This window comes from Bacteroides bouchesdurhonensis, assembly GCF_900155865.1.
GTDB lineage: Bacteria > Bacteroidota > Bacteroidia > Bacteroidales > Bacteroidaceae > Bacteroides > Bacteroides bouchesdurhonensis.
Map to the genome: position 1 here is coordinate 2,614,276 of NZ_LT707006.1, position 57,671 is coordinate 2,671,946.

General features: G+C 44.0%; 61 protein-coding genes and 1 pseudogene (2 of these 62 only partly in view). 36 read left to right on the forward strand and 26 right to left on the reverse strand.

Annotated features, from left to right (window positions below):
• Positions 1 to 619, forward strand: partial view of a helix-turn-helix transcriptional regulator gene (locus tag CZ225_RS10810; protein WP_005836502.1) — the 3' portion only. 281 nt of this gene lie to the left of the window's left edge; only the last 619 of its 900 coding nucleotides appear in the window; its start codon lies off the left edge, out of view; the stop codon is at positions 617 to 619.
• A 75-nt stretch (positions 620 to 694) separates the two neighbouring features.
• Here CZ225_RS10810 and CZ225_RS10815 read toward each other — a convergent pair whose 3' ends face one another.
• The 8 genes from CZ225_RS10815 to CZ225_RS10850 all read right to left on the reverse strand — a co-directional run bounded on the left by CZ225_RS10815 (position 695) and on the right by CZ225_RS10850 (position 9,415).
• A complete protein-coding gene (locus tag CZ225_RS10815) occupies positions 695 to 1,324 on the reverse strand; it encodes a HEPN domain-containing protein (protein WP_005836503.1) in 630 nt (209 codons plus the stop codon).
• A gap of 4 nt (positions 1,325 to 1,328) precedes the next feature.
• Positions 1,329 to 2,492, reverse strand: a complete 1,164-nt coding sequence (locus tag CZ225_RS10820; RefSeq protein WP_005836504.1) for a DUF262 domain-containing protein — start codon at positions 2,490 to 2,492, stop codon at positions 1,329 to 1,331.
• Positions 2,493 to 2,745: 253 nt separating this feature from the next.
• Positions 2,746 to 3,843 (reverse strand): RloB family protein, encoded by a 1,098-nt coding sequence (locus tag CZ225_RS10825; RefSeq protein WP_005836505.1) that lies wholly within the window; start codon positions 3,841 to 3,843, stop codon positions 2,746 to 2,748.
• Entirely contained in the window at positions 3,827 to 5,074 is a 1,248-nt protein-coding gene (locus tag CZ225_RS10830; RefSeq protein ID WP_225684102.1) for an AAA family ATPase, read from the reverse strand. The genes CZ225_RS10825 and CZ225_RS10830 overlap by 17 nt, the downstream gene beginning before the upstream one ends.
• A 139-nt stretch (positions 5,075 to 5,213) precedes the next feature.
• Positions 5,214 to 8,501, reverse strand: coding sequence for a DNA primase (locus tag CZ225_RS10835; RefSeq protein ID WP_005836507.1), 3,288 nt, complete (start codon positions 8,499 to 8,501; stop codon positions 5,214 to 5,216).
• Positions 8,498 to 8,701 (reverse strand): hypothetical protein, encoded by a 204-nt coding sequence (locus CZ225_RS24325; protein ID WP_005649194.1) that lies wholly within the window; start codon positions 8,699 to 8,701, stop codon positions 8,498 to 8,500. Before CZ225_RS24325 ends, CZ225_RS10835 begins: the two co-directional genes overlap by 4 nt.
• A 186-nt stretch (positions 8,702 to 8,887) precedes the next feature.
• Positions 8,888 to 9,205 carry a hypothetical protein gene (locus CZ225_RS10845; RefSeq protein ID WP_005836509.1) on the reverse strand — a complete coding sequence of 106 codons (318 nt, stop codon included), beginning with the start codon at positions 9,203 to 9,205 and terminating at the stop codon, positions 8,888 to 8,890.
• Between the two features lie 18 nt (positions 9,206 to 9,223).
• Positions 9,224 to 9,415 carry a hypothetical protein gene (locus CZ225_RS10850; RefSeq protein WP_005836510.1) on the reverse strand — a complete coding sequence of 64 codons (192 nt, stop codon included), beginning with the start codon at positions 9,413 to 9,415 and terminating at the stop codon, positions 9,224 to 9,226.
• Between the two features lie 144 nt (positions 9,416 to 9,559).
• On the opposite strand from CZ225_RS10850, the gene CZ225_RS10855 reads away from it, so the two are divergent.
• The 3 genes from CZ225_RS10855 to CZ225_RS23660 all read left to right on the forward strand — a co-directional run bounded on the left by CZ225_RS10855 (position 9,560) and on the right by CZ225_RS23660 (position 12,325).
• Entirely contained in the window at positions 9,560 to 10,012 is a 453-nt protein-coding gene (locus CZ225_RS10855; RefSeq protein WP_005836511.1) for a helix-turn-helix domain-containing protein, read from the forward strand.
• Positions 10,013 to 10,551: 539 nt separating this feature from the next.
• Positions 10,552 to 12,045 (forward strand): phage integrase SAM-like domain-containing protein, encoded by a 1,494-nt coding sequence (locus CZ225_RS10860; protein ID WP_077154053.1) that lies wholly within the window; start codon positions 10,552 to 10,554, stop codon positions 12,043 to 12,045.
• A gap of 112 nt (positions 12,046 to 12,157) precedes the next feature.
• Positions 12,158 to 12,325, forward strand: coding sequence for a hypothetical protein (locus CZ225_RS23660; protein ID WP_159441767.1), 168 nt, complete (start codon positions 12,158 to 12,160; stop codon positions 12,323 to 12,325).
• A 484-nt stretch (positions 12,326 to 12,809) separates the two neighbouring features.
• Here the strand turns inward: CZ225_RS23660 and CZ225_RS24330 are convergent, their stop codons facing one another.
• Entirely contained in the window at positions 12,810 to 12,983 is a 174-nt protein-coding gene (locus CZ225_RS24330; RefSeq protein ID WP_234983034.1) for a hypothetical protein, read from the reverse strand.
• Positions 12,984 to 13,191: 208 nt separating this feature from the next.
• Between CZ225_RS24330 and CZ225_RS10875 the strand changes: the two genes are divergently transcribed.
• The 20 genes from CZ225_RS10875 to CZ225_RS10970 all read left to right on the forward strand — a co-directional run bounded on the left by CZ225_RS10875 (position 13,192) and on the right by CZ225_RS10970 (position 31,178).
• Entirely contained in the window at positions 13,192 to 13,578 is a 387-nt protein-coding gene (locus CZ225_RS10875; RefSeq protein WP_077155788.1) for a plasmid mobilization protein, read from the forward strand.
• A gap of 87 nt (positions 13,579 to 13,665) precedes the next feature.
• Complete coding sequence (locus tag CZ225_RS10880) at positions 13,666 to 15,234, forward strand: relaxase/mobilization nuclease domain-containing protein (protein WP_077154056.1); 1,569 nt, start codon at positions 13,666 to 13,668, stop codon at positions 15,232 to 15,234.
• A gap of 194 nt (positions 15,235 to 15,428) precedes the next feature.
• Positions 15,429 to 16,205, forward strand: a complete 777-nt coding sequence (locus CZ225_RS10885; RefSeq protein ID WP_077154057.1) for a ParA family protein — start codon at positions 15,429 to 15,431, stop codon at positions 16,203 to 16,205.
• Between the two features lie 20 nt (positions 16,206 to 16,225).
• Positions 16,226 to 16,603, forward strand: coding sequence for a hypothetical protein (locus tag CZ225_RS10890; RefSeq protein WP_077154058.1), 378 nt, complete (start codon positions 16,226 to 16,228; stop codon positions 16,601 to 16,603).
• Positions 16,604 to 16,607: 4 nt separating this feature from the next.
• Positions 16,608 to 17,195, forward strand: a complete 588-nt coding sequence (locus CZ225_RS10895; protein WP_077154059.1) for a MarR family transcriptional regulator — start codon at positions 16,608 to 16,610, stop codon at positions 17,193 to 17,195.
• 11 nt (positions 17,196 to 17,206) lie between these two features.
• Positions 17,207 to 17,602, forward strand: coding sequence for a hypothetical protein (locus tag CZ225_RS10900; RefSeq protein WP_077154060.1), 396 nt, complete (start codon positions 17,207 to 17,209; stop codon positions 17,600 to 17,602).
• Between the two features lie 61 nt (positions 17,603 to 17,663).
• Positions 17,664 to 18,020 carry a DUF4134 domain-containing protein gene (locus CZ225_RS10905; protein WP_077154061.1) on the forward strand — a complete coding sequence of 119 codons (357 nt, stop codon included), beginning with the start codon at positions 17,664 to 17,666 and terminating at the stop codon, positions 18,018 to 18,020.
• 26 nt (positions 18,021 to 18,046) lie between these two features.
• Positions 18,047 to 18,337, forward strand: a complete 291-nt coding sequence (locus tag CZ225_RS10910) for a DUF4133 domain-containing protein (RefSeq protein ID WP_077154062.1) — start codon at positions 18,047 to 18,049, stop codon at positions 18,335 to 18,337.
• A gap of 17 nt (positions 18,338 to 18,354) precedes the next feature.
• The gene (locus CZ225_RS10915; protein WP_077154063.1) at positions 18,355 to 21,189 is read left to right on the forward strand and encodes a TraG family conjugative transposon ATPase; all 2,835 of its coding nucleotides are present in this window, start codon (positions 18,355 to 18,357) and stop codon (positions 21,187 to 21,189) included.
• Positions 21,183 to 21,923, forward strand: coding sequence for a hypothetical protein (locus CZ225_RS10920; RefSeq protein ID WP_077154064.1), 741 nt, complete (start codon positions 21,183 to 21,185; stop codon positions 21,921 to 21,923). The genes CZ225_RS10915 and CZ225_RS10920 overlap by 7 nt, the downstream gene beginning before the upstream one ends.
• Before the next feature lie 15 nt (positions 21,924 to 21,938).
• Positions 21,939 to 22,643, forward strand: coding sequence for a hypothetical protein (locus CZ225_RS10925; RefSeq protein WP_077154065.1), 705 nt, complete (start codon positions 21,939 to 21,941; stop codon positions 22,641 to 22,643).
• A 16-nt stretch (positions 22,644 to 22,659) separates the two neighbouring features.
• Positions 22,660 to 23,319: a DUF5045 domain-containing protein gene (locus tag CZ225_RS10930; RefSeq protein WP_234983167.1), complete on the forward strand. Its 660-nt coding sequence runs from the start codon at positions 22,660 to 22,662 to the stop codon at positions 23,317 to 23,319.
• 24 nt (positions 23,320 to 23,343) lie between these two features.
• A complete protein-coding gene (locus CZ225_RS10935; RefSeq protein WP_077154067.1) occupies positions 23,344 to 24,462 on the forward strand; it encodes a TraJ family protein in 1,119 nt (372 codons plus the stop codon).
• 19 nt (positions 24,463 to 24,481) lie between these two features.
• Positions 24,482 to 25,078, forward strand: a complete 597-nt coding sequence (gene traK / locus CZ225_RS10940; RefSeq protein ID WP_077154068.1) for a conjugative transposon protein TraK — start codon at positions 24,482 to 24,484, stop codon at positions 25,076 to 25,078.
• Positions 25,079 to 25,090: 12 nt separating this feature from the next.
• Entirely contained in the window at positions 25,091 to 25,582 is a 492-nt protein-coding gene (locus CZ225_RS10945) for a hypothetical protein (protein WP_077154069.1), read from the forward strand.
• Complete coding sequence (locus CZ225_RS10950) at positions 25,579 to 26,778, forward strand: conjugative transposon protein TraM (RefSeq protein ID WP_077154070.1); 1,200 nt, start codon at positions 25,579 to 25,581, stop codon at positions 26,776 to 26,778. Before CZ225_RS10945 ends, CZ225_RS10950 begins: the two co-directional genes overlap by 4 nt.
• A gap of 38 nt (positions 26,779 to 26,816) precedes the next feature.
• Complete coding sequence (gene traN, locus CZ225_RS10955; RefSeq protein ID WP_077154071.1) at positions 26,817 to 27,692, forward strand: conjugative transposon protein TraN; 876 nt, start codon at positions 26,817 to 26,819, stop codon at positions 27,690 to 27,692.
• A 3-nt stretch (positions 27,693 to 27,695) separates the two neighbouring features.
• Entirely contained in the window at positions 27,696 to 28,169 is a 474-nt protein-coding gene (locus tag CZ225_RS10960) for a hypothetical protein (protein WP_077154072.1), read from the forward strand.
• Between the two features lie 18 nt (positions 28,170 to 28,187).
• The gene (locus CZ225_RS10965; RefSeq protein WP_077154073.1) at positions 28,188 to 30,497 is read left to right on the forward strand and encodes a type IV secretory system conjugative DNA transfer family protein; all 2,310 of its coding nucleotides are present in this window, start codon (positions 28,188 to 28,190) and stop codon (positions 30,495 to 30,497) included.
• Positions 30,498 to 30,509: 12 nt separating this feature from the next.
• Positions 30,510 to 31,178, forward strand: coding sequence for a TraX family protein (locus CZ225_RS10970; RefSeq protein WP_200800547.1), 669 nt, complete (start codon positions 30,510 to 30,512; stop codon positions 31,176 to 31,178).
• A gap of 62 nt (positions 31,179 to 31,240) precedes the next feature.
• On the opposite strand, the gene CZ225_RS10975 is transcribed toward CZ225_RS10970, so the two are convergent.
• The 4 genes from CZ225_RS10975 to CZ225_RS10990 form a co-directional block, all read right to left on the reverse strand.
• Positions 31,241 to 31,525, reverse strand: coding sequence for a helix-turn-helix domain-containing protein (locus CZ225_RS10975; protein ID WP_077154075.1), 285 nt, complete (start codon positions 31,523 to 31,525; stop codon positions 31,241 to 31,243).
• Positions 31,526 to 31,539: 14 nt separating this feature from the next.
• Complete coding sequence (locus CZ225_RS10980; RefSeq protein ID WP_077155789.1) at positions 31,540 to 31,719, reverse strand: hypothetical protein; 180 nt, start codon at positions 31,717 to 31,719, stop codon at positions 31,540 to 31,542.
• A gap of 34 nt (positions 31,720 to 31,753) precedes the next feature.
• Complete coding sequence (locus CZ225_RS10985) at positions 31,754 to 32,509, reverse strand: hypothetical protein (protein ID WP_077154076.1); 756 nt, start codon at positions 32,507 to 32,509, stop codon at positions 31,754 to 31,756.
• Between the two features lie 139 nt (positions 32,510 to 32,648).
• Positions 32,649 to 33,269 (reverse strand): glucosaminidase domain-containing protein, encoded by a 621-nt coding sequence (locus CZ225_RS10990; protein WP_077154077.1) that lies wholly within the window; start codon positions 33,267 to 33,269, stop codon positions 32,649 to 32,651.
• Between the two features lie 83 nt (positions 33,270 to 33,352).
• Between CZ225_RS10990 and CZ225_RS10995 the strand changes: the two genes are divergently transcribed.
• The 12 genes from CZ225_RS10995 (at position 33,353) to CZ225_RS11050 (ending at position 42,430) form a co-directional block, all read left to right on the forward strand.
• Positions 33,353 to 34,138, forward strand: a complete 786-nt coding sequence (locus tag CZ225_RS10995; protein ID WP_077154078.1) for a DUF4099 domain-containing protein — start codon at positions 33,353 to 33,355, stop codon at positions 34,136 to 34,138.
• Between the two features lie 4 nt (positions 34,139 to 34,142).
• Positions 34,143 to 35,405, forward strand: coding sequence for a MutS N-terminal domain-containing protein (locus tag CZ225_RS11000; protein WP_077154079.1), 1,263 nt, complete (start codon positions 34,143 to 34,145; stop codon positions 35,403 to 35,405).
• A gap of 32 nt (positions 35,406 to 35,437) precedes the next feature.
• Positions 35,438 to 35,668 carry a hypothetical protein gene (locus tag CZ225_RS11005; protein ID WP_077154080.1) on the forward strand — a complete coding sequence of 77 codons (231 nt, stop codon included), beginning with the start codon at positions 35,438 to 35,440 and terminating at the stop codon, positions 35,666 to 35,668.
• Positions 35,652 to 36,983, forward strand: coding sequence for an ArdC family protein (locus CZ225_RS11010; RefSeq protein WP_077154081.1), 1,332 nt, complete (start codon positions 35,652 to 35,654; stop codon positions 36,981 to 36,983). Before CZ225_RS11005 ends, CZ225_RS11010 begins: the two co-directional genes overlap by 17 nt.
• 35 nt (positions 36,984 to 37,018) lie before the next feature.
• Positions 37,019 to 38,203 carry a DUF3991 and TOPRIM domain-containing protein gene (locus tag CZ225_RS11015; RefSeq protein ID WP_077154082.1) on the forward strand — a complete coding sequence of 395 codons (1,185 nt, stop codon included), beginning with the start codon at positions 37,019 to 37,021 and terminating at the stop codon, positions 38,201 to 38,203.
• A 5-nt stretch (positions 38,204 to 38,208) separates the two neighbouring features.
• Entirely contained in the window at positions 38,209 to 38,946 is a 738-nt protein-coding gene (locus tag CZ225_RS11020; protein ID WP_077154083.1) for a hypothetical protein, read from the forward strand.
• Positions 38,947 to 38,974: 28 nt separating this feature from the next.
• Positions 38,975 to 39,520: a topoisomerase C-terminal repeat-containing protein gene (locus CZ225_RS11025; protein ID WP_077154084.1), complete on the forward strand. Its 546-nt coding sequence runs from the start codon at positions 38,975 to 38,977 to the stop codon at positions 39,518 to 39,520.
• The gene (locus CZ225_RS11030) at positions 39,517 to 40,083 is read left to right on the forward strand and encodes a hypothetical protein (RefSeq protein ID WP_077154085.1); all 567 of its coding nucleotides are present in this window, start codon (positions 39,517 to 39,519) and stop codon (positions 40,081 to 40,083) included. The genes CZ225_RS11025 and CZ225_RS11030 overlap by 4 nt, the downstream gene beginning before the upstream one ends.
• 29 nt (positions 40,084 to 40,112) lie before the next feature.
• Positions 40,113 to 40,295: a histone H1 gene (locus CZ225_RS11035; RefSeq protein ID WP_077154086.1), complete on the forward strand. Its 183-nt coding sequence runs from the start codon at positions 40,113 to 40,115 to the stop codon at positions 40,293 to 40,295.
• A gap of 43 nt (positions 40,296 to 40,338) precedes the next feature.
• Positions 40,339 to 40,623: a hypothetical protein gene (locus CZ225_RS11040; RefSeq protein WP_234983035.1), complete on the forward strand. Its 285-nt coding sequence runs from the start codon at positions 40,339 to 40,341 to the stop codon at positions 40,621 to 40,623.
• Positions 40,624 to 40,720: 97 nt separating this feature from the next.
• Complete coding sequence (locus CZ225_RS11045; RefSeq protein WP_077154088.1) at positions 40,721 to 41,146, forward strand: PcfK-like family protein; 426 nt, start codon at positions 40,721 to 40,723, stop codon at positions 41,144 to 41,146.
• 3 nt (positions 41,147 to 41,149) lie between these two features.
• Positions 41,150 to 42,430: a PcfJ domain-containing protein gene (locus CZ225_RS11050; protein ID WP_077154089.1), complete on the forward strand. Its 1,281-nt coding sequence runs from the start codon at positions 41,150 to 41,152 to the stop codon at positions 42,428 to 42,430.
• An 82-nt stretch (positions 42,431 to 42,512) separates the two neighbouring features.
• On the opposite strand, the gene CZ225_RS11055 is transcribed toward CZ225_RS11050, so the two are convergent.
• The 13 genes and pseudogenes from CZ225_RS11055 to CZ225_RS11115 form a co-directional block, all read right to left on the reverse strand.
• The gene (locus CZ225_RS11055; protein WP_077154090.1) at positions 42,513 to 44,681 is read right to left on the reverse strand and encodes a hypothetical protein; all 2,169 of its coding nucleotides are present in this window, start codon (positions 44,679 to 44,681) and stop codon (positions 42,513 to 42,515) included.
• Positions 44,674 to 45,702 carry a hypothetical protein gene (locus tag CZ225_RS11060; protein WP_077154091.1) on the reverse strand — a complete coding sequence of 343 codons (1,029 nt, stop codon included), beginning with the start codon at positions 45,700 to 45,702 and terminating at the stop codon, positions 44,674 to 44,676. The genes CZ225_RS11055 and CZ225_RS11060 overlap by 8 nt, the downstream gene beginning before the upstream one ends.
• Before the next feature lie 90 nt (positions 45,703 to 45,792).
• Positions 45,793 to 47,076 (reverse strand): radical SAM protein, encoded by a 1,284-nt coding sequence (locus tag CZ225_RS11065; protein ID WP_077154092.1) that lies wholly within the window; start codon positions 47,074 to 47,076, stop codon positions 45,793 to 45,795.
• A 2-nt stretch (positions 47,077 to 47,078) separates the two neighbouring features.
• The gene (locus CZ225_RS11070; RefSeq protein ID WP_077154093.1) at positions 47,079 to 47,963 is read right to left on the reverse strand and encodes a radical SAM protein; all 885 of its coding nucleotides are present in this window, start codon (positions 47,961 to 47,963) and stop codon (positions 47,079 to 47,081) included.
• Entirely contained in the window at positions 47,963 to 49,756 is a 1,794-nt protein-coding gene (locus CZ225_RS11075) for an FtsZ/tubulin family protein (RefSeq protein ID WP_234983036.1), read from the reverse strand. Before CZ225_RS11075 ends, CZ225_RS11070 begins: the two co-directional genes overlap by 1 nt.
• A gap of 7 nt (positions 49,757 to 49,763) precedes the next feature.
• Positions 49,764 to 49,982 (reverse strand): annotated as a pseudogene (locus CZ225_RS11080) (penicillin-binding transpeptidase domain-containing protein); the annotation flags it as partial.
• A 106-nt stretch (positions 49,983 to 50,088) separates the two neighbouring features.
• On the reverse strand, positions 50,089 to 50,385 hold the full coding sequence (locus CZ225_RS11085; RefSeq protein WP_077154095.1) for a DUF6804 family protein: 297 nt from the start codon (positions 50,383 to 50,385) through the stop codon (positions 50,089 to 50,091).
• A gap of 6 nt (positions 50,386 to 50,391) precedes the next feature.
• The gene (locus CZ225_RS11090; RefSeq protein ID WP_077154096.1) at positions 50,392 to 51,153 is read right to left on the reverse strand and encodes a S1C family serine protease; all 762 of its coding nucleotides are present in this window, start codon (positions 51,151 to 51,153) and stop codon (positions 50,392 to 50,394) included.
• Between the two features lies 1 nt (position 51,154).
• Positions 51,155 to 51,802, reverse strand: a complete 648-nt coding sequence (locus tag CZ225_RS11095; RefSeq protein WP_077154097.1) for a hypothetical protein — start codon at positions 51,800 to 51,802, stop codon at positions 51,155 to 51,157.
• A 5-nt stretch (positions 51,803 to 51,807) separates the two neighbouring features.
• Positions 51,808 to 53,448, reverse strand: coding sequence for a coiled-coil domain-containing protein (locus CZ225_RS11100; protein WP_077154098.1), 1,641 nt, complete (start codon positions 53,446 to 53,448; stop codon positions 51,808 to 51,810).
• Between the two features lie 3 nt (positions 53,449 to 53,451).
• Positions 53,452 to 54,270, reverse strand: a complete 819-nt coding sequence (locus CZ225_RS11105) for a hypothetical protein (RefSeq protein ID WP_077154099.1) — start codon at positions 54,268 to 54,270, stop codon at positions 53,452 to 53,454.
• 3 nt (positions 54,271 to 54,273) lie between these two features.
• The gene (locus tag CZ225_RS11110) at positions 54,274 to 55,137 is read right to left on the reverse strand and encodes a hypothetical protein (RefSeq protein WP_077154100.1); all 864 of its coding nucleotides are present in this window, start codon (positions 55,135 to 55,137) and stop codon (positions 54,274 to 54,276) included.
• Positions 55,130 to 57,671 carry the 3' portion of a hypothetical protein gene (locus CZ225_RS11115; RefSeq protein ID WP_077154101.1) on the reverse strand. It continues 941 nt past the right edge of the window, so the window shows 2,542 of its 3,483 coding nt (coding positions 942-3,483); its start codon lies beyond the right edge, outside the window; the stop codon is at positions 55,130 to 55,132. Before CZ225_RS11115 ends, CZ225_RS11110 begins: the two co-directional genes overlap by 8 nt.

The window sequence follows — 57,671 nt, forward strand, 5'->3', positions numbered from 1 at the left end:
TGTGGCTCTGAAAAGCAGTCCGTGTCTGTTCCATCGTGTTGTACTGCCTGACATGTCTGGCGGTATTGAATACCTTCCTGATATATCGGAATGTATCAGCGATGGACATGAGCTGTACATATTCTACACCAATGACAAGGGCAATGAAGTGGAAGGCCGTTTCCGACCGGAAGGTTTGAAGCTGTTCCATAACCGCTGGTATCTGCTCGGGTACAGGAACGGATCAGAGTTCTGTGCTGTTCCTCTTGATGCACTGACAAGAATCTATCTCAGCGGAAACAGGTTTCAGACTGACTGCAGATTTTCGCTGGCCAAACGTCTTTCAGACTCTATTGGTGTTGTGGCTCCAACCGGACAGCAGCCGGAAGAGGTTACACTAAGGGCTTATGGTCCATTTGCCGATTATCTAAGAAAACATCCTTTCCACCATTCGCAGGTAGAAAGGAATGATATGGGGAGTTTCACTTCATTTGATTACACACTTCTTGTGACTGACGAGCTAGTGGATGAAATCCTGGCTCTTGGTGATAAGGTGGAGATTACTTTTCCGGAAAAGTTGAGAATGAAATTGCTTCAGAAGATTGGGCGTATCAGGAATAGATACAATGTCTCTTTTTAGATAATTTTTATTATCTAAAAAATTAATCCAGTATTATTCCCATTTTGTCATTAATTTAATACATTAATCTCGATATTAATGAATACTATAATAAAAAATATTACTAGATTTCTTTGCTAATTCAACCATTATTTCATATACATCTCTAACATATGTTCTTGAATCTTCAGGAGATAAACTTCTAATATTTCTATGGGATGAATGTGCATAACCTCCTCTATATTTAGTCAAATTTTCTAAAGATGGTTTAAGTCTAATATCTATAGGGGTATATAATCCTAATGGTACTAATAGTTTTTTCAGATATTTTAATCCAACACCATGATTTTGATTCATTATGTATCTAGAAAATTCGCTCTTTATACTTTTTATTTGTCCTAATAGATAATCATATATTCTATCATTATCATCCCAACTATCATCATCTATTGTCTTAGTATTACCATTAAAATGTAATAAACACAATGTAGAATAACTAATACGCTGTGTGTTTATAAATTTATCTTCTATCTCATTTAAAGTGTACAGGCATATATTCTCCACAAACTCTTCAAAAGCAGCATGAGAAAGAACACAATAACTTCTAACATCAAGTTTATATTTATCCGGATCCTCTAAAGGATCATCATGGGTATCTATATATTTCTCTTCGAGTTCCAATAAATACAATTCCAACTTATCAAGAGAATCTTTTATACTTACCATATATTTATAAAAAAGGATTTATAGATAAATTCAAGCCAAAAGAATTATTTATTAAATCTTGGAATTTAGTATATCTTATTTTGTAATTTTCGATATTCTTTGTAGAACTTTCAATAGAAGATCTAAAATCAATATCTTCTAAACAAAGTTTCTTAAATGCATCAATGAAGTTTTGTTTATGTTCGATAATTTTATTATCCAAATGCAGAAAATAAAAAACTTCCACTTCAAATAAGACTTTATTAAATCTATTAGAAAAATCATTTTCATCATATTTTCGACCAATAAATTTATAGTCTCCAAATATATCTTTAAGTAAATTAATTGTAGAATTTATTTTATCATATTGATCCATTATTTCAGAATCAATTTCTGCCCATTTGCTATTTATTTCACCCATTTTTTCATCCAAAAACCTTTTTAAATTACCTTTGTATTCCTTGGGATACTTTATAAAAGCAAAAAGTCTTAATAGAATTTCAATATCCCTAAATCTTTTATCAGGTTCAGATAAATTCATTACGGAATGAATGGGTTGCAATGTATTTGTAATTTCTACTAGATAATCAGCAAATTTCCCTCTATTAAGAGCTTGTCTTAATTCTTGAGTAGACAAAGATTCAGAACCTGAATTAAGTCGGTAAAAAATATCATATAAAATTTGAATATCCTTGAAATTCGTTATAACAGTACAGCGCAATGAAGAGTTATCAAATTCACGTTTAGATTTATCATCTAAATCTATATATTTTGTTCTGTTTAACTCTTTTAATACCTTAAGTCCCTTCAGTACTGGTCTATCCCAATACTTATACTTTTCGTTATCAATAAATCCTGCAAGCGTAAGCAATCTCTGTTTTCCATCTATAACAATAAAAGAACGTTTTTTATTAGGATTCTCAGCTAGAACAATCTCAGGAACCGGATACCCCATTATTATAGATTCTATAAGTTTACTTCTTTTATCATCGTTCCATGCATTTCTTCTTTGAAATTTTGGATTAAGATCTATATTACCAATATTAATCTGATTAAATATTGTTTCTATAGTCCAATCCCTAGCATATACAACAACATCAGAAATATCTATATTTTGTATATCTTCACTATCTGATTGATTATCAATAATTATTTCAGTTTCTATATTTCTATTTTCAATATCACACATAACAATTAATACATTTAAGTTTTATACAAAGTTAATGATTATTTTTTCAAATTCCCGTCCAATACTAAGTATTTGCTCTTATTAAATATAAAACAATTCAATATAGAATTAAATAATTTACATAAATCGTTTGAACAAAAACAATATAAACACAAATGTAACCATTACTTTAGAACAATGAAACACTCTTATCTATAAAGTATATAATTATATCATTTTTTTAGAAGAGCTTATATAATTGTATATTAATTACTTAAATAATAAAGTTAGGTAACAATAGGACCTCTTTTTCATGACTAACCTTAATAGATATAACCTGGCTATCAGTTAGAGTACAGGACAACAAATCAGTTTCTCCGGAACCCAACAGCAGCACCTTCTCATTCAGTTCCTTTCTGGTATTTTTCTCCCAATCATATATCATAAACATCCCTCTTTGGAATAATTCAGAACCATTCTTGTTGTTTGTCAGGTTTAAGCCTCTCTCGTCAAGTCTTACAGACCAGTCAGAGCCATAGTCTCTGAAGGTATATGTAGTACCATAGCTTACCGTTTCTTTTCCTATCAGTCTACCAACAAGAATATCTACATTCGTATAAGGATTGCGTTTATAAATCGGTTCATCGGTTTTTGAGTCACTTTCCGTTCTCAACCGACATGCATTGATCATGCCTTTCAGTAATTTGTCCTTAACCAGCGGAAAGGTAGAAACTGATGATTTGCTTTCCATCCAGTATCCGTGTTTCCTCGCATATCCGTTGATACATTTCTTACCGTCACAATCCTTATCAGGATTCTTACCAGTACCACATTCGTATATCTGCTTTTTGCCTTTTATTCTCTCGCCGCATTCCGTTGCTTCAAAACCGTAATACAGGTACTCAAAATGAAGCAGCAAATAATATTCAAAACTACGACTTGAAAAAGCAATATTTACCTTTTTGCCATCTATTATCTTATTGGCTTCGGCCATGCCTTCCTCATGTTTAGGATGTTCGTCCTTATCATATACTGCCCAAGATTCATCCACTCCTTCAGACATGATTTTTCTTGCATACAACACCCATTTTAATGGTGGAACACCGGTTATAACTTCATCTTCAGCAACATCTTTCTGTCCACCTGACTTGACTTTACGTTTCTTCCCTTTATAGCTTCCTCTGGAAGAATCCGCTTCAGCATCTTCAACCGGTATATTAGGCTGAGGAATTGTACGTACATCAAAATCCTTGCTGTCACCATAAAACTGGTCACACAAGTCTGTAAAGAATAATGGTTCGGTCTTATCGCCTTCACACACTATTCTTATGACATACTTACTATGACGTTTATTTTCACTCGTTCTTGCCATAGTCTACAAACAGTTTCTCCAGTGGTTTTAATGAAGGAACACCTCCAAATTTATTATTCAAATACCATTTGGCAAACAATGTATCCTCTCTTACGTCCTCAAAATCGGAAAGAGAGAATATCTCTGATACTCCCTGCCCATTCTTTTCCGTAAACCATACCTGGTCTTTACGGATAGTATTCTGGTCAAGCAGATTCACATCATGGGTTGTAAAAATCAATTGGGCATTATTCCTGTTTATTCTTTCATTTCTGAAAATGTCCACAATAAGCTGTGTTATGTAGGAATGTAGCCCGGAATCCATTTCATCTATAAAAAACGGACTTCCATTCTGCAGTGCCTGTAATATATAACAGCCTATAAGGAAAAGTGATCTTGTACCAAAAGATTCTTCTTTTAAAGGCAAATCTGCTATTTTGCCCAAATCCTCACCATCATTATATAGACCATGCAGGCTTGTAACTTCAACGCCATCACTGCGCTTTTCCAGCTGGAAACCGGTCATACCAGTATCCGCAAATGCCAGAAATTCAGCAAGCAGTTTCTTGTTTTCAGGTCGTGAATAAAGCCATCTGACCATTTCCTTATCTTCACCCAACATGGTATCTTCATGATAACCGTTGGAAACAATCATATCTGCCAGATATTTTGCGGCATTTGTTATCGGTTCGCATGGTGTATCCTTCAGGAACTTGGAAATCAGCAACTGGTTCTTGAACACATTGAAAGGCTTTGAAGAAGAAAGGCTTGATCCGAATTTAATAGTATCTGATTCTTTATCTTCTGAAAGCAAAGTGCGTTCATAAAGTTGTGTCTGTTTACCGTTTGGATAATAAATCAGCGACTCTGACTCTATCTGCAATCTGGTAAAACTGACTTCATATTTATATCTGATTCTCTGAGTTATAAACTCCATTGAAAAACCTATTGGTGCATCAGCCGTAGTATTGTCAAATTTGAACGGCTGATACAATGGAATATCATCACCAACCCTGTTGTCAAGATTGTGAACCCATCGTCTGAACCTATATAAAAACTTTATGATATTAGTCTTACCTGAAGCATTTGCTCCATAAATCAAAGAGATTTTCAAAGCCTTCTTTAATCCTTCTGCATTGGTCTCAACTTCACATATATTATCAACCTTAGCCTTTGAAGAGGTCGGCTCTGTCGTAAAGGAACATACATCCTTAAATGAACGGTAATTCTTAATTTCTAAATTTAATATCATATTCTTGCATCTTTTCCACAAAAATAGCCTTTTAAATTTTCTATTCAAAGTTTTTTCTTCGTTTTTTGCGCTTTTTCTTCGCAATTTCAGTTTTAAATTCTTATCCATGGATTTCATTGAGTCTTTTAAGATGAGTTTATTAAAAAGGCAGTTCATTCTGTTTGAGCTGTTGCAGGTTTATGACATTGCTTTCCGCTGGAATTTCCTCCTGGTTTTCTGCTACAACCTCAGTTTCAAGATCCAGTCCGAAAGTCTCTTTCAGCTGGAGATAATCAAAGCACAATGCCTTTGGTCGGTTTACCTTTACCTTCTTAACCTGCTCTCCATTCACAATGTCGATGGTATAGTCAGGAAGTCCGCTTGGCAGAAGTATGGTGAATCTGTCCTGTTTCAGTCCCAGATATGAAGCATGGGATTTCAGGTACGACATGATGGTGGACCAGTTCGAGCGGTTGGAGGTGGAACCTGCATTCCGGCTGTTGAACAGTGATGCTACGGCTGCTGTGTTCAGATAGAGAATCGGACGTGCCTCCTTAAATTCTATATCTTCTTTTACAGACAATGGGCGGAAGGATTTCATATACCTTATACGGTAATGTGCCTTCTCAATACATTTCCCTGAAGTCTGGAATCCCTGAAGCATACTCCAGAAGTCCGCTATTTCCGAACTTTCCTGAGCCAGTTCATTCTGATTGCGTATTCCCCTGACTGCCGTATCAAACAATTCTGCATAGCTGAAAGGCACGTCAATTACTGTCTCCAGCGTTCTGAAGGTGGCCAATGGAATAACCCAGTTTCCGAATATACGGTCATGGATGGTTTCATTCTCCAGTTTTGCAGCCAACTCACGCTTTGTTATGGAATATATTTCCGGAAAGTTCTTCTCAAACAGTTCCCGGCGTCCCAGTATCTCCAGGGTGAGGTGGGTTAGTCCCATGTTGCAGACTGATACAAGGTCTTCATAGGCCCTTTTCTCATTCTGGTTGAATGATGTCTTTGAAAAGGCAAGGAAGATGACACGGGTATAGAGTGCCATATCCTGGGTAGGCTTGTCCTGGCCGCAAAGGGCTACACCTGTTGTGACAATGGTCTGTGCTGCCATCCCGTCTGTATTCGTATTCTTCTTGGTCTGGCCGCCACCGCCCCAGAGTCCTTTCAGATAGGCTATCTTGCGGATGTCAAGGTCATTCTTGTATTCATCCAGTACGGCAAGGGTGTTGACGGCCTGTGATACACGGTCGTTCATGGCCGGTACGGAAGTTACTCCGAGATTGGGCGGATCTACTCCGTGCAGGAAGAAAGACTGGAGGGAAGTAGCCAGGGTTGTCTTACCGGTTCCTTTCTCACCGAAAAGGTTCAGGATGGGAAAGTGGCGGGTACGTCTGAATATGATGTCACGGAAGAGTGTGGCAAGCAGGTAACAGAAGGCTACGCTTGCATTCTCACCGAATACTTCCATCAGTCTTTTTACGTAATCATACAGCTTTATTCCGTTGCGGTTCTCATGTACCATAAGTCTCTCAAACTGGAATATCTCCGGGTTGTTGAGATATATTTTTGAAGTGGCCGGTATAAAGAAGGCCTTGCCGTTTATACTACGGACTATACCCAAATCATCAACGGTATTGAATGTACCTGCAAAAAATATTCCGTTACCGAAAACAAAGAATCCTTCAGCTGCATTCCAGCCGAGCTTTCTGATACGTTCTGCCGTATCGGTCTTTGAATACAGGTATTCCTTTACACGGTTGAGTTTGTCTATCTTGGCCAGCCATACATAATTGCCCAGTGAGCCTACCTTCTGCTGGAAGTTGCTCAGCGAGCAGAGTTCCGACTCCTTCAGTTCTATGACCCTGCATACATTGTACATATTCCTCATGCGGAAGATTCTGGTTCCGTTTATCTCATCCTCGATATGGAATAGCGGTTCCATGATGAAGTTGGAGATTCTTGACGGTTCATCATCATCTTCACCGATGGAGTAGTAACAGTTTTCCCTGACGAACAGACCGAACTGGCGCAGCAGTTCAGCTTCACGCTGCATCTCGTTCATGGCCGCAGGTTTGTCGTTCCTTCTCCTGGCTTCCCCACGTGCCTGTGTAACGGCATCACGCCATAGCTTTACCTTGCCGTGCAGTCTGGAGAGCTGTTCTATGCACTGGTCATACACAAGCTGGTCTTTTATATAGCGCAACAGGTCTGCTATTTCCGCAACACACTTTCTTTCCTCTACCATGGAACCGGCTACCAGGAAACGTTTCTGTGCCAGCCAGATGATAAAATGTTTTTCCGGCAGTGAAGTATAGTCCTCCCTGCTGCGGATATAGCTGTCGGCATCATTCTTGGTATATTGTACTTCTCCTTCTGTCTCGGATGGTATTTCAGCGAAAGGAAGTTCTCTTACTGTCACATGGAATCCTTTTCTTATGGCTGCAGCCCCGTTGGTCATCACCGCTTCAAATCCCGGTCCGTATGGCTTGCCTTCCGCAATATCTGAATCAGGAATGAAACAGAGTGAGGATACATACTTCTTCAGCTGCTCAAACTGGCTGTCACTCCAGGCTGTTCCAAGTGACGCTACTGTATTGTCGTATCCAATTGACTGCATTCTAAGGACATCAGGAGCACCTTCCACAATGATATAATAGTCGGCATCACGCAGTCTGGCGGCACGGTCAATACCGAATACTGTTTCCCCCTTGGAGTAAATCATGCTTGTTACCGAGTTGATATACTTGGGAGCTTTCCTGTTGTCTCCGATGTATCTGGCCGTATAGGCAATGATGCGTCCCCATCTGTTTCTTATGGGAATCATGATACGCTGGCGGAACATGGCGTATGTGTTGCCGTCCTCACCACGCTTGAACATGCCGAGTTCATACAGCAGTTCTTCGTTCAAAGCCTTGCTTCTGCAGAAATCCATAAAGGCCTGACCGTCCTTCGGTGCATATCCTATTCCGGCAAAGGCACAGAACTCCTCATGCCATCTGCTGTATGCATAGGCCCTGGCATCAAGGCTCTCTTCCTTGTCTGTTGCCCTGAGACATTGAAGGAAGAAGGTCTGAACTGTATCGAGAACTGTCAGAAGTGATTCCCGGTGTCTGGCTTCAGCCATCTGTTCCTCACTGCGCTCTTCACTGATGTATTCTACCGGAATATTATGGTTTTTGGCAATAAATTCCACAGCGGAACTGAAGGAAAGATTTTCCTTTTCCATTGTAAACGTAATGGAATCACCGCCACGGTTACAACTGAAACAGTGGAAGAGATTCTTGCTGGGAGTGACAGCAAAGGAACCAGTCTTTTCGGAATGAAAAGGACAAAGTCCCATCAGGGTTAAGCCTTTTCTGGACAGTCTGACATAAGGACTGAGTACGTCTTCTATGGCAAGTTCCCTTACTTTCCGTATGGTTGTTTCGCTTATCATAACGTACTGAGCAGGTTCCAACAATCGATTATTGACTGGCCGGAGTATTTCGGACGGCTGACATTATTAGGATTGAGCGGTTGGATATACCCGTTTTCTCTGTATTTTTTGAGTGTCTTGTTGCTGATACCGAGTTCAGCACAGGTGCGCTTGACTGAATAGACACCGTTTGGATCGCACGCTGGTCTGATTTCTTTCATTATTATAAAATCATTATGAATGTGCGATACAAATATCTGTCCGGCTTTATTGTTAAGCTGGTGAACAAAGGTTACTGACGCACATTCCTGTACCTACTATAATTGCTTTCTTTATATTTCATAGAGTATCACGGCTAAACTAAACAAATAAAGTTTATCAATATTAGAGTATTAGCCATAATATGTTTACCACTTATCTTTCTTGACCGGTTTTTCTGCCTGTTTCGGCTGACTTTCATCAAAATAGTCCTGGGTGGTTCGCTGCAAGAGCCTGAGGTCTGCCGTGCGGTATTCCACCTTACCGGGTCTTTTATAGGTGACCACCTTTCCCTGACGTTTCCATCGTTCTACATTCCTGCGGCCAAAAAGTTCGTAAGCCTTCCTCTGGCTGATGAATTCAGGATCATCCTTGTCGGCTTTCAATTGCCTGACAATTCTGGAGGAGAGGTCATTCAGGAATGTTTCGTATGGTATAAGATGGTCCAGAAACTGTAATATCTTCATATAAACCTGATTTGGTTTCTATACTGTTCGTTTGACCGTAATGGTATGGTTTTCCCTGTCAGTCCTGGTCTTGAACTGACGGTTGTAGATGGCACCAAGCTCTGAGGCCTGTGTACGGACGCTTTTCAAACGTGAAATGGGGAATGAAACGGATTCACCTACTTCAAGGGCAACAAGTACCGGACGGATTTTTTCTAAGTTTTCAGACATAATTGTTGGATGTTTAATATTTAATGTTTAACTTTGTATTCATCAAATGAATAGGTTATACCACAAAGTAACATAAAATGGTTTATATAACCAAATATTTGTTTGATGATTTATTGTTTAAGATGTATTTATTGAAGGAATCGCATGGATAATGACATAAAACACGTGCATGTAGGTCAGGCTATCGACAAAAGACGCAACGAGCTTGGATTAAGCAAATCTGAGCTTGGGCGCAAAATAGGTGTACCGCAGCAGCACATAAACCGCATACTGGAAAGGGAGACAATGGAAACGAACAGGCTTATTAAAGTCAGCGAAGCATTGGACTTCAATTTCTTTTCCCTTTTCTGTCCGAAACAACATCATATATCGGCACACCTTGCAGCCGTTTCATTGGATGGAAATGCAAATAATCTGATAGGTGATGCAGAACTGGCCGTACAGTTATCCAGCGAAAAGAAAGAAACAGAGAACCTGAGGGAAACAATCAAGCTTCTGAAAGAGCAGATAGAGAGTCTGAACTCACAGATTTTACGTCTTGATTCAAACCTGAAGGATAAGGACGTGATTATTGAACTATTGAAAGATAGGAAATAAACAATACTGAAATTTAAATGAATGCGTCATCTCGTTACAGAGAGGTCAAATCATTCATCCTTAATATCTATTGCAACTGTTCCAAGCATTGTATAGGATTGTATCAAGATGCATACAGATTACATACACAAATATTGCATCTTATTGAAATACAGATATGTATTGGAGACGCGCAAGCTGCAGTTGAAGAATAATGCTTAAAAAGTAGCAGTTTTAGGAAAAAGTCATACCAAAGCGCATACACTTCACATACACCGGTAATGTAACCTATTGGGGAATAATCGTTTATGAAAGTGGCTCAGGCTGCAATAGAGGAATAACACTCTAATATAAACATTCTTAATATCAGGCTGTAATTCACTGCTTTAGCAGTAATTACAGCCTGATTTGCGCTTGGGCGGTTCGTACATTTGACCGCAAAAAATGAGCCAAATGAACGTATTTGCTTACACTATGCTTACACCAAATTACCCGTTGCTTACACCTGCTTACACCAAGGAAAAAGTCTATTGCAGCAGTAAAATTAAAATTCAAAAAGTATGACAACATTAAAAGCAATGGTGAGAAAGCCGAGAACAGACGGTCTTTACTCAGTGTACATCCGAATCGTACACAACCGCAAGCCCGGTTACATCAAGACAGATAAAATTGTCGATGCGAACCATGTATCTAATGGTGAAATTACAGACCCGGTAGTGAATGAATTCTGTGCCATGATCATCAGGCAATACAGTGACCGACTGAATAGAGTTGATGCTTCTCTTTGGAGCGTCAGCGAAGTCGTAGATTATTTGCTAAAGGCAGATGAAGAACTCTGCTTTAGCGAATATGCTCAATTTTTCATCAGAAAGATTGAATCAGAGGGGCGAGACCGTACCGCAAAGAACTACAAACTTGCCGTCTGCCATCTTGAACGCTATCTGGGAACAACCCAAATCATGTTTGGGCACATGTCATCCACTGTATTGAAAAAGTGGATTGAGTCTCTTGCCTTGACCAACAGAGCCAAAGAAATGTACCCTACTTGCATCCGGCAAATTTTTAACAGTGCGATAACGGAGTACAACGACGAGGAGCGTGACATAGTGCGTATCAAGTTCAATCCTTGGCATAAGATTAAAATTCCCAAGGCAGACACAACATTAAAGCGGGCCATCAGTGCGGAGGCTTGTCGTGAGTTCTTCAATCGACCGCTCCCTGTAAGCAAAATGATTTCATCTCTGCCGGAATTGGGAAGAGACGTAGCACTCCTTTCTATTTGTTTAGGTGGAATGAATTCCGTTGACCTGTATGAACTTAAAAAGATAAATTACCGCAATGGTATCATTAGCTATAAGAGAGCAAAGGTTCGGAACAGTCGTCGAGACGAGGGATATATGGAAATGAGGGTTGAGCCTTTTATCCAATCCACCTTTGACAAGTATCTTTCTACTGATGAAAATGAAGAATACCTGTTTAACTTTCATAGCAGATACAGCAATTCGGACAGCTTCAATGCCAATGTAAATATCGGTATTCGGAAAATATGTAAAGATATGGGTATGACAAAAGATGATTGCTATCGTTTTTATACCTTTAGGCATACATGGGCTACTATTGCACAAAACGATTGTCATGCCAATCTCTATGAAGTAGCATTTGGCATGAATCACAGTCATGGGTTTAAGGTCACAAGAGGTTATGTGAAATTAGATTTCACTCCGGCATGGGAACTCAATGCGAAGATTATTGATTTCATTTTCTTTAGTGACGAGAAAAGTAAGCAAGGTAAGGCTCTTGACCTTGAAGAATCCAAAGATGCTCTGTTCCGTATATCTCCCAAGAGAATGATTTACGGACGTGCCTATTTCAAAGGTAAAATAGTTGGCGAGCTGACCGATGTAGGTTTTAGCAATGTAGATGAAGTAATAGACCGACTTGCCAAACAACTGCCCAAAGACATCCCTACCGGCTGTAACGTCCAGTTCCGTTTAGTAAACTGCGACACACAGAAAGAAGCGGTCTATGAAAGAAGCAAAGGCAAAGGGTTTTAGCCTACTGAACGGAGAAACACCTCATTAACAGAGAGGGAAAATTTAGCACATCTTCCACTAAGCCGTATTCGTCATTTCTTGATGGGTACGGCTTTTATCATCCCTCTTCCCTATGGTTGGGTGGTACCACATTCGCAATGGCAAGGGTGAAAGCCAGCACCAATCCCTTCCACAAAAGGGCAAAGAAAGACTTGACCAACCACCAAGCCAGCGCAAACAGCTTCTTGACAAGCCATATCGCAAACCTACACAGATACGCGGCAATCAGAATGACCGGTAACAGGTATATTATCAATAACAATTCAAATAACATGATACTCCATTTTAGTGTGTACTAACTTCTATTCTTACAGGTATTTTACTATATAAATGTAGTAAAAATCAGCGATATACAGAAATATGCCGACTATTATTTTCGGAGAAATTTGACATTTTTATCTTGTTTCCCGGCTTCTGTTATTCCTGATTTTTCGGTGATAATACCTCCAAACATCCGGCATCACCATTCATCCGTTGGTGCGTATTCAGTTTATTGGCTTCTCTGTATTTTTGATGTGGATGACATCGGATATACCGATACACATTTCCCTCTTAGTCAGAATAACTTGTGTTCAAAGTAGCAGGGTATCGTTATATCGGGAGCGATATATTATCCACTCCCATATCTTGCGAAACTAAAGTTTCTCGGTTGTCCGTAATCATGATTTTGAGGTAACATAGAACTAAACCGCTTGGGAATATGAAACAATGTCCACCCGATTCTTTTATTCAAGTAATCCGGTAAACAAACCGCTTCGTGCTTCCGAAAACCAGCATCGGCTATCCCGACACATCGGAAACCAAGGTGCAAGCGTTCTCGGACATCCGCTTCTTGAAACTCTGGCTGCAATGACAAGCCACCCAAAGTATTCTGTTGCCAATTTCATTGCATGGCGCATGGTTGTGGTAATTTTGGTTCAGGAATGACCCCGGAAGGCATCGAACTGCGTTACAGGATTTGTCAAGCAAGTTGTACCCTTGTGGCCGCAAAACGGAGTTTCGCATCCCAAGGGTGACTTGCCGACTGCTCCGCATCGGGGCGATTTCATCGCTGTTTCGCCTTGCGAAAAGTGTAACCGGAATATCAACCAACTAAAATATCATGATATGAAGAACCAAAAGACAAAGTACGTCAAGATAAGAGTGACATTGGACGAAGCAGCTCAGATTAAGGACAAAGCGGCTTCCTACACCTCCATAACCCACTATGTGCGCTCCGCACTGGCAGAGTATTCCAACACCAATGCCAAACAAAGGCTTGAACTCATCAACGAACTCGGTTCATTTTACCGAAAGTTCCAGAACGAACTGTCTTGGGCAGGTGGAAACCTGAACCAGTCGGTCAAACGGGCCAATGAACTGGCGGTAGCCGGATTGCTTGCGCCCAGCTATATCCAAGAGGTCTTGTTACCTACCATCCGGGTAACCCAAGAAACACTTTACAAGCTAAAACGTGAACTGGATAAGGTTACGAAAGAGGCCACCAAGCTCTGAATATCCCCATACCTTATTACATAGAACCTCGGAATCCGAATACTCGGTTATCAAGAGTACCAAGACTACTAATAAACAGAACCCAAGATGATAGCAACCATATTACCCGGAAGCCCGAACTTCCATGCTGTCGGTTACAATGAACGGAAAGTCTCGAAAGGTGTAGCCCGACTGATTGAGATGCAAAACTTCGGCACACTCGGAACATTCGGTAAACCTACCCCCGATGAACTGGTCAAGTATCTCCAAGAATACACTTCCCGGAACAACCGAATCCAGAAAGCACAATTCCATGTTGCCATATCGTGCAAAGGCCACGAACTGTCGGAATCGGAGTTGCTGGAGTTCGCGTACCGTTATCTCTCGGAAATGGGATATGCGGAAGCCGGGCAACCTCTGCTCATCTATTCCCATTACGACACCGACAACACTCACCTGCACATCGTCACCTCACGGATTGAGCCCGATGGCAGGAAGATAGTCCACGACCACGAGCGGAGACGTTCCCAAGAAGCCATTGACCGCATACTCGGAAACGACAGAAGGCAAAAGACCGACAAGGCTGTGGATGTCGCCAAGCAATACACCTTCTCTTCCTTCGCCCAGTTTAAGGCAGTCCTCACCTCGATGGGCTATGAAGTCTATCAGAAGAACGGCAAGGTATGTGTCAAACATGGTGGCAAGGTACAGAAAGAACTCTCTCTTTCCGAAATCGAAGCATTGTTCAAAGGCGGCTACCGGGACAGGGCACGCTGCCGCCAACTCAGAAGCATCCTAAAAAAGTACCGGGATGTAAGCTCCACCAAAGAAGAACTGCAAAAGGAACTGAAAAGCAAGTTCGGCATCGACCTCGTCTTCTTCGGCAAGAAAGATGCGGCATACGGCTACATGATTGTTGACCATGCGAACAAGACTGTCATCAACGGGGCAAGGGTTCTGGCAATGGACGAACTGCTGGACTTCGCCACCCCGGAGCAACGCTTCGACCGCATTGAGGACTTCATAGACCGGCTTCTGACACTCAACCCCAAGATTACGCAGGGCGAGATATACAAGAAGCTCCGCAAACAGCGGGCCTATATAAAGAAAGGTGTCATCTATTCATACGATGGCAAGTCCCGACCCCTGAAAGCGTTTATGGCGGAAACCATCGACCGGAACAACCGCATCGAGCGAGTGGAACAGTTCAAGCCCATGACCGAGGCGGAACGGGATATGCTCTGCAAAATCTTCAAGGTGAACCGCCCCGAACTTGTTTCCCTCTCGCCGGACAGACCGCAATCCCATACGGATGCCGTCAACCAGCTGCATGAAATCTTTGCCGACAAGGAAGCGGCCACTTCGACCAGAAGCCGCCTCCGTGAAGAAGGGTTCATTATACGCCAAGAGGAAGATACGGTCTATGCCATCGACTTCAAACGGCATATACTGATAGACCTGAACGCGGAAGGATTCAACGTGGAATTGCTGCAACGCAAGCCGAAGATAAACAAACAGACTAAATCTCAGCAAGCGACTCCAAAATCCCAAAAACTTTTACGCCATGCCGGACTACGTGATGCCGGAGGCGGCAGCCAGAGCGAGAAACGGGAATGGGAAGTCGGGCATAACGGCAATTACGATGAGATTGATGACGGGCGCACATTGAAACGATAGCCCAAAACAACGTGGGAAGATCTGGGAATGGACTTTCTCACGTTACTATTTTGGCCACTTCCACCCCGCAAACCTGAGTTTCCCACCATTACAATCATTCGGAAACCCCAACCGAAAGCGCATAAATGTTGCGAATTTCGTTTTCCGGGTTACGGAGAATCTAATTTTGTTGTGTAATTAAACCCGCATACGAAATGATACAGACACCGGTTATCGTGACATTCGCCAACCAAAAAGGAGGAGTCGGCAAGACCACCCTCTGCGTGACCTTCGCCAACTATCTGGTGACGAAGGGTGTCCGTGTGGTGGTCATCGACTGCGATTTCCAGCACTCCATCATGAAGTGCCGCAAGGCGGACATCAAGAAGTACGGAGAACAGCCGATGCCCTACGAAGTATGGGATTGCGAAGCCACTGACAAGGACATGATGGTTTCCCTGATGGAGAAGCTGCACAACGACCCGGAGATAGACATCGTGCTGATGGATTCGCCCGGCAGCCTGAAAGCCGAAGGACTGGTGCCGATGTTCGTCAACTCGGACATCATCGTCGTCCCGTTCCATTACGACCTGATGACCGTCCCCTCCACCGCCAGCTTCCTGCTGTTCGTTGACCGCCTGAAGAAAGCCGTGGGCGACCGGATGAAGGCAAGGCTCTTCATTATCCCCAACCTGAATGACGGCAGGGTCGGCAAACGGGCGGAACTGGTGCTCTGGGAAAACGCCAGAGACACCTTCTCCAACTACGGGTACGTGACGGCGAAGATACCCAAACGGGCGGATATGGAACGGTTCAGCACAATGGCGGCGTTGGACATGCAGGCAAGCATCGTCACCCCGGTCTTTGAGAAAATCTATACCGCCATCTTCGATACGGCAAAGCCCATCCGGGAAATAGAACTCACCGGCATCCAACTGACGGAGAACCTGAATCCCAAACCGCAGAAGAAAGAAGACAAGAATAATCAGTAATCACCCATAATCAGAACGCAATGGCAAATATCATTCCTGAAATAGACGACCTTACCAAAGGCATCAATGACCCCGACATGATTCTGGCGGGTACACAAGAGACAGAAGAACCGCAATCACAGGCAGACACCCAATCCTCTTTGCCCCTTGACGACTGTTGGGAGAGCTTCCTGAACTATCTGGAATCTTCCGGCACACGGGACGACAAGGCAGAGCGGCTGGTATGCAAGTTGGACCGTGACCTTGCCGATTCCCTCGATGACTGCGACATCCACAACCGCTGCCGTTCCGATTTGGTGAACGCCATCGTCAGGGCCTTCTTTGAGACATTCCTGCCCCAACTGGCACAATACAAGAGAGAGAAGAAGTCACTGTTTATGAACCTCAAACAGAATTGATACCATGAGACATCACAAATGGACGGAGGAAAAACTGTCCGCCCTTGCCAAACTCTTCCCCGTAGAATCAACGAAGCATACGGCAACCGTCCTGCAAATGAGCGTCACGGCGGTAAAAGGCAAAGCCAAGGAACTGGGCCTTAAAAAAGAGACCAAGTCGGAATGGGCGAAACGTGCGGACTATGTGCGCAGCCACTTCTACCATTGCTCGTTATCCGAAATGGCGGGCAAACTGGGCATCAGCAGGACATCCGTCATCCGCATCATCGAAAAGCTGGGACTCAAACGCACCAAGGAACAGAACTTCCAAGTGACCTCCCGTGTCCGCAGTGAAATCATTCGCAGGGAAAGGCGGCACGTGCTTTTCGGATTGGCCCCGGTCACCAAAATCAAGGTGGTGTCGAACAGGGCGCGTATTCAGATCCGGGCGCAGTTGAAATCCATCGGCTATATCGTAAGCCGGGATTCCAACACGCTGTACTACACCGATAAGATTGAACGGAAAGGCAATCTGGAAACCCGTGGCATCCGGCAAGGGCTTCGTTTCCTGCCTTTTTCCGAGAGAGAGCCATTCATATTGACAGCCATATAAAAAAGAGAACCATGCAATACGGACAAATAGTATTTCTTCTCTTCGTGGTACTGCTGTTCTACTACGCCGCCCTGATTGTGATGGACATCCTACGGGCAAAGGCAGCGCAAGCGGCAGAACAGGAAAACCACACCGAGGAAGACATAGACATATCGGATGAAGCGCAGACCTTCAAGCCCGTCAAGGTCAGCCGTGACGAACCGGGAAAACAGAACGATGGCTCAGAAAACGATAAGCCCAAAGAGGATGATGGTGAAGAGAAGCCTTCACAACCTTCCGGCTATCGGGAAGCCATCATGACAGACGGTATTTTAGTAGAAAACCTCATGGTTGAAATCGAGCGGTTGGTGGAAACCGGCTCCTGCGATTTAGGTGCCGTCATCTTCAACTGCGAAAACGCACGATAATAACCGTTCCTTTAGCGACACCTGTTCCTTTGGCGATAGAATCCATTAATCATTTTATAAGATGAAACAAGTAAAGAAAAAAGTACAATGCGCATGGGAGCGTTTCTTGGGCTCCAAGTTCGCTCGGAACAGTGTCGTGGCACTCTGCGCACTCACCGTATCAGTCGGTGAAGCGATGGCTTCGAGTAAAGGGGCGGCCGGTTTTACCAAGGCGACACAGGAAGTCAGCTCGTACCAGACACCCGTCTCCAACCTGATGAAAGCCATTGCAGCGGTCATTGTCCTGGTTGGAGCGTTCAATGTCTATTTCAAGATGCAGAACGGTGATCAGGATGTAAAAAAGACCATCATGCTGACCATCGGCGGCTGTATCGCGTTCATCGCATTGTCAGAGGCTCTGCCGCTGTTCTTTAAGTAGTTGCAATACAGAAAAGGCATACCATCATGGCGATGAATCAGGAGGGCTACCCCGTCTTCAAGGGCTTGCAAAAACCGTTGGAATTCATGGGCATACGCGGACGGTTCCTCACGCTGTCGGCTGCGGCTGTCGGCGTGTCATTTGTCGGCTTTATCGTATTCTCCATAGTCTTGGGCAAGCTCGCCGGTTTCATCGCCATGCTGGTCATGGCGGTTGCCGGACTGGTGACGATTTACATCAAGCAGCGTGGCGGACTACATAACAAGAAACGGCACAAAGGCATCTTTGTCTACAAAGGCCTGAGGCATCATTCATAAAACAAATTCAAAAGGATATGGCACAAGCAAAGAAGAAACCGTTTGACGGGCTATATGCGCAGTTGGAAGAGGCGGGCGGCAATGTCGTCCTTTTTTCAGCCAAAGGCGAGGCGTCCGTCATTTTTGAAATGACCAACCCCGTACAGCAGTTATGCACCGATGCGGAACAATACCAACTCTTCCAAGACGTGTTTTCCAATGTCGTGCAGACGCTTGGGGAGGGCTACGCCTTGCAGAAACAGGACATCTTCTGCAAGCAGGCCTACCACCATGAAGTGCCGAAAGACGCGCCTTTCTTGACACGGTGCTACTTCAAGTACTTTGAGGGAAGGGAGTTTACGGAAATACGGACTTACCTGATTGTCACGCAGGAGGCACAACGCAACCAGTTCGTGCAGTACGACCCCAAGAAATGGCTGGACTTCCACGCCAAGGTGTCCAAGGTGGACGACATCCTCACGGAGAAACACATCCGGCACCGCAAGCTCAATAAAGAGGAAGTCAACGAGTACTGCCACCGCTTCATGGCGTTCAACTTCCGGCACGGCTCCTTCTCGATGACCAACTTCAAGGCATCGGACGAATACCTGAAAACCGGGAAACGGGTCATCCGTTCCTTCCCTTTGGTGGACATAGACGAAATCAACCTGCCGTCCGTCATCAAGCCATACACGCAGATGAGCGTCAACGGCTATGCCATCGCCACCGACCTGTTCTCATTTTTGACAAATGTGCCCCATTCCGATTGCGTGGTGTTCAACCAAGTGATACAGATACCCGGACAGCGGAAGCTGCTCCGCAAGCTGGAAGCCAAGGCGAAGCGTCACGATTCCATGCCCGACCCAAGCAACAAGATAGCCAAGGCGGACATCGAGGAAGTGCTGGAACGGTTGACCATCGACAGCACGATGCTGGTCTATTCCAACTTCAACATACTGGTAAGCTGCCCGGCAGACAAGATGACACCCGTGACCTCCTTTCTAGAAACCAAGCTGTACGAGTGCGGCATCATGCCCTCCCGTACCGCCTACAACCAACTGGAGCTGTTTACGGACAGCTTCCCCGGCAACGCCTACACCTTCAATCCTGACTACGACCTGTTTCTGACCCTTTCCGATGCGGCACTCTGCTTCTTCTTCAAGGAGCATCTGAAAGCCTCCGAGGTGACACCGCTGACCACGTATTACACCGACCGTCAGGGGCTTCCGGTGTGCATCGACTTTACCGGCAAGGAAGGCAAGGTCAAGATGACCGACAACGCCAACTTTTTCTGTATCGGGCCAAGCGGCAGCGGCAAGTCGTTCCACATGAACAGTGTCGTGCGCCAGTTGCTCGAACAGCATACGGACGTGGTGATGGTAGATACGGGTGACTCTTACGAAGGCATCTGCCGTTATTTCAACGGCACCTACATATCCTACTCCAAGGAGAAGCCCATCTCGATGAACCCCTTCAAGGTAACGCAGGAAGAATATGACCTGAACTTTGGTGAGAAGAAGAACTTCCTCAAATCACTGATATTTCTCATCTTCAAGGGCAACCAGTTCCCCGACAAGATTGAGGACATGCTGATTAACCAGACCTTGGTGGAGTATTACGACACCTATTTCCATCCTTTCACCCACTTCAACGAGCAGGAACGGAAGAACCTGCGGCGGAAATTGTTGCTGGAAGCCCGGATGGAGGATGACATCGAAAAGTACACCAAGGACATGGAGAACATCGAACGGCTGATAGAGAGCGAGGAAGTCATCGTGAAGCCGGAAAGCCGTGCGCTGATGCTGCCCTCGGAAGCCAGACGCTTCAAGCTCATCCGGCAATGCAAGTCGCTGACCGCCCTGAAGAACGACCCCGGAGCGACCCCCTCCGAAAGAGAAAGGGCTTTCCACATCGTGGAGAAGTTCAAGAAAGAGCTGTACGATAACTCGATGCTTATCAAGATAGACAAGCGGATAACCCGCATGGAGGAACAGAGACGCAGGCTGAAAGTGAAGGAACTCTCGTTCAACTCCTACTACGAGTTCGCTTTGGAACGTATTCCGCAGATAATGAAGCAGGACAAAATCGATTTCAAGGTGAACGACTTCGCATCCATCCTGAAACAGTTCTACCGGGGCGGCGAACAGGAAAAGACCCTGAACTCCGACTTGGACGTAAACCTGTTCGATGAGCGGTTCATCGTCTTTGAAATTGATAAAATAAAAGATGACCCCGTCCTTTTCCCCATTGTGGTGCTGATAATCATGGACGTTTTCTTACAGAAGATGCGCATCAAGAAAGGGCGCAAGGCACTGATAATCGAGGAAGCGTGGAAAGCCATCGCTTCGCCCACTATGGCAGAATACATAAAATATTTGTACAAGACCGTCCGCAAGTTCCACGGCATCGCCGGAGTGGTCACGCAGGAATTGAACGATGTGATAGACTCCCCCATAGTCAAGGAAGCCATCATCAACAATTCCGATGTGAAGGTATTGCTTGACCAGTCGAAGTTCAAGGACAGGTACAATGACATCGCAGCCATCCTCGGCCTGACCCCGATACAGAAGCAGCAGATATTCACCGTCAACGCGCTCAACAACAAGGAAGGACGCAGCTACTTCAAGGAAGTGTGGATATGCCGGGGGCAACAGTCGGATGTCTATGGTGTCGAGGAAGCCCCGGAATGTTACTGGGCATACACCACGGAACGCAACGAGAAGGAAGCCCTGAAGATATACCTCGCCCATTACGGGGATTTGCAGGAAGCGATAACCCATATCGAGGCAGACCGCCAACAGGACGGCGGCCCGCTTTATCTGGAGTTCGCAAGGAAAGTCAACCAGAAACAAAAAGTGATGTCATTATGGTAAAGTTACGGTACACACTCATCTTGGTATTTGTAATTACCGCTTCAACCCAAGCCTTTGCCGGCTGGAGAGTGGTGATTGACAAGAACTGCCTGAAAATAGTGGCAAGCAACACCGCTTCCCAAAAGCTGATAGAAGACAAGCATAACCAACGGCTGGATTCCATCGCTTTCAAAAAGAAGAAGGTGGAGCTGTATTCGGTGAGCATGGCCACCATCAAGGAACTCTACAAACTCTCTATGGAAAACGTGTCGGGCTTCGGAGCGGAAAGCCGCTATTACAAGGAAATCGGACTGTGCGCTTTCGATATAGTCCGCAACGTGCCGGAACTGGTCAAGACCGTGAGCAAGGCGAAGTTCTCCAACAAGCTGCTGTGCCTGAACGAGCTGGGCAATCTGGTCGCGGAAACGCAGCAGTTGGTGGGCAATTTTGTGAACATCGTCAACAACGGCAAGGTTTCCAATCCCTTGAAAGGGGAAGCGACCGCAGAGAAGAAGAATGACGGCTACAACCTGCTTGACCGCTATGAGCGGATGTCGCTGGCCAACGGTATCTATACCAACCTGATGGAGATACGCTACAAGGTGGAAGGTATGCTCCTGATGGCGCGTTATGCCACGATGAACGACCTGTTCTTTGCGATAGACCCGGAGGGCTGGGCCAACATCATGACGATGCGCAACAGCGTGGACGGTCTGGTAATGGATTGGAACAGGTTGGTAGCCACTAACAACTGATGAAGGAGGCAGGCTATGAAACACAGGAATATAAAAGTACACGTTTGCAGTTGGGTATTGGCTTTGTCATTCGTACTTCCGGCAAAGTCCTTCGCTTATGTCATCCCGAAAGACCTTCCCACCATAGAAGCCTTGATAGCCCTGCACAAAGCCATCAAGAAAGATGAAGACAAGGCGTTGCAACGGGTGGCAATGAGTTTCGGGGAGCAATCGCTGATAACCAAGGGAGCGGACAAGTTCAATGACGTGCGCACCACCTTGGACACCCGGTTGAGCAATGCGAATTCCTACCTCGTATTAGCCGGTGCCATTTCATCGACCGCCAACTCCTTGTACCAACTTGTAAGGGACTACAAGAACTTTACGACCCATACCTTCAAGTATGTGTCCGACAAACCTTTTGTCGCCTGGTACTATGCCGATGCCAACGTAGCCATCGCCCGTGAGATCAAGCATTGCTACAAGCTCTATGCAACGGTGGCCGCTTCCGGCATCAACCTGATGAAAGCCTCGATGGACGAGAAACTGAATCTGGTGCTGACCTTGAAAACCACCATCGACCGGGCACGCGGCATCATAGACAATGCGAACCTCTACTGCTACCTGGTCACCGACTGCGGATGGAAACCCGATTACATCTGGGAGATACTGAACTCCACCGTCAAGGAAGAGATAGCCAATCGGATCATCAACCAATGGAACAAAGGATATGCGATTTAAGAATAAGATTATCAAGATGTTTTGTGCAATCATCCTCAGCTTTCCTTTAACGGGGAACGCACAGAAAGTAGTCCGTGACAACGAGAAGAAGAAACAGTGGCAGTCAATGGAAAACGGCCCTTGGGACTTCGCCCCGGACTGGTACTATTTTTTCCTGCACAAAAGATATTCAGGAGCGGAAATGTACTGGAAGTGGGCGGGCTTCAACTCCGGTTTCCGGGTACGCTTCAAAGAACCCAAGTCCAACATCAGGCGCATCATGCCTGTTCGTGTGACTTCCGAAGAGACCCAACGGCAGAAGGTCGAAAAGGTGGAAAAGGAACGCAAGTACGTGGAAGAACTCTATAAGGAAGAGCTGCTACGGGAGGCGGACAGAGCCGTGGATCTGATGTACGGTGCCTATAAGAACGAGTTCAACCGTATGCAGGAATGTATTACGGACGGTCTGCTATACTCGATGCGGAAAAGCGGCGGCAAGCTCAAATACCAAGTGGACGAGCTGAGCCGGCAGAACGAGATCCTTTGTGCGGACATAGCCTATATCCACAAGACCGGAGTCGGCTATGGACTGGAGAACGCCAAACGGCAGAAGGCTTACGAGGAAGCTAAGGAGAAGATGAACGAACTGGTAAACCGGACTGCCCATCTGTGTGCGGTGGCGGCCACCCATTATTAAGCAAGAACATAAAAAACGAAGAATATGAATTTACTATTAGTTCCCCTGACCATCGGCCTGCCGGTGATAGACGAAAGTTTAGACAAGTTGTTGGTCGCCATGGAAACCTTCCCGAATGTGGCGGTACTGGGTGATGCGGTCGGGCTGGCGCGTGTCATCGGACTGTGCCTTGCCCTCTGTGTCGGCTCATACGAGTGCTGGATGATGATGCTCGGACGGCGGGGCATGGACGTGATGAAACTGCTCCGCATCATCGGTATCTCCATGTGCATCTCCTCGTCCTCGTGGATTTGTTCCGCCCTGCAGGTACCCGGCAAAGGGCTGGAATCCGCCACCAAAGCGATGGCACACGCCAAGAACAAGGAAGTCGCGGCTTTCGAGTTGAAAGTGGCGCAGAAACAGAGCGAATACCTCGACCGGCTGAGAGCCGTTCAGGATTCCATCTCGACGGCCAAGCAGATAGCGGAGATCGGCGAGGATGCCAATTGGTGGGACAAGCTCATCTACAACGTGGAGAACTTGGGCAACACCATCAACAACTATGCGCAACGGGCGGCGGTGGCCACGGAAACCAAAATCAGCGAATGGATCAACGATGTCATCCGCTTTGTCGGCGAACTGGTGTTCCAGATGTCCTACTACGGCATCCTTGTGGCACAGCGGATATTCATGGCCATCATGATGATATTCTGCCCCATCATGTTCGCACTTTCATTAGCACCGCCTTGGAACTCGGCTTGGAGCCAGTGGATGTCGAAATACCTTTCCCTCTCGTTATGGGGCTTCGTGACCTATATGTGCATGTACTACGTTGACTTCATCCTGCTGTATAATCTCCAACAGGACATGGTGGCCTACAACCATCTGCTTCACGGCTCGGTCAATTCATGGGAACAGATTGGCGCACTGGGATTGCAAGGTATCGGCTCCAACTGCATGTACGCGATGGGTATGCTCGTGGGAGCTTACATCATCCGCTTTGTCCCCGAAGTGGCCTCATGGCTGATACCGGGCGGTGTCAGTTCAGGTGCAGGCTCTGTGGCTGGCGCAACGGCTATGGGCATGACGACAGCAGCGGGTGCGGCAGCCGGAAGCATAGCCGGTTCTGCGGTCGGCGGCATAGCAGGAGGAAAGAAGAAATAACATCAACATACGGAAGAATATGCTTATAGAATCATTAGCACAGAAAACCAAACTTGCCATGATGACGGTACTGGCAAGCATAGCAGGCAGTGTCATCATCTGCGGCTTCACCGTCTGGTGTTGCGTGTCGCTGGTCAACAAGGAGCGGCAGCAAATCTATGTACTGGACGGCGACATTCCGTTTCTTGCGGAACGGGCGCAGTTGGAAGCGAACTTCACGATGGAGGCGAAAGCGCATATCCAACTTTTTCACCAGTACTTTTTCAACCTGCCCCCCGACAACGACTATATCAAGTGGACGGTCGGCAAGGCGATGTATATGGCGGACGGTACGGCCCTGAAACAGAAACAGGCGATGGACGAAAACGGCTTTTACACCGACATCATATCCTCGTCCGCTGTTTGTACCATCATGTGTGATTCCATCCAATTTGACGAACATGAGCGGAAGTTTACCTACTACGGTACCCAGCTCATTAAACGCCGTACCCGTGATTTGAAACGGACGATGGTGACAACCGGCTATATCGAGAACGTGCCGAGGACGAGGAACAATCCGCACGGGCTGATGATTGTAAACTGGAGAACATTGGAAAACAAGGATTTGGATTACTAAAAAGGCATAAGTATGAAATCATTTAAGAAAACGATACAAGACGGTAAGCAGAAGACATGGAATTTCTTCCAATCCCGATTGCAACCCAAGTTGGGTGCTATCGGAACGAGATACCGCTTGGCTGCAAGAATCCGAATGGCCAATGCTTGGGCGATGAAACATCCCAAACGCACCTTTATTTATGTGGTAGGCGCATTGTTGTTCTTTCTGATTGGTGATATAGTTTGGAACGGTAGCCGGGCAGACAAGGCACAAGAACCGAATGTAGCCATCATTGGAAATATCGAACCGGTATTCCAAGGTTTCCATACTATCCAGTCCAACAAGGACATTCACCGGCAGACCCTTATGGAACTGGCAGGTCAAGGGCAGGTCATCCGTCAGGAACTGGACTCGTTGATAGCCAAGCCCCATAAGTCCCATGTGGATTCCATCCATATTATCCGGCAATACAAGCAGTTGGAGAATATTGTCAAATCATTAAAAAACAACGATAAGCCATGATTAAAATCAATTTCAAACAACCCAAGTACATCTTTCCGCTGGTGGTATTCGTGCCGCTATGCGCTTTGGTGTACTTCGTGATGCAGACCTTTGGGGAAGATGGTGAAACGGAGCAGACGGTAGCCACCGACCGCATCAACATGGAACTGCCCCAAGCCAATGCCGAAGAAGCCGGCGACAAACTCTATGAAATGTCACGCCGCTTCGATGACGAGGATGCCTTTACCGCAGTCGGTGGCATTGGCGAAGAGAAAAAGGAAGAGAGTAATTTGGAACACGGTTACAGCGAAGAAGAACTGAACCGTCTGGATGCCGCCGAAGCGGAACGCATCCGCCAGCAAAAAGAGCTGGAGGAACTGGAACGTTCCTTGGCAGAATCCCGAAAGCATATCAATTCATACGCATACGACAATCCACCTTCAGGAGATAACAGACGTAACGGCTACTCCTCACAGGAGGAGTTCGCCAACGACCTTGAAGAGATACAAAGGCGAAGCTATGAGCGTCAGAAAGCCATCGAGAGCGGATTGGGATATGGCAACACGGAGGAGGAAGAAGCCCGGCAAAAGCAACGGGCAGATTCCATTGCCAAAGTTCGGGCAGAGGAAAAAGAACGCAACCGTCCTAATTTGGTCATCAAGTCGAAGGACACCAATGCCGACAAGTTCCATACCGTATCGGCTTCGGATGAAACGGTGGATGCCCGGCTGATACGGGCAATGATAGACCAGACGACCAAAGCCCGTGAAGGCACAAGGCTTCGCTTTAAGCTCTTGGATGATGTGACGGTCAGCGGTACGAAGCTGAAGAAGGGCACATACCTCTATGGTACGGTCAGCGGTTTCGGCCAGCAGCGTGTCCGTGCCACGATTACCAGCATCCTTGTCGGCGACAAGTTCATCAAAGTCAAGTTGTCGGTGTTCGACAATGACGGCATGGAGGGCTTCTATGTCCCCGAATCCGCTTTCCGTGATTTCGTGGAGGATGCCGGGGCCAGTACGGTACAGCAGAACATCAGCTTTGAATCGGAAGACGGTTACGGTTCGGGCATATCGGGAGAGGCAATCGCTCTGCAAGCCTTGCAGAATATGTACAACTCCGCTACATCGGCTATCTCTTCCAACATCCGCAAGAACAAGGCGAAAATCAAGTACAACACCATCGTTTACCTGATTAACTCGGATGAAGCCCGGTAAACAACAAAAAATAATCAGTAACTCAAAAATCATCTAATATGAAATTCAAGATTCTTTCAGCCGTATGCTGTATGCTCGGCTTTATCAGTTCGGCTTTCGCCAACGAGAAAATCTATGTAAACCGCGAGGTAACGACCCACATCGTGATGCCGGAGAACATCAAGTTAGTAGATATTTCCACCACGAAGATAATCGGCAATCAGTGTGCCGACAACATCGTCCGTATCAAACCGTACCAAGAAAACGATTCCATTCCAAGCACAGAATATAAGGAAGCGGAGTTGTTGGGGACACTGACCTTGATCGGTGAACGTCATATCGCCCAGTATGACATTCTTTATACCACTTCTCCGAACATGGCTGCATCCATCTACCAAGTGGCATACAGCGATACGAAATCCTACATCAATCCGGAAGTGTCCATGCCCATGTCTGAAATGGCCCGTTACGCTTGGGCGGTCTATGGCAGCAAGCGCAAGTTCAATCAGGTGGTGTCAAAGGCGCACGGAATGAAAGCCGTTGTCAACAACATCTATTCCATCGGGGACTTCTTCTTTATTGACTACTCGTTGCAGAACAAGACGAAGATAGCCTATGACATCGAGGAAATCCGGGTGAAGCTGACCGACAAGAAAGAAACCAAGGCCACCAATTCGCAGACCATTGAACTGACCCCTGTGTTCTCGCTGAACCACGCCAAGAAGTTCAAGAAGGATTACCGCAACGTGCTGGTACTGCCCAAACTGACTTTCCCGGATGAGAAGGTGCTTCGGCTGGAAATCTCTGAGAACCAAATCAGCGGTCGTGTCATCACACTCACGATTGAATATGAGGATATTCTTCATGCCGATGGCTTTGATTCCGACATCTTGAAAAAGACATCCTATTATCCGTATTACTACATATCCTATTAAGCCATGAAGAAAGTATTATTCCTATTGCTGTGTGCTGTTTTTACATTCAATGTATCGGCACAAGACAAGAAGCTGACGCTCAATGCCGGTTTCCTGTTTCCCAACACGCTGAACGCAACCATCGGTTACGAGCATCCGCTATCCTACGGCAATGCCGTGGAACTGTACGGAGAAGCGGGCAACCATTGGCAACAACCGACAAGTTCCCGTTTTTGGAAAGGCTACTACTGGGATGCCGGATTGGTGTACAAGCACCGTCTGGCCAGATATAAGAACGGGATGCTTCGCTTCCGCTTCGGGCCGCAGTTCGGAGCGGACAAGCGCAAGTTCTTCTTGGGACTGGAGGCAGGGTTTGAGTATAGCTATGTCTTTCAGAACGGTTGGGAGTTTGCGTTGATTCAGAAGAATAACGTGAACTTCATTCATGGGGACACCTTCCGAAACGGACTATTATTGGGCATGAAAATCCCGTTTTAATCTTTAATTCAATCGGATATGGCATTTGAGGAAACAAGGGAACAGCAGCAGATGTACAACTACTTCCGAAGCTGCATCTACATCTTTCTCATCATCGAGATAGTGATGAACCTGCCTGTAACGGCAGACAACCGTATCACGCAATTCATACTGGATTTGTTGGGACGCTTCGCCGTGTTCAACTCCGTTTCCGGTTGCAAGGTCGTGGAACTGGTCTGCATCTGTGTGGTCTGCATCGGCACAAAGGCCAAGAAAGCGTTGAAGTTCAACGTGAAGACAATGGTCATCTACCCGGTGCTGATTGGATTGACCTTGGTCGGACTCTGCTTCGTCTTTCACGGTATGAACTTCGGCATCAGTTGGATGGGATTCCCTGCCAACCGCATCCTCTATGCCGTTTGTTCGGTGGTGGGTACGATGTTGGTGCATCAAGGGCTGGACGGCATCGCCAAGTATTACAACTACAAAGTAGGTGATGACCGCTTCAACTTCGAGAACGAATCGTTCCAACAATCGGAAGCGTTGGCAGGCAACGACTATTCGGTAAACATCCCGATGATTTATTACTGGAAGCGGAAGATGCACAAGGGCTGGATCAATATCATCAACCCTTTCCGGGGAACAATCGTATTGGGTACACCCGGTTCGGGCAAGTCTTTCGGCATCATTGACCCCTTTATCCGTCAGCACTCGGCCAAAGGTTTCGCCCTTATGGTGTACGATTTTAAGTTTCCAACACTTGCCAAGACACTGTTTTATCAGTATTGTAAGAATAGGAAGGCAGGTAAACTGCCTGAACATTGTGGATTCAGGATAGTGAACTTTACCGATGTGGAGTATTCCAACCGCATCAATCCAATCCAACGAAAATACATTCCCGACTTGGCGGCAGCTTCGGAAACGGCGGCAACGCTGTTGGCTTCTCTGAACAAAGGAGGCGGTGAGAAGAAAGGCGGTTCGGAAGCGTTCTTCACCAACTCGGCGGAGAACTTCTTGGCGGCCATCATCTATTTCTTCGTCAACTTCCATCCGGTAGGCTTCAAGAACGGAAAGAAGCTGAAACGGTTCATCTTACACAAGGGAAACAGATTGGAGATTGTCATTCGGAACTGGGATGATTTCAACGCCATAGACAAGGACGGCAACGTGGTGCTGGACTTCATCGACGAGAAAGGGAACGATGTATCTACGGACGAGGATAGGATGTTTGTGGACTTGAACGGCTTCCGCTACAAAGACCATACGGGCAAACTGATAACCATCGACCGCTGCTGGTATGAGGACGAGGACGGCAACGAGGTGGAACCGGACACCATCACGGGTGAGTTTTCGGATATGCCACACGTGCTGTCGTTCTTGGGCAGACCTTACGACCAAGTCTTCAATATTCTGATGCAGGATGATAAGATAGCTTCCCTGATGGCTCCCTTCAAGAGTGCCTACGAGAACAAGGCGAATGACCAGTTGGAAGGTATGGTGGGTACGCTCCGTGTCAATGCCGCCCGGCTGGTATCTCCCGAAGCCTATTGGGTGTTCACCGGGGACGATTTTGACTTGAAGATTTCGGACAAGGCGAACCCCAGTTACCTGGTCATCGCCAACGACCCGGAGAAAGAACAGGTTATCGGCTCACTCAATGCACTTGTCCTGAACCGCCTGATAACAAGGGTGAACTCCAAAGGTAACATTCCGGTGAGCATCATCGTGGATGAGTTACCCACCTTATACTTTCACAAGATAGACCGGCTGATTGGTACGGCACGAAGTAACAAGGTAGCCGTGACATTGGGCTTTCAGGAACTACCCCAGTTGGAGGCGGACTATGGCAAGGTGGGTATGCAGAAGATTATCACTACCTGCGGTAACATCTTCATGGGTGCAGCCCGTAACAAGGAAACACTGGAGTGGGCACAGAACGATGTGTTCGGCAAGGCGAAGCAGACCTCACGCTCCATTTCCATCAACGACCAGAAGGTATCTACCACCATATCGGAGAAGATGGACTACCTCGTTCCGGCGGCTAAGATTGCGGACATGGCGACAGGCTGGCTGGCAGGTCAGGCGGCTCGTGACTTCACGGCTACGGACGATAAGATGCTTGACCGTTTCGACATTGAGCAATCCGAGGAGTTCAAGACCACGAAATACTTCTGCAAGACGCATTTCGACATGCAGAAGATTAAGGAGGAGGAAGAGCATTATGTGCCGCTCCCCAAAATCTATGAGTTCAAGAATGACCGGGAAAAAGAAGTCCTGCTGAACCGTAACTTCAAAAGGGTCAATCAGGAGGTGGAGAATATGGTGAAGGAATTGCTGGGAATGAGCTGATAGCCTATGAGTATGTCAATTACATTACCCAAACTGAGCGGTAGCGCATTGAAGGTCATCGCCATTTTCTCAATGGTGATTGACCATTGCGCTTATTACTTGATGGACGGGAATACGGTACACTATGAGGTGATGCGCTGTTTGGGGCGCATTGCCTTCCCGGTGTTCGCTTTCTTGGTAGCAGAGGGTTTTGCCCATACCCGAAATCGGAAGATATACTTTGGGCAACTGTTGTTTTTTGCTGTGGTAAGTGAAATTCCGTGGTATCTGCTGAATGGTGCAGACGGTACGCACAATGTGATGTTTACATTGGCTTTGGGAGTGGTAGCGTTAGCGGTATTTGAGAAACTGAAAAAGGACAGTACGCTTTGTATCTGTACCATCCTTTTTATCGCTTGGTTCGCCACTTGGTCAGGTGTCGATTATGAGTGGCGGGGTATTTCTGTCATCGTCATCTTCCATCTGTTGGGAACAAGTATGACTCCTTTTCCCTTTGGTAGAACGGCTCAGTTACTTTGTGCCTTTCCCTTGATGATGCACTATGGGATAATAGGTGCCATGCTTGCCTGTATGGTCATCTTCTTGTACGATGGAACAAGAGGATTTATACAAGGAAGCATAGCCAAGTATGGATTCTATGCATTTTATCCAATACATTTAATGATAATTAGGTGTCTGTAATTCAATGATAGAAGGTGTCATTTTTGATGATACATCTGCTCATTGAATTACAGTTGCCTATATTATAGATTTTGGATTAAATCTTCCTTTATGGATTCGCACAAAGTTTTGTATAGAATCCGTTTATTTTCAGGAATATCTTCTTCAGAAATGCTGAATAATAATAGATATGACTCCGGAATCCCCAACGCATTGCATATTTTGGTAATAGTACTTTTTGAAGGGAAAGTCCCCCCTGATTCAATACTGCATAATGCATTAGCTGAAATTCCACACATACTAGATAAATCCTTTTGAGAAATCTCTTTTTTCTTTCTAAGTATTTTTACGGCACTTCCTATATCCATATTTTTTTTGTTTTTCAACCTTGAAGGAAAAATTTGATGATGTCAGCTCCAAGTCCAATCACTTTGAACACATCAATCAGAAGTTCTTCAATGTTTTTTTTATCATATTGGTTTATGATACGAATAACTTCTTGTTTGCAATCTTCCGATAGGTTGCTTTCTCGTATTTTGTTTAATAAAACTTCTTTGTTCATATATCTAAGTTGAATGTAACAATAAAAAAACAATTTAACACGTAATTGGATTTATATTGCTGTTTTCATCCTCAGATTCGGAAACAAATATATGATACCTTGCAGCTATATAAATTTTCTTTAGTCGAATATTTATATGCTTTCTTGGTTTAAGATAAGTTGATTTTGCTACATAATAATAGCTATGGGTAACTATGTCTAAGATTTGTTGCTCTTTTTCTACAACAATTTCGTTTATGTTTTCCCTATGGGCAAAATTATGAAGTAGTGAAGAAGAAGTAGAAACGGAATGGTATTCTACTTTTATCTTCTTTGAGGCTACAACTAATATGTGCTTTGCTAAATCTATGTAACAAGGCGCACTTAATTCAAAGGGGGTTTTTCTTCTAACTTTTTCAATGAAAGCCTCTTTCAGATGTTCTGTGTCTATATCAGACCATTTAGATGGCTCTTTTTGTAAATCTTTGTTTTTAAAGAGTTTAATAAACTGTTCAAGAACTTCAAGTTCTTTTTGGCTCAGCTTGCTAATATTGCGAAGAGAACTTGTAAAATAACTTCGGATTTTACGCACGTAGGCATCTGCGAAAATCTCAAGCCTTTTTTCATCTATACAAAGGCTTGACGTATCATCAATGCTATCGTATCCATAACTTCTTAGCAGGGAAGTTAATGCACACATCGGTACATTCATAACCTCTTGAACAATATCAAGAGAGGTCATAAATGACGATTCTGCCTTTTCCCATGACGGCATTGATTGCACTGCTTTTATGTTTTCTGATAAATTCATATTGCAAATGTATGCAATATTTTTATAACACAAAAGGAAATAGCATTAAAATACATTTTTCACTTGTATTTTGAAGATAATACAAATCGCTCCTATTTAAGTATATCCATTATTATTGCCACTGCTACTACAATTATTGCTAATGCAATTTCCGAAGCACCCCGATAACCGCCCTCACATATCCCGGATCTTCCGCATAGCCGATGTCCCTTAACCAAAGCAGGTAGTTACCACCTTTGTATTTGTACTGCACTTTTGTAAGGTAGGCACGGACGCTTTCCGTCCAGTGGCCAAACTCGTAATACTTGCCCGTATGAGGATTGGTCAACCCGAAGAGATTGTTTCTATTCCGGCATAGCGATGAACGAAACCAACCTGTTTCCAAGATGGCTTGCGCCAATACCACTTTCGGATACAGGATGCCGTTCCGTTTGATTTCCGCATAGAGATTGGGTATCGTCAGTTCGGGAAGGCTATATGGAGTGCAGTTCCTTTTTGTCGATTTTAAGAACGTGCTATCGTTACATTTTTGGGCACCGGGGCTATTGTAGCGTTGATTTTTCGATTTTACCTCAATCGTGTCGTTGATTACGACTTTGATTGAATCATGTTCTGCTAATTGCTTATTATCAGCGACTAAAGTTGATTTACCCTTGGGAATCGGAGTAACTTCCGACTCTTTGGTAATCGTATAGAACTGAGCCGATGCCGTTACAGGCAAAATCAGTACAAGCAGTGTAGTCAATATCTTGTTGCGCATTTCGTAGGATGGTTTCTATGACAGATACTTTTGTGTCGTACAAGCGGTTACGACCGCAAAATTAACAGTCCAAACATCGTGATATGGAATTACACAACAGAAAAACAACCGAATTACTGCCCTACGAAAAGCTGGCGGTATTGGGCATCGACCGGGAGAAAGCCGACAATTTGCCTTTGGAGGTGAAGGTAAAGCTGGTTTCCGGCGAAGTGACCCCCATCGTGCAAGTGTCAATCAGTGCCCGAAATGGAAACTTGATCTCATTGCCTCTCAAACTACAGATGATGGCGGCTCCCAACGGAGAGCCTGCGCTCATCGCCTATCCGGTCAGAGCGGCCCTTGAACGGGAACGCAACCCGGTTCTTCGCCTGACGGAGCAGGAAGCCGACCGGCTGGTAAAGGGCGAAGTGTTGCAGAAATCCGTGGAGGTGAACGGAGAAAAGACCCGGCAATACCTGCAACTTGACCCCGAAACCCAGTCGGTCATCCATCGCAGAGTGACCGACCTCAAACTGGAGCAACAGCTTCGGGAAATGGAAAAGGTCAACGACATCGAGCTGGGCACACAGCAGAAGCAACAGGTTCGTGAGGGCAAACCGGTGGAGTTGAATGTCGGGGGCGAGAAAGTGTCTGTCGGCATCGACCTCAAAGAGCCGCAAGGTTTCAAAGTCATCAAGGGAGACATGAAAGAGTGGGAACACCAACAGAAGCTCCGCTATGACGAGCAGCATCCCGAATATCTCGGCTATGTGATGACGGACAAGAACCGTTGGGAACACCAACAAGTGATAGACAAGCAATCACGGGAACGGGCATTGAACCTTCATCCATCAAACAAGGAATCACGCAACACAGGTCTTAAACTATAATCTTATGGCAAAGCAAACCAATAAAGAGAAAGACATCGGACTCATGAAGCAGTTCGATGAAATGAAGCGGAAACATCCTGATGCCATGTTACTGTTCAGGAGCGGAGATTTCTATGAACTCTACAAGCAGGATGCGGTGAAAGCCTCCGTGATACTCGCCATCGACATGGCGGACAAGCTCATTCCCGGAGAAAAGGAAAAGGTGCAGACGGTACGTTTCCCACGCCCGGAACTTGACACCCTGCTACCCAAACTGATCCGGTCAGGAGCAAGGGTCGCCATCTGCGAGCAATCGGCGAACCAAAAAAACGAAAAGAAAGAACAACCCATTTCAAAAGACAGAGATATGGCAAAGAAGAAAGAGAAGGTCGTGCAGGAAGAACCTGTCAAGGCGGTGAAGAACGCCACCGAAGACAAACCTGCCAGAAAAAAGAAAACGGGAACAAAGACGGAAGCCCAAGCTGAAGCCAAGGATGAACAGAAATCCGAAGCCAAGCAGGAACACAAGCCCCGCGAGCCGCAGATGGTGACGGCCAACGGTGAGAAAGTGACCCACGGCCATGCCTACCAGAGCAAGGAGAAGCCGGAGGACTGGTACTTCACCGCCAAGATGGACGGCAGGCAGTTGAAGCCGCAGAAGATGGATGCAGCCGACCTTGCCGCCTATCAGAACAAGGAGATGACCGTGCCGCAGTTGATGGAACGCTACTATCCGACCAAGCTCCAACCCAAGGTATCGGAAGAGTCTTTCAAGATGCCCAAGTCGATGGCGGGCCCGGAGGGGAACATCACCGTGGAGAAGTTCAACGTCTATAAGGAGAAGGACGAACAACGCCCTGATTACGGCAAATACAAGTTCTACGCACAGATCGGTGATGCCAAGATGTCGGCAGTTGCCTCCCGTCAGGACTTGAACGCTTACTTCGACCGGGTGATAACCCCCGAAAAGTTAGTGGAGAAGAACTTCGGCGAGAAACTGCACCTGAAATCGGCCTACGAGAAATACAGCCTTCCCGAAGGAGTGGATTCCAATGGGGTGCGTGTCGCCAAAGACCGTACCGACAACAAGTGGAAGGTATCTGTCGATATGGGCGACAAAGGGAAAACCTCCAGACAGGAAATCTCTTTCGATGACGGCTATTCGCTCTTCAAGACCAAGACGGCCACCCGTGAGCAGATAGCCGCCAAGTACCTGACCACGGAAATAACCGGTATGCTGGCAGCCCATACCGCCAAAATGGAGAAATCGGCATCCGTCAAAATGTAAATCAATTCATAACATCACAAGAAAAAGAAATTATGGCAACAACAAAGAATCACGAAGAACTGGTAGAACTTCTTCAGGAGGGACGCATCGGCTACCTCCAATTCGTAATGGACGGTGAAGACGCAGAGGATTTTCAGGAGTGGTGCCGTTCGCACGGTACAGACCCCTCGGACGAATCCGCAGAATTTTATGTCGAACAGACGGACATCGCACGGATGGAGCGTCAGGTAATGGATGACGAGGATTATGGCATCTGGAACTAACCCGTCAGGCAACTCCGGTCAGGCAGCCATCGACCGCTTCGCCGAAATGATGATCGAGCGGATGCAGCAGATGAAGGATACCGGCTGGAAAAAAGGCTGGATAGGCGGCGCATCCGGCTACAACGGACTACCGCAGAACGTGGGCGGCCGGAACTACTCCGGTTCCAACTCGTTCTTTCTCCAGTTGCAGACAGCGGCCAAAGGCTACCAACTCCCGGTCTATCTGACCTTCAAGCAGGCGCATAACTTGAAAGCGCACGTCCTCAAAGGTGAGAAGGCTTTCCCCGTGGTCTATTGGGACATGATGGTCAAGGACAAGTACGGGAAGCGTGTCAGTTCCGAAGAATACCGGGCGATGAGCAAGGAGGAGAAGAAGGAAATGGAAACCATCCCCTTCGTCAAGGCTTTTCCCGTCTATAACGTGGCGCAGACCAACTTGGCCGAGGTGCAGCCCGAACGGATGCAGAAGCTGCTTGACAAGTTCAAGGTGCCCGAACTCAAGGACACCGAAGGGATGTACGCCCATGCCTCCTTGGACCGTATGCTACAGACGCAGGGCTGGCTCTGCCCGATACAGGCGGACAAGCGTGTGGACGGGGCCTATTATTCTCCCTCCGGTGACAGCATCGTGCTTCCGATGAAGGCGCAGTTCAACATCGGCAACACGCCGGAAGAGATTTATCAAGGCGGCATGGAGTTCTACTCAACCATGCTGCATGAGATGACCCACTCCACGATGACCCCCGAACGGCTCAACCGGGAAATGGGCGGCAGGTTCGGCGACCCGAAGTATGCGAAGGAGGAACTGGTGGCAGAACTGACAGCAGCGATGATCAGTCACTCGATGGGCTTCGATGGCAAAGTGACCGACAACTCCGCCGCCTATCTGGACTCTTGGATTGGGGTATTGAAGAAAGAACCCAAGTTCATCGTGTCCGTGATGGCGGACGTGAACAAGGCTTCGGACTTGATACTCGACCATGTGGACAAGCAACGACTGGCCCTCGGTGAGCAACCGTACCTTGCCAAGAACGACCCGTTCGCACCGTCAGACCCGAACGAGGAAATCCCGTTCAAGAACGCCGCCATCGTGAAGACCCGGAACGGTGACTATGCCATCCGCGCATCCTACGATGGTGTGGAGTTGGGGCTAAAAGCCGTTTCCAAGGACACGGCACGTACCTTCTTCCAGCTTACCGACTATAAGGACAAGGAAGCGTTCCTGAACATGACCGCCCGAAAGAGCTACGAGCCGGAACTGGCGATGATGCGTCGCCCACAGATTCAACACTCCGGGGCAAGGATGGGTATGTGATGTATGACCTATATAATTGAATAGGAGGAACCGGAATGACCGATTATAAAGTCAACTTCAAGGAACTGAAATCGCGTGTGGGTGTCGATGACATTGCCTATGCGTTGGGCTACCGATTGGATAGGAAGGCAGGCGTGGGCAGATACATCGAACTTGTATTGGGTGAAGGCGGTAACAAACGTGATACGATTATCGTCAGCAACCCGAACAACAAATCGGCCCAAGCCTATTTCCGCAGGGATGGCTCCAAAGGCGATGTCGTCACGCTCATCCGTGAGAACCTGAACGCCTTTCCTGTGTCCGGCAAGGACGATTGGCAGAAAATTGCCAAGGTACTGGCTCGTTTCGCCAATATGCCCGAACCCGAATACCGGGAAGATAGCGACTATGTGAAGTCGGTCAAGTCCGATGCCGTCTTTGATAGCACACGTTATGAGGTGAAGCCGATAAATCCCGAAAGGATTCCAGCACTGTTCTCCCAGCGCGGGCTTTCCGATGAAACGGTAAAAGCACTTGCTCCGTTTATCTCATTGATTCGGGACAAACGGAATGAGAAGTTTGACGGTTACAACATCGGTTTCCCCTATACCAATGGCAAGGATGATGCAATCAAGGGCTATGAGATACGGGGACATGGCGGTTACAAGTCCAAGGCGGCAGGTACGGATTCATCTACATCCGCGTGGGTAGCTGACCTATCCAATGGCAACAGTGGTATGGTCAAGAGCGTGTTTTTCTGTGAGTCCGCTTTCGATGCGATGGCGTTCTACCAGATGAACCGAACACAATTAGGCTCGGATGTGGCATTGGTATCATTGGGCGGTACATTTTCCGACAAGCAGATTACTGGAGTTATGGCGCGTTTCCCTCATGCCCGTGCCTTCGATTGCTTCGACAACGACCTTGCCGGACGCATTTACGGATTGCGTATGATGGCTCTGTTGGAGGATGTACCGATGAAAATCAACAGGAAAGTGGATGTACTTCAGATAGAAGCCAAAGGCAAGACCTTCGAGCTAAATACGGAACGTTCCCTGTTGGCACAGGTCAGCAAGCACCTATCCATCCGTTACAAGATGGGGCAGTGGTTGCCTCCCAAGGCTTTCAAGGATTGGAACGACTGCCTGCTGAACAAGCCGATGGAGGTCATCCATTCCCCTCACAAGGATGAACGTGAACAAAACCTGACCGGACGCAGAAAGGCCGGTCTTAAAATGTAAGGATTATGAACGGAGTGAAATGGAAACGAACGGCACTGGCAGTCTTGCTGCTTGTCGGAGGATTGTCCGGCTACGCCCAACAGACCGACCCGACTCTGACGGCGGCGGTCATGGCACAGACGGCGGAGCTGAAAAGCATCCATAAGAAACGCAAGCAGACGCAGGAGAAAATCATCGCGGCAGAAACAGCCGTTACCGTGGCCCTTGACCGGGTGCATCGTGTCGAGGACAAGATGCTGGAGTATCTGTCGAATGCGCAAGGCGCGGTACAGAACCTGCACCAAATCAAACGGGCGGGAGAACTGGTAACGGTGGAGATACCACGGAATTGCAGCCTGCTCACAAAGTCGGTGGGCAAGCATTTGAAAGGCACAGTCATCGCCTCGATGGTATCGGACGAGCTGACGGATGCGGCCACCCAGTTGGCGGCTCTCTATCCCTTCATGAAGCAACTGGTGACTTCGGGTAGTTACGATGTCACCAATCAGGACGGGAACAAGGAGAAGCACAAGGTCAACCTGCTCAGTTCGGCGGAAAGGTACTACATCGCCAACGAGGTGGTGACAAGGCTGGAGGCAATCAATACCGACCTTTTCATACTGGCGTGGCAGGTACGCACCCTCTCGTGGAACGACCTGTGGTTTTCCCTCGACCCGGAGGGATGGGCAAACGTGATGTCGGGCAAGAACATCATCAACGGCATCGTGTCGGAATGGAACCAAGGCTATCTGCTGAAATGGTAGCAAGTAATAATTTGTAAATCAAAAGAGAATGGAATCAGAAAAGAAAATTATAGGACGTTGTCCCTTGTGTGGCGGCAACGTGGTGAAGACCTGCAAAGGCTATCGTTGTGAACACAACATCAGTGAACATCCGACCTGCGTACTCAATATCAACGGGATTATCGGCAACCGGAAGATGAATGACGGTGAGATTGCCGAACTGTTGGAACAACGCTGCATCCTACTTGACGGTTTTGTAACCAAAGAGGGCAAAGCGTTCCCGACCGTTTTGGAACTGGCGGATGACGGAGCGGTCAATATGCAGCCGGTCATCGGCAAATGCCCCCATTGCGGCGGTGACATCCGTGTGGGAAGCCGGGCGTTCAACTGCTCTAACTATGCGAATCAAGCCGCCCAATGCAATTTCGCCATCTGGCGCAATATTGGTGGTCATCAACTGACATTGGCGGAAGCGAAAGAGATATGCGAGAAGCAAATCACTTCCTCCGAGCTGGAAATGTATCGCGAGGATGGCTCCATCTATCGCAAGCGACTGGGGCTTTCCCCTGACAAACTTCAAATCGTGAAGATATGAGACCGGGAGCATTGATAAAAGCCATCCTAATAGCCACCGTACTGTTTTGGGGTGGTATTGCTTGCTGTTGCTTGGTCGGATGTTCCGACAATCCGCAGAAACGGGCGGTCGAAGTGGCAAAGACAGCATTGGCGGCTTCGGTTGATAACCCGGAGTCTGTCAAGATAAAAGGTATCAGCAAGGTGGATTCCGTGTTCGGCAGGGAGTATGTGACGATGAACGAGCAGATGGCCCTCTCGATGACCCTGATGAAACTCGGTCAGGAGGTGATGAAGGAGGATTGCATGGAAAGCATCGACCCGGAAAACTGGGAACTTCCCGAACGGATGAAGCAACGGATGGAGGCTATGACGGCACTCCGTGAACTGGTCAGCATAGGGATGCTTGAAAGTGGAAAATCCGATACCGGCAAGGCAAAGCTCTTCAACGGGTGGAAAGTAAAGATAGAGTTTGAGGCGAAAGCAACTGAGGGCACTCCTTACCGTTCCGAATACTGGTTCATCTTGGACAAGGAGGCAAACTGCGTGGTCAGATCCTTTGAAATTCCCCTTGCCCTGAAATGAAAAACAACAATCATTAAAACGACAATCAAATGAAAGAACTGATAGAACAACTCGAACCGAAAATGATGGCATTGCTGCAAAATGCCAAGTCGCAAATGGAAAAAGGGAACAAGGCGGCAGGGCTTCGTGCCAGACGCATATCGCTCGACATCGAGCCAATGCTGAAACAGTTCCGAAAACTCTCTTTATCCGCTTCGCAGACAAAAGAATAATCCGCTTTCTTTTTGGAAAGTTCTTCTTGGAATCCCGGTGCTTTTGAACGGCATCGGGATTTTCTCATTTTATCCGGCAGTCATCTTGCGTCCGGGATTTTTGATACAAAAATACGGAGTACCGGCACAACGGCAAGTGCCGCCTCGCTTGGCTGTACGGCAAACATCCGGCAGCCTTCCGCAATTTGTGCCAAATTGGGTATTCCGTCCGTTTCCCTTCATCCACACTTGCCTGATGTTCCTCGTGGTACTCCGTGAGGAAGGCATCAAAAAATTCCCCGAAAGCAAGAAGCCAAAGGCTTCAAACAAAAGGGAAATAAACGATTAGCGAGAGCAGAGAGATGCTTGCTTATCTATGCCGAGCGTGAGTTTATTGCGCAAAGCGAAATAAATCAGAAATCGGAACAATTAAAATCAGAAGAACAATGAAAGGAACAGCGCAATTCAAGGAAATCATCAAGAACTATCTTGATAATCGGGCGAAGGAGGATGAACTTTTCCGTGCCAAGTACGAAACCACGACACGCACCATTGACGATGTGGTCACTTTTATACTCAATGAGGTACAGCAGTCGGGATGTTGCGGATTTTCAGACGAGGAAGTGTTTTCAATGGCGGTTCACGTAGTGGATGAGCCTACTATTGAAATTGGCAAACCCTTGCAGTGCGGTGTGGTGGTCAATCACCATATCGAACTGACGGAGGAGGAAAAGGCGGAGCAAAGGAAAGCTGCCCTGAAACGCTATCAGGACGAGGAACTACGCAAAATACAGCAGCGCAACTCCAGACCCAAGGCGGTCAAACCCCAAGCGACACAGCAACCCGAACTTTCACTTTTTGACAACTTTTGAGCCATGAAACCGAGAAACAGATTTGAGAAAGCGGTGGCAGCTTCCAATGAGAAGCTGACCGCTATCAGTTATAAAGCCGAGGAATGGGCTATCAAAAATGTGGTGAAGCATATTGCTTTCCGCACATCGGGGCATAAGTGTACCTGTGGTGATTGTGGTGAGAAGTTTGAACACAAGGGAAAAGGAAATGTAACCATCCGTTGCCCTCATTGTGGGCACAAAGTAGAAATTACCGATACGTTGAAACGCAAATGGAAAGAAGCGAACTACTTTTCTACCCTTGAAGCCATTGACGGCTTGCAGGTGCAGAGGGTATTCCTTTTGTCGGCTACCTATCGCAAAGGAAAGCCAATGACAACAGATTGCGGAGAGGTATGCCGTATGTGGCTCAATGCACAAGGCAAGGTGGCGGTCACTGCAAGGAAAAGAACTATGGGGTATTATGTGGATAGCTTCAACTGGGCTTCGTCCATTGAGTTGAGAAACTTGTACGATGTACACTGGTGCATTTCAGACACCTACATTTACCCTCGTTACTCGCTCATCCCCGAACTGAGACGCAACGGACTGAAAGGCAAATTGCCGGATAATTGCCATTTGTGCAGGTTGATGTCGGCTTTATTGTCTGACAATCGGATTGAAACGCTGATGAAAAGCGGAAACCGCAGGGCGGTAGCTTATTTTGTGAACCATCCACTTGACCTTGATGTGTGTTGGGCGTCTTACAAAATAGCCACACGCCACCATTATGTGCCGAAGGATTACGGAATGTGGTGTGATACCATTCGCTTGCTTGAAAAGTGTGGCAAGGACATCCGTAGCATGAAATACATCTGCCCGAAAGACCTCAAAGCGGAACACGACCACTGGCTTCACAAGGTCAATGCAATAGAGAAACAGCGCAGGGACAAGGAGAAGCTACAAAGAGCCAAGCAACATGAAGCAGATTTTTACAAGAGCAAATCTTGTTTCTTCGGTATCGTCATCAGCGACAACGACATTGAAATTTCCGTGTTGGACTCTTTGGAAGCGTACAAGGCAGAGGGTGAACAAATGAAGCATTGTGTATTCCAATGTGAATACTATGCCAAGACGGACTCTATCATTCTGTCGGCTCACGACCTGCAAGGCAACCGCATCGAGACGGTGGAGTTCTCAGTCAGCCAAGGGAAGGTGATACAGAGCCGTGGGGTGTGCAACTCCAATACGGAGTATCACGACCGCATCATCAAATTGGTAAACGACAATGCCCACCGCTTCTTGAAAGCGAGAGAGACCGCATAAGTTCCCGATAATTGTTCTGAGACCCCGACTTGCGCTGTGAAGCGTGGGTCGGAGGCTTTTTAATAAAATAAAAGGAACTCTATTAGATATAATCTTTCCAACGGTCGCATTTACCTCGCTTTTGTTTGGCAAATCGAGTGTTGGTATATTGTGTTGCTACCGTTTTATATTGCCCCATTGCCCATAGGACAGAGGCTAATTTTTCTTGGTCCTGGAAGCCTGATAATGCTTCTTGCATCAAAGAAGAGGCGTTTCCATTTACTGCTTGCAATATTTTTTCATGACGGTTCACGCGCTTGTACATATCGCTGTATTCTTTTGCTGTGCTATCGTAGATTATTTTATCACCTATTGCTTCATTACTATCCCCAAAATAAGAGCCTTGATAGTACTGAGTCAATGTCCAACAAGAAGATACGGAATTGCGCATCCCCACTGCATACCGCAACTGCATCATGGCTCGTTTGTCGGCATCGGTTTCATGGGGATAGGTCTGCTTCAACCTTATCATTTCTTTGGCGAACCACAATTTATAGTCTTTACGAACAGGTATCAACACGCTTTTTTGCCGACATCCAGCATCATTGACAAATTCCAGTGCAAAGGGATTTCTTTTGAAATAGGGTAATACATTCATTCGGGCAATGTATTGATGCGACACTTTTTCCAGCCAAGGAATAGCCTCTTCGTAGCGAGTCTCCCGAAGTAGCATGGTACCCACTATATCGTTCCAGAAATCACGATTGCATCCGCTTCCGTGCCTATTGTAGAAGGTGTCATAAGTATCTTTCGGTGCTTTTATGCGTTCTACAAATTGCCGGACTACAGAGGCATTGAGCGTATCAATCATGGCAAAGACAGCATTGTTGTGGCTGCTAATTCTTTCTTTTGTCTTATCGGGCAACAATACATAATCTGCCATATCCACCGCCTGAATAGCCCTGATGGTATCTCCGGCAACCATCAATTTGGGCGCAACGTACCCCAACACTAACTTGCGAAGCATATCGGTATGATAGTCATAGCTAAAGTTGTAGATTCGTTTGTAGTTTATGGCATCATAAACCTCCTCTGCGGTTATACCTTGCGACCTTTCATAACTGAGCCGAAGTTTCTTTTCCGCTTCTGCCTGTTCTATCATCCATTGTGAAGCTGTATAGAGCCAATGGTCATATCCTTTATCTACATTTTTAGTGCAAGCTTCAGCCAAAAGGCGTAGTGTGTGGATGGATTGTCTGAGAAATGGTGTAGTCGATTGTTTTTCTGCCTTGGAGATAATTTGCAACGTTGTGTTTGCCTCTTGCTTCAACCAATAAGCATAGGCTTCGGTATATAGCCACATGGCTTGCTGCTTGGCAGGTACCTGTTGGGCATAACGATGGCTCAATTGAATAATCCGTTCTATTTCCTTGCTGCAATCCTTATATCCGTCTTCCAAATTCTTTTCAACTTTTCTGATGTAGTCTTGCAGATGACTTGCAACCAAAACAAAGTTCGTTGGCGTTTCTGCCAATTGCTCAATGATATCCAGTTTATCGTAGGGAAGGTTTAAGGCTTTGAAGCACCAAATCATGGAATCTATATCACCATTCTCAATAAACATCTTTAAGGCTTTCTTATATTGCTTGTCTGCATAATAGGCTCCCGCCGCATATCCGGAAATCATTTTTCTCAGTAAATATTCCCGGATAGTTTCTGTTTTCCATAAGCTGATAATCTCTCCGTATTGCTTTGTAGTAGTCAGCAATCTTGCCAGTTGCAATAGGTATCTGCTGTGTAACGATCCTTTCAGCCTTGCCCTAACGTCCTGTTCCAAGCGGGTTAGAATGGTGCTGACGGAATCTCCTTCATAGGGATAATACCAAGGGTCAATTATCTCTTGCCGAACATATTCCACCTCTTTGGCTATCACTAAATAGTCGCGTACCTCTTTTCCGTCGGTCACTAACCATTGAGCAAACCGATTCTTTGTTTTTCTGCTTGTGGTCAATTGCTTTAACTGAGTTAAACTCCATTGATATACTACCTCATCTATTTCTAGGATTGAAATATTTTTCGATGATTCTTCCTGCCACAATAGGCAGTTGGCCAGTTGTTCATCCGGCAGCTCATCCGACAGTTCCCAAGCGTTGGTGGGTATAACCCGGTAAGTCTGATAATTCTTAGGAAGACAGAAGGGAGTGGTGCAGGCTTGCATTCGGCTACCACACTGGATAGCGATGAATAACAAAAATATAACGAACTTACTCATAGATTTGTTGAATTTGTTGATTGGTATATCTGCTTAACTCTTTCTCATCCAAATGATAAATGATGCTAGAATGAGCTTCATCACCATAGAGCTTCTTTATTAGTGATTTCACTTTTTTAATCTCTTTCGGGTCGCCATGCTCATATCTTATTTCATCGCTCGAATATAGCTTCAAACTATTAATGTCTCGTTTCACTTTATATCGATTTTCCCCCTTCTTCATTATTGCAGATTCTTCCTCTTGATGAAGAAGGAAATCCGTGTCATGTAAAAGTCGGTCATAATGGCCATTAGAAAACACCACTCCCCATGAGAAGGCCGGATAAGCGAAATCAAGAGGTAAGTCGTAGCTGTCATCTTTAAGATATTGCTTTACCACATCATAAGACAGTATGGAGTTCTCTGTTTTTATATCCCGAATGCTTCCGGTATTGTACAGCATCAACACTCCGCTTCTTACAGGTGGGGCTTGTGTGGAAAGTTGATGCAGACGGATGGTTGAACTCAGCTCTATGTTGTGCTGAAGCAATTTTTTTCGCAACTGTTCGCAAAGTCGGAAATAGGATGATTCAGAGTTCTCCGTCCAGTCGCAATCCACTTGCACTTCTCGTACATGGTCAATCTTATTGCCTTTGGTCATCGCTATCACTCGCTTGGCGATATTCTCGGCCAATTTTATTTCATTCCCTTCCATTGCATAGAGTGCCTCCAGCGTGATGAAAACAGTGGGTACAATTTCTACGCTATCGGGAATGGCCGATTTGAAAACTACCGTAGAGTTAGGAACTGCACCATATGCCAAATCTTCCACCACATCGAAAAAGCGTAAATAGATGCGTTCCACTTGGTATTGTCGCAGGAATAGGGAGTCGGCTTGGCTCAAATCGAAGCCCCCTTTCCAGTGATAGATGGCGTTGCCTGTGAACAAACGTTCCTTATGACGAATATGATGTTCCGGAGTATGACATCCATTCATAATGGAACAAACTAATAATAATATGATTAGCAGTTTCTGTTTCATAATTTTACAACTATTTTCAATGCAATCGCATTTAATTTTTCGTATGTCACAATATTGGGTTTTAGATGTTATAATGATGCAAGTAGCGTTTTAAAGAGTACCACATTTTATTGTATCGAAAAACAATGAAAATACGGCACCGTAATATTCAAAGCCCTTTCTGGTGATGGTCAACTTATCACCATTAATCTCTATCAATCCTTGCCGTATACAGTAAACTACCTCTGATTTAAACACCGCCATGAAATCCATCTCAAGAATTCGGTTGGCAACCGCAATAGACATTTGACCGTAGTATGCTGAAATGGCCATATACTTTGAAAGCATCTCTTGGCTTGGCAGCATATAAGTATCTACAGACGGATAACTCTTGGCTTGTTGAATAAAATATTTCAATTGGTGAACACTTTTACCTAAATTATAGCTGATTCCAGTAGGTGACATGCTTTGGGCTGAGAGTCCAAACCCCTTATAAGGAATAAACTCCAACATCCGATGTCTCAAATAGGACGATAGTCCCTGATCATTTAGATCTTTTGAAAAGGTGTTTTGCCCAAACCTAGCATTGTATTCAAGTTTAGTCAGCCCTTCAAAGAATTGATTGTAACAACGAAATAGCTCTTCTTTAGAACTATTTTCTTTGTAGCAAAGCATGTTGGTTCGCAACTCATAAAGTGTAATCTGTTCAGGGGCAAATTGCTTAATACAAGCTACATCCGTCTCAATATCTTCTAAGGTCTGGTTCTTTAGCCCATACATAAGGTCAATATTGATTTTCTCAATGCCGTTAGTATGAATCATCTGAATGACATCGTCCATCATAGATAACGTAGGGTTTACCCTTCCATTATTATTTTGAACGCTTTTTACGCTCGATTGTAGGCCAAATGAAACTCGCTTTATTCCAGCTTTGCTTATCAATCTGACTTTGTAATCTGATAGAGTTTGAAATGTAGCTTCTATACTCGGCTCAAAATCATCAGTTAGACTCACTCTCTCTACAACTTCCTTGTAAATATTCAGCAATTCTTCAAAACATTCATCACACAACGATGTAGGTGTTCCACCACCAATGTCAAATCCACATAATGTGATATTGGGATAGAGATTCAAAAAACTATTAATATCGTGTCTTATTGCATTCAAATAGTACCGCTGTATTTCACGACTCGGTACAAGCATTCTTGTGTATTCACAGAAATAGCAAAGATGCTCACAAAATGGGATATGGATATAGAAAGATAGGACTGTACAGCCAGTATAGTCCAATTCCCCCTTTACTTTAAACGGCTTCCAGTGTTCAGGACTAAGTGGGTATGATGTGTTATATCGTTCATCGTTCATACGGTGAGCAAAGATGTTCTCTATATCCATAATCAGATAATGATATTATTATCATGAAACCCTTGGCGAAGATATTCCCCGTCAAAAACCAATGAAGATTCACAATACTGTGGATTCATATAGTTGCGAAAATATATTTCCAATATCTTGGCATCTTTATTGTATAGGTAGTTTGAGCACTTACAATCAGTTCCTCTATTCTTTGATTTTGTAAAATACACATGTGGAATCGTATCAATGCCAACATCTTTCAAATCAATGAAATGAGTACGGCAATACTCGTTTATAGGCATCAACCCAACAAACCCAATGCGATACACTCCTAAGTCTATCGCAAAATCAAGCATTTTGCTTACCTCTTCGGGTGAGTCGATATACCCTTTCATGAGGTTGCAACTGAGATTGACTTTATCCATATCCACTCCTTCAAAACTTAACGGAGCATCGGGCATCGCACAATCGTATATTTTTGCCAGCTTTTCCCCTTCATAATGATGCAAAGAGATTGAGATTGAGTCCCATCGAGGAAAACGCATCAATGCCTTTGACTCTGGAAGAAAACCATTGGTGTTTAGGTGGAGGTGAATACAATTGTATCTGTTATGACTTTCCAACCGTGAGATAATGTTCTTCACTAATCCACTCACCAAGGAAGGTTCACCTCCTGTGATGTTTAATCTGTTCAGGTATATCTTCTGCCGAAATATTTCATCTATACAATCAAAGAGCTTATTTATATTGAAAGTTTGGTGGCTTTGGTACCCTGCATTCGAACAGAACAAACAATGTGCATTACAACCATTTGTAACCTTTACAAAAAGATTGATGCTTGGTGGAATAGGGGTAGCTTGACTTCCATTAATACTACACCCTAAAGCTTTAATCTGGATAGGACGACCAAACAAATGATATTCCATTATTTTTCAAGCAGTTTCCGTATGAAAGACTCTTTCTCTATTTGATTATTGAAATATACTTTACCCATATTTCCATAAACGGGCAGAGTAAAGTCTTGTTTCGGCACATAGTAGTGATCCCAAAAATCTTTATCTGTGCCTATTTCTGTATATTTAGGGTCAATAGCAAGGAGAGACGAAGCAACCCTAAATTCGAAATAATCGTCACTACTATTGGGGCCTTTTCCTTCACCGCACGACTCTATAAACTTACGTTCATCTTCTACACTTACCAATACGGGACCATAATATTCGCCATGCTTTGGACAATATACTTCGGGATGACAAGAACTATCTTGCTCATAATTTTCTGAAACAACTTTAGCTATACCATATTCAGCTACATCTTGCTGATATTTATCAATCATTATAGTCTGTAGCTTTTGATTGTCCAATATCTCATCAACTGAAACCTTGTCCCAAAATTCATCTAGTGCCCAAAAGAAAGTGAAATAAGGATAGGCATGTCCGCCAAGAGGAGCGCTTCTAAACATTTTATCATTCAGATAATCCTTGCTTAAATCTCCGTGCGATAATGTGTCACTAAATACATGCTCTATCAAATCCGTTTGAATCTCTTTGCCTGACGTATAACGGCGGAAATCATTAAGGTAAGAAATAATGTGAATCAGTTTAGCAACGTCTCGTCTTGTCATCACTTTTTCAATATCATCATCTTGATGACGATAGAGAGCTATTAATAGGGTCGTTTTCAAAGCTTCAAAATCCAATGTCCCCTCTTTAAACAAATCAAGATGTTCAAGCAATCCAGAATTAATATAGTGGCGAGTTCTTGCGCTTATTGTTCCACGTCGACAATACCTGTCCATAACCTTGTTAATATCATCGTTCATTTCCCCTACGCAGGTATAATGCTTTTGTTCATTGAGCACTTTTATAATATCGCAAAGTGTCTGTACTTGTCCATACTCTTCCACTGAAAGAGAGGATGAAGTATTGAGTACATCTGTTTCAAGATCGTCAATTGAAGCTACGACTACAGAGTTTACTTCTTGATGATTAACAATTTCTCGTATCCTAATTGCCATTTGGTGATTGGAATAGGTGAAAACTTGCGAAAGTGGCCAATCTTTCTTTGCGGAGTTCTGATTATAAATCACTAATGAATCCGGTAGAAGATCTTGAATTTCAGCAAGAGCTTGTTCTGCTAATTCTTGCCTTCTTTTCCCTTCAAATTTAAAAGGTATTGAAACGATGGCTTCAACAGAGATATTCTTTTTTAAGAAGTATTTTATAAGGGCATAGACTCCATATCCAGAAGTACCTCCTAATCCACATACGAAAATAAGACGTTCGGGCGAATGTGCAAGTATTGGCTGTAAGAATCGTTCATACTTACTAACCAACATTTCATAGTAGGATGTGTCATAATGTTCTGTTATATTGTATTCTAATGTCGTTCCACATGCAGTAAATTCATTAAGCATGATATGGTTTCTTATAAAATAAGGTTCTCTGCAAGCAAAATCAAAATCAATAATAGCAAAGTCGAGTTCATTATAATTAAATCCGGATAGATTTATGAGTCCAAGGTAATTTAGAACTTTAGTGCCAGCACCTCCAACACCTATTACTAGCGTTTTGTGAGCAAATATCATAGAAGGTACATTATCTTCTTTCTTCCATTCAAAAGGAAGTACGTTCTCTCTTGTACTAGTATCCTCCGAAATGGAAGTTTTTTTATTCATTGGTCTCTCTTTCTTCTTAAAAAGGTTCTTTATCCACTTAACCATATTATAATCAATTTGATATAAAATCAATAGTTCCTTCTTTCATGTATTCCGCTATCTGTCTGAATACATCCCCTGCCATCAGTCCACCACTTGCGGGCAATCCTTTCTTGTTCATAGTGACAATTACAGAATATTTCGGATGATCGGCAGGAAAGTAACCGCAAAATTCTACGGCATAGCTATCGTCTATAAAGCGAGCTGTCCCCGTAGCTCCTGCCACCCTTATGTGGTATGCAGCAACCCTGACTCTTGTATGTACTTTTCGAGATACGGAATACTGATACATGTAATGATCTTCTTATCATCGGAAGCTCTCAGATATCCATCCTTCGTCATAGTTTTTTCTTAAAGGTTCTTATTAGAAGAAATATCAAAGCTACAGCTACTACTATGTCAATGGTATTCCAAAGAACCCTTCCGAGTGCAACTTTGAAGAATGGCTGAAACAAAAGAGCTAATCCAGCAAATAAGAACCCAAGTCCCTCTCTTTTATTTTTAAAATAGTCATATGACAGATAAACAAATGTACCTGTCGCTGCAAATCTCACTAGTTCATAGAAGCCATATGGCATATCTGCTAAGCAAAGAATTAGCATTATGGCGATTATAAGTTTCAATATCGGTTTCATGTGGATTTATTCTATATATGGTTTGACAACATCTATACTCCAAGCATAATTTAAATTAGCTTGAGAACCATCAGCAAAAGAACCGGAAGTGATGCCAATGGCTTCTCCATACTCATTGATTAGTGCACCGCCACTACTTCCGTGATCAATAAGTGCGCTTATTTGCATTAAATTATCTGCACGCCATTGTGAAACTTCTCCTGAAGAGAAAGTGTTTTCCAATCCTCGTGGACTACCGATTGCATAGACTTTATCTCCAATTTTAGGTTTAGATTTTGCTATCGGAATGTAATTTGTATTTTGGCAGTTTACCTTAAATACGATAAAATCCTCTTTTTCACTTTTATGAAGGACTTTTGCTACAGAATACGATTTATTACTGCCAGCCAACTTTATCTGTTCTTTACCAATGGTAGTCCCTTTAAATACGTGATAGTTACTAACGGCAAGTCCATCGTTACTCACAAAGAAACCTGAGCCTTGATACCCATTATTGCCATCACTCGTAAAAATCATAAATACAGCATTACCATATCTATCGAAAACTTGAGAACCTTCTATTTTATGATTAGAACGTTTGCTATTTCCCCTTTTTTGACTTGATGACGTTCGTCTTTCTCGAACTTCTTTTGTAGGAGAACCATCTCTATTACTTTCGGTTACTATTTCGGTTGATCTAAACCGCTCTCTTTGATTTCTTGCAGATTTACGGCAGCTAATGAAAGTGACGCAACAGAAAACAATTAGTAATACTGATATTTTTTTCATACTAGTTAATAACCCCCGGCTTGGGTAAAATATGTATTAGAAATCTTTGATTTTTAGTATTAGAAGCATTATCAGGATATGCTCTTAAAGCACCTTCTGTGCCACTACCACAGACTAACACTTCACAATTTTGTCGCTTTAAATCCAAATGGCGGTTAATTTGAAAATAGCGATACAAAGACAAAGCCCTTTGGTAACTCAAATCAAAATTTCCAGTATATCCATCATTGGAGGCTTGACCTTCAATAATTAACAAATACTTTACCGACTCACCATACTCTTCTTCTGCATGCTTTAGGAATTGATCTATTGCTAAGCCTGCGCTATATAGTTCTTCTCTTTTTTCTAGTGGAATATGAGTAATTTCAGATTGACCTATTGGGAATGAGACATCAATCTTTAGCACATGTTTCTTATGCAGTTCATTGTACTCAAACCATTTACTATCAATATTTTGTATGCTATTTTCAATATTATGAATCTTATCGATTTCTGCTTGAGTTGCAATTTGTAAATCATTTGCTTTTTTGAGTGCTTGTCCCATTGCAATAATCGCTACAACAAAGAGTACAAGCAATGTAAAGAACAAGCTAGTCATCAAATCTGAATAGCTTGTCCAAAACAAAGATTTCTTATTTCCTTTTGCCATACATGTTAGATTTTAATATCAAACACTTGGACGCAAAGCATAGCAAGAAGCATAATAAATGAACCACAAACGCCAACAGCAATAGCTACATTCATCCAATTACGCTTAGTATTTCCTTTAGAATCCAATGGTGTACCAATAGAACTTGCTAGAGTTTGAATCGCATTACCTTGTTCATCAATCTTTTGTTGCTGAGTTAGTATTGTTTGATTCAGTTTCTCCATTACTTTAGCCAACTCGTTCATTTGACTTGGCACATTTGCGAATTGTAACTTTAATGATTCGCGCTGAGTTGAGATCTCATTTTCAAGCAATTCCTTTTGTGTAGCTAACATTTCTTTGATTGCTGTGTTCTGAGTTTCAAAAGTACTTGATATGCTCTCAATGCCTTGACGAGATTGTTCTCCTACCTCTTTAAATGTATCCTTTAGTCCACCAAATGGGTCATTAATTTCTGCTATCTTATTATTAATAGCTACACGTTGATCTTCAAGCGCTTTTGAAAGACTCTCTTGTTGTTCTTCAATCAATGCTTGAACTTGTTGATTTTGCTTTTGGAAAACCTCAGTCAAATTAGAGATACTTCCAGCTAGACTTGTTCCTAAATTATCCAAGGCGTCTTGAACAACAGAGTCCAGACCAGACATCTGTTGTCTCATCATTCCTTGTCTGTCTTGAACATATTCAATCTCACTCTTGAAATAACTACCTAATTCTTCAGAAAGACGAGTCCTGTCCTCAATATCACCCAAGCGTGAATTCAACTTAACTACCTGAGCTATATATTCTTCTGAATTTCCAAGATGTTCAAAAAGGCGTTCCAACTCTTCTGTACACCCTTGCAGCTTATCATATACTTCTACATTAGCTTTAGCAATCTTAGCAATCTTTATTTTATCAATAGCATCAAGTAATTTTACTTGATTATCATAATTGTCAGTTACTTGAGATAAGGTTTCCTTTAATTCTTTGGTATTTTCAGCAAAAGTACTATTAAAATTATTTAAGTCATTTGCCATTTTTGTAAGTGCACCGGTAAGGTCATCTGACATATTAGGCATAACTTTTGTCTGAATCCAAGACAGAAATTTGTTCTTCATCTTAAGCATCTCACCTCGTGCCTCCTTGTACTTTGAGGTAGAAATAGCTGCAAACATGACACCAAGAAAGCTTGCAATCATAGCAATACCAATATCAGTCAGAAGAGTTTTAATTCCTTCGACCTGAATATTAGTACCTGTCAATAAAGTTCCAAGGTCTGTCCAAGCAAAAGATACAACTCCAATTGCGGCACCTAAAATTGTAGCCATAAGGCCAAGATAAAGGGGGGTCGATAACATTGTATCAACATCTTCCTCTATTCTTTGGGAATCTCTTTCAACTATCTCCTTGATTATCTGATAATCTGCAGACGTATTCTTATTTTCATTTAGATACCCATTAATATCATACAAAGTTCCTTCAAATTCTGCATGATTAAGAGAGCATTCTATTGTGTTACTTCCTTTATGTAATGACAATGTATTTGTATTAGGGAACAATGCTCTAAGTTTACCAATAATTGACAGGTTCTTAAAGAATGCAATTACCTGAAGGACAACGATAAATGCTACGACAATCGCTACTATATAATATTGAACAGACATAGTTTATTGCTTAATTAATGAAATAACCGCTTTCTTTTCTACTTGAAATGATCCCATCATCAGTTTTGCTTCTCCAATAGAAATAATCTGGATTGTATTGGCACCTTCCATTTGATTTTGGATGTTACAATACGGAATGAGATATCGATTAACATCTGATATGGCTTTAATCATAGGACCATCGTCAGTATTAATTGTATATTTGTAAATACTGCCACTTTTGCTTGCCCAATATAGAGAATCAGACGAAATCATGCTCTCTTCTAGTGTACCATTTTCTGATACTTCAAAATAGATTTTCTCGGAAGGATCATCAGAGCCGAAACTAAGAGAATAGCTTTCCAGCATCTTCCTAAGACGAGAAATTTCTTTGTCCTTGTCGGTTAGATTTTTGTTATATTCTTTTTTAAATGTTTCTAACTGGCTTTTGGCCTCTTCTTCAATTTTTTCTTTCTCATCAAGAGCTTTTAATAAATCACTCTCAAGTTCGTTGTTTTTTTTGTTTTCTTCATCGAATTTCTTTGTTTGCTCTTCTAATGATTGCTGAAGCTTTTCAATCTCGGCACCCTTATCTGAAAGCAGTTTTTGGTTCTTTTCATTCTCTTTTTGATGCATTTGAATTTCTTTTTCAAGCTCCTTAATTTTATCGATGAGTTCTTGGTTATTTCTACTATTACCAGCCAAATTTCCTGTAAGATAGGACGATTTATTATAATATGTCTCTTTGAACCCACTCATACAAGGCTGGTTGAGAATGAACTCTAATGCACGCTGCATGTCAGAAGAATTCTGCGGCTCTACTTTTATATTGACTTCAAACATAACTTAACAATATTGGATTATAACTTTTGTGAGAACTTGAAAGTCACTAGACAAGCTCCCAGGCTTCTTCACATTTACACTCTTTGCTTGGTCTGGATCAATTCCGTTTGTTTGAACTTCACAGAAAGGATCAATAACGCTAGTTCGGTTATTAATAGCTTTACCTGTCTTTGCACAACAAAATTCAAAAGCATAAATGCCATTGCTTTTCCACGCTCTATACATGGCAACATCAGCAGATTGAGCTATTGACAACTTTCCTCCATCAACAGCTTTAAGCCAAATATATTCACGAGTTTCTGCTTGCTTATTGGCAACTTTGTTATTATTATCTTTTGGCTTCACAGTGTTGGGTAACATAGAATTAGTACCCTGTTCACGAAAAGCATTCTTTTTAACACCTCCTGTTGTAGAGTTTGATTGTACTTTTCGTGAATTACTCAATTGACTTTCAAGGACGTGTATACGATTCTTTAACTGTACAATTTCATCTTCTATTTTCGTGTAATCTTTTTTTAGTTTGTTGAATGAAAAACTATTGTCGCAATCCATATCAGAATGACTATATGCATAATTAGTGTGTGCTTTATAGATTGCATATAGACTAAATAAAATGGCGATACCACAAAGTATCAAAATCAAATATATGTCTGGAAAGCCACTAATTAGATTATGATGTATGGATTCATTTAAGCTATTACTTAGATCTCTTGTTGATGTTTCTAGACAATTCACCTTTGAAGTCAATTCCTCAAAAATAGAATCTTGCTTAACCTTGATACTATCTTGGGCAAAAAGAGTATTGTTAAAGCTGTATGCAAGCAGATGAAACAAAAACAAGCCGCTTCTTCTCTTTGAATTATTCATTTTCACAAACTCTATTACTTAAATCATTAATTACACCAATTATCGGATAGAAGAATAGAGTCTCTTCTAACTTATCATCAAGACTGACATCACTAGTATCCAATTTCAAACGAACACCTTTCTCTACATATGTAGACAGGTTCTCGTTGAAACACTTTGCTGCTAAATCAAGATGCTGCTTATCAATACCAAACTCGTTACTTAACGAAAACCCCTGAATACGTGCTAGTTTCAAAGCAATAAAGTTAAAATAGGCTCTTACGTCTTTAACAACATCATCATACATTGTCTGTGCATCAGCATATGTTTCTGATTCACACAGTAAGTTCCTTGAAACTCCTAAAAGAATACTCTTCGCGGATTCTATATTAGTTGGTTCGTGGCTCAAGAACAAACCACCCTTACAAGTAGCTTCCTTTGGGTTCTCAGAATTTAGTATCAGCTTAATATCCTTATCAATATCAGAATCATACACCAACTTAAAAATGTGCCTTGTTAGCTTCTCAAGAGAAGATTTATTAGGACTTAGAACAGATACTACTTTCGAACCATTACCACTAAACGCTATATTCGCGGGAACTTCTAATCCCTTTGCTTTCATGAGATGAGCCAAGTGATAAATAATAGAAGTATAGAAGATGAAGAATACTATCTTTTGGCTTCCATTACGCATTAAATACGCATTAAAATCAACTGCATCACTCATAGACTTTGCTTTAATCTTTTCGTTATCAGCAAGAGAAAACAAGAAAGATGCAACCTCAGAAGAATTACCATAGTTATTAGCAGTCTTTTGGATGAGCATTTTCTGTAATTCCTCTTCACCTTCAAGTTTTGAAATGAAATCATCTTTACATTGTCTGATAATACCGTTTAGTTCTCCATTTTGAACGCTAACTAAGCTATTACCAAAGATTGCATCAGCAGCAAATCTCATGGATGATATACACTTTACACCATTTGTATCCGCAACAACAATGTCTGTTGTACCCCCGCCTATATCAATTGTAACGATATTAGTCACATCAGATCTGGTTTTTTGGAAGAATGAATATGGAGCAACAGATTCTGTTATAGAAGTTGGAACTCCGGTTTGATTAAAGTATTTTTTATACGCAGCTGTCCACAAACGCTCAAATAGTCCTTTCTTGAAGGCAGACATACTTATTGGATAAAACCATTTAATTTGCGTTTGCTGTATACTAGCTCCTTCTTGAACTACTTTTGTACGTATCATCATAAACAAAGATTCGATATAACATTTTATTCTTTGCTCATTAGTGGGACTAGCTTGACTCCACTTTAAGTTAGGGACGTACTCATTGTACTTTGTGCCTACTATTTTTTGATTATACATAAATGCAGGAGATGCATTGCCAAATGGCTCATATGCTCCAATTCCAGTGCCATTACGTCCGGAATTTACTTTATCAATGCAAAGGACAGTGCGCATGGGAAAATGACAATTAGCGTTCACACCTATAGATTCAGGAATAAACTCACCTCTGATATGATCCATAACCACCGCACTATCTGTTGAAAAAAGCAGACTGAACTGTGGCTGGTCGCTATTAAATTCAAATGGCTTAGGTAGTTGGTCATCACCTGAAGAGTACTCTATATGTGTGTTCGATGTTCCTAAGTCAATGGCAAATGTCAACGAGGCGGCACCTGCACGTTGTTTAAACTTGGGTATTAACAATCCACTGCCTACTCTTTCTTTTCCAGATTCTGAAACTAAAGAAACTCTTGCAAAATCAAAAGTTTTTCCGTCCAACAAGTACACTTTTGAACTTAGTTCTTCTTGAATGTCCACATTTCTAGTAACATAATCTGGTACAAACTTACCAGCAATATTAGTATAACAAACACAAGTGCAGTCTTTATTTACAGAATGATCGGAAAGAATAACGATTCTATAATGTGCATCAGCCTCTTGAGCAAATTTTACAGGAGGAAATACACCTATTGCTAAATCCTCATCAGGAACAACAATTGCACCCTTATTGTTCTGCTCATCTGCTTTAACATCAAGAGTATATATTCGCTTATATTCTACTTCTCCAGCCTTAATAGGTACACGGAGTGATACTTCAACTCCGGAAGCTACTTGCTTAATTTCAAAAGCCTTTTTACCTGATGGAGCCAAGCCCGTTAAATAATCAGATGTAAAGTAATCAAAGAAAGTATCCTTTATTGGGAACAAATAACCTTCAACATTGCCATTTGAACTCTGATAGTTGCCATCAAAATAGTCTGCTTTATTAATAGCAGAAGGGAGCTTTACAATTTTATCTTCAAGGAAGTCGCTGATAGTTAAATAAGGATGCTGGATATTAATGCCAGGCAGACGCCGTTGCGCAAGAGGCAAAGCATCATAATATGGTACATCAAAACTTCTACCAAATTTAGAACCATAGTACTCCATGTTTTCATAAGCGTTTCCTCTGACAACAGGAAGAACTAACGGTAATGTTTCTGTCGATTTCAGAGCTTGTAATTCAAAATCAGAGTTTCCTGTGACAACAGCTCTT

Bases quoted from the DNA above. Each gene is read 5' to 3' on its own strand.
- CZ225_RS10965 (WP_077154073.1), top strand. From the start codon at position 28,188: ATGGCATTTGAGGAAACAAGGGAACAGCAGCAGATGTACAACTACTTC.
- CZ225_RS11085 (WP_077154095.1), bottom strand. From the start codon at position 50,385: ATGAAACCGATATTGAAACTTATAATCGCCATAATGCTAATTCTTTGC.
- CZ225_RS11025 (WP_077154084.1), top strand. From the start codon at position 38,975: ATGGAATCAGAAAAGAAAATTATAGGACGTTGTCCCTTGTGTGGCGGC.
- CZ225_RS11015 (WP_077154082.1), top strand. From the start codon at position 37,019: ATGACCGATTATAAAGTCAACTTCAAGGAACTGAAATCGCGTGTGGGT.
- CZ225_RS11105 (WP_077154099.1), bottom strand. From the start codon at position 54,270: ATGTTTGAAGTCAATATAAAAGTAGAGCCGCAGAATTCTTCTGACATG.
- CZ225_RS11005 (WP_077154080.1), top strand. From the start codon at position 35,438: ATGGCAACAACAAAGAATCACGAAGAACTGGTAGAACTTCTTCAGGAG.
- CZ225_RS10930 (WP_234983167.1), top strand. From the start codon at position 22,660: ATGTTTTGTGCAATCATCCTCAGCTTTCCTTTAACGGGGAACGCACAG.
- CZ225_RS11050 (WP_077154089.1), top strand. From the start codon at position 41,150: ATGAAACCGAGAAACAGATTTGAGAAAGCGGTGGCAGCTTCCAATGAG.
- CZ225_RS24330 (WP_234983034.1), bottom strand. From the start codon at position 12,983: ATGCGCCATGCAATGAAATTGGCAACAGAATACTTTGGGTGGCTTGTC.
- CZ225_RS10890 (WP_077154058.1), top strand. From the start codon at position 16,226: ATGGCAAATATCATTCCTGAAATAGACGACCTTACCAAAGGCATCAAT.
- CZ225_RS10825 (WP_005836505.1), bottom strand. From the start codon at position 3,843: ATGGCAAGAACGAGTGAAAATAAACGTCATAGTAAGTATGTCATAAGA.
- CZ225_RS11055 (WP_077154090.1), bottom strand. From the start codon at position 44,681: ATGAGTAAGTTCGTTATATTTTTGTTATTCATCGCTATCCAGTGTGGT.
- CZ225_RS10980 (WP_077155789.1), bottom strand. From the start codon at position 31,719: ATGAACAAAGAAGTTTTATTAAACAAAATACGAGAAAGCAACCTATCG.
- CZ225_RS10925 (WP_077154065.1), top strand. From the start codon at position 21,939: ATGAAACACAGGAATATAAAAGTACACGTTTGCAGTTGGGTATTGGCT.
- CZ225_RS10860 (WP_077154053.1), top strand. From the start codon at position 10,552: ATGACAACATTAAAAGCAATGGTGAGAAAGCCGAGAACAGACGGTCTT.
- CZ225_RS11095 (WP_077154097.1), bottom strand. From the start codon at position 51,802: ATGGCAAAAGGAAATAAGAAATCTTTGTTTTGGACAAGCTATTCAGAT.
- CZ225_RS11020 (WP_077154083.1), top strand. From the start codon at position 38,209: ATGAACGGAGTGAAATGGAAACGAACGGCACTGGCAGTCTTGCTGCTT.
- CZ225_RS11045 (WP_077154088.1), top strand. From the start codon at position 40,721: ATGAAAGGAACAGCGCAATTCAAGGAAATCATCAAGAACTATCTTGAT.
- CZ225_RS11075 (WP_234983036.1), bottom strand. From the start codon at position 49,756: ATGGTTAAGTGGATAAAGAACCTTTTTAAGAAGAAAGAGAGACCAATG.
- CZ225_RS10985 (WP_077154076.1), bottom strand. From the start codon at position 32,509: ATGAATTTATCAGAAAACATAAAAGCAGTGCAATCAATGCCGTCATGG.
- CZ225_RS10885 (WP_077154057.1), top strand. From the start codon at position 15,429: ATGATACAGACACCGGTTATCGTGACATTCGCCAACCAAAAAGGAGGA.
- CZ225_RS11030 (WP_077154085.1), top strand. From the start codon at position 39,517: ATGAGACCGGGAGCATTGATAAAAGCCATCCTAATAGCCACCGTACTG.
- CZ225_RS10935 (WP_077154067.1), top strand. From the start codon at position 23,344: ATGAATTTACTATTAGTTCCCCTGACCATCGGCCTGCCGGTGATAGAC.
- CZ225_RS11060 (WP_077154091.1), bottom strand. From the start codon at position 45,702: ATGAAACAGAAACTGCTAATCATATTATTATTAGTTTGTTCCATTATG.
- CZ225_RS11035 (WP_077154086.1), top strand. From the start codon at position 40,113: ATGAAAGAACTGATAGAACAACTCGAACCGAAAATGATGGCATTGCTG.
- CZ225_RS10920 (WP_077154064.1), top strand. From the start codon at position 21,183: ATGGTAAAGTTACGGTACACACTCATCTTGGTATTTGTAATTACCGCT.
- CZ225_RS10880 (WP_077154056.1), top strand. From the start codon at position 13,666: ATGATAGCAACCATATTACCCGGAAGCCCGAACTTCCATGCTGTCGGT.
- traN (WP_077154071.1), top strand. From the start codon at position 26,817: ATGAAATTCAAGATTCTTTCAGCCGTATGCTGTATGCTCGGCTTTATC.
- CZ225_RS24325 (WP_005649194.1), bottom strand. From the start codon at position 8,701: ATGAAAGAAATCAGACCAGCGTGCGATCCAAACGGTGTCTATTCAGTC.
- CZ225_RS10990 (WP_077154077.1), bottom strand. From the start codon at position 33,269: ATGCGCAACAAGATATTGACTACACTGCTTGTACTGATTTTGCCTGTA.
- CZ225_RS10970 (WP_200800547.1), top strand. From the start codon at position 30,510: ATGTCAATTACATTACCCAAACTGAGCGGTAGCGCATTGAAGGTCATC.
- CZ225_RS11065 (WP_077154092.1), bottom strand. From the start codon at position 47,076: ATGGATATAGAGAACATCTTTGCTCACCGTATGAACGATGAACGATAT.
- CZ225_RS10835 (WP_005836507.1), bottom strand. From the start codon at position 8,501: ATGATAAGCGAAACAACCATACGGAAAGTAAGGGAACTTGCCATAGAA.
- CZ225_RS10875 (WP_077155788.1), top strand. From the start codon at position 13,192: ATGAAGAACCAAAAGACAAAGTACGTCAAGATAAGAGTGACATTGGAC.
- CZ225_RS11010 (WP_077154081.1), top strand. From the start codon at position 35,652: ATGGCATCTGGAACTAACCCGTCAGGCAACTCCGGTCAGGCAGCCATC.
- CZ225_RS11090 (WP_077154096.1), bottom strand. From the start codon at position 51,153: ATGAAAAAAATATCAGTATTACTAATTGTTTTCTGTTGCGTCACTTTC.
- CZ225_RS10845 (WP_005836509.1), bottom strand. From the start codon at position 9,205: ATGAAGATATTACAGTTTCTGGACCATCTTATACCATACGAAACATTC.
- CZ225_RS10855 (WP_005836511.1), top strand. From the start codon at position 9,560: ATGGATAATGACATAAAACACGTGCATGTAGGTCAGGCTATCGACAAA.
- CZ225_RS11100 (WP_077154098.1), bottom strand. From the start codon at position 53,448: ATGTCTGTTCAATATTATATAGTAGCGATTGTCGTAGCATTTATCGTT.
- CZ225_RS10975 (WP_077154075.1), bottom strand. From the start codon at position 31,525: ATGGATATAGGAAGTGCCGTAAAAATACTTAGAAAGAAAAAAGAGATT.
- CZ225_RS10950 (WP_077154070.1), top strand. From the start codon at position 25,579: ATGATTAAAATCAATTTCAAACAACCCAAGTACATCTTTCCGCTGGTG.
- CZ225_RS10815 (WP_005836503.1), bottom strand. From the start codon at position 1,324: ATGGTAAGTATAAAAGATTCTCTTGATAAGTTGGAATTGTATTTATTG.
- CZ225_RS10960 (WP_077154072.1), top strand. From the start codon at position 27,696: ATGAAGAAAGTATTATTCCTATTGCTGTGTGCTGTTTTTACATTCAAT.
- CZ225_RS10830 (WP_225684102.1), bottom strand. From the start codon at position 5,074: ATGATATTAAATTTAGAAATTAAGAATTACCGTTCATTTAAGGATGTA.
- CZ225_RS10910 (WP_077154062.1), top strand. From the start codon at position 18,047: ATGGCGATGAATCAGGAGGGCTACCCCGTCTTCAAGGGCTTGCAAAAA.
- CZ225_RS10915 (WP_077154063.1), top strand. From the start codon at position 18,355: ATGGCACAAGCAAAGAAGAAACCGTTTGACGGGCTATATGCGCAGTTG.
- CZ225_RS11000 (WP_077154079.1), top strand. From the start codon at position 34,143: ATGGCAAAGCAAACCAATAAAGAGAAAGACATCGGACTCATGAAGCAG.
- CZ225_RS10995 (WP_077154078.1), top strand. From the start codon at position 33,353: ATGGAATTACACAACAGAAAAACAACCGAATTACTGCCCTACGAAAAG.
- CZ225_RS23660 (WP_159441767.1), top strand. From the start codon at position 12,158: ATGGTTGGGTGGTACCACATTCGCAATGGCAAGGGTGAAAGCCAGCAC.
- CZ225_RS10900 (WP_077154060.1), top strand. From the start codon at position 17,207: ATGCAATACGGACAAATAGTATTTCTTCTCTTCGTGGTACTGCTGTTC.
- CZ225_RS10820 (WP_005836504.1), bottom strand. From the start codon at position 2,492: ATGTGTGATATTGAAAATAGAAATATAGAAACTGAAATAATTATTGAT.
- CZ225_RS11110 (WP_077154100.1), bottom strand. From the start codon at position 55,137: ATGAATAATTCAAAGAGAAGAAGCGGCTTGTTTTTGTTTCATCTGCTT.
- CZ225_RS10895 (WP_077154059.1), top strand. From the start codon at position 16,608: ATGAGACATCACAAATGGACGGAGGAAAAACTGTCCGCCCTTGCCAAA.
- CZ225_RS10905 (WP_077154061.1), top strand. From the start codon at position 17,664: ATGAAACAAGTAAAGAAAAAAGTACAATGCGCATGGGAGCGTTTCTTG.
- CZ225_RS10850 (WP_005836510.1), bottom strand. From the start codon at position 9,415: ATGTCTGAAAACTTAGAAAAAATCCGTCCGGTACTTGTTGCCCTTGAA.
- CZ225_RS10945 (WP_077154069.1), top strand. From the start codon at position 25,091: ATGAAATCATTTAAGAAAACGATACAAGACGGTAAGCAGAAGACATGG.
- CZ225_RS11070 (WP_077154093.1), bottom strand. From the start codon at position 47,963: ATGGAATATCATTTGTTTGGTCGTCCTATCCAGATTAAAGCTTTAGGG.
- traK (WP_077154068.1), top strand. From the start codon at position 24,482: ATGCTTATAGAATCATTAGCACAGAAAACCAAACTTGCCATGATGACG.